The sequence below is a fragment of the Mesocryomonas lacus genome, from assembly GCF_055730135.2.
The window spans coordinates 56,579-97,447 of record NZ_JBUZWE020000018.1 but is presented as its reverse complement, the minus strand read 5'-3'; the positions used below and the strand labels follow the sequence as shown (position 1 = coordinate 97,447).

Genomic DNA, 40,869 nt, shown 5'->3' with positions numbered 1-40,869 from the left:
AAGGCAGCGTCACCCCTGCACCTCGCCGTGTTGGCCGAGAGGGTGGCAGGCCGACCGGCCGACGCCCGTTACTTCCCGGCGATCACCGCGATCGCCTGCTCCTGCGTGTATTCCTGGTTGGTCACGCCGCCGGCCGGGGTCTTCTCGAGGCCGGCCTCGAGGTTGTCCTGGTCGATGCGCAGCGTCGGGACGACGAGGTCCTTCGGCACGTCCTTGCCGGCGAGGATCTGCTCGGCGACCCAGAAGCCGAGGGTGGAAACGCCGGGCGCGATCGACTGCGAAAACGTTTCGTAGCCGTTCTTGTCCTTCTGCTGCTTCCACCAGCGCAGTTCGTCCTCGCGGTTGCCCATGATGATCGTCGGCAGCGGCTTGCCGGCGGCCTCGAAGGCCTGCGCCGCGCCGAAACCGTCGCCGCCCTGGGTGACGACGCCGATGATCTCCGGCAGGCTCGGCAAGACGCTCGCCACCGACTTCTGCGCGACGGTCTGCGTCCAGTCGCCCTGGACTTCGCGGACGATCTTGAAGTTCGGGTGGTTCTTCACGCCCTCGGCGAGGCCCGCATGGATCTGGTCGTCGACCGAGGTGCCGGCGAGGCCACGGATTTCGAGGAGGTTGCCGCCGTTCGGATAGCGCTTGGCGAGATAGTCGATCTGGTCGACGCCCATTTTCTTGAAGTCGACCGCGACGCGCCAGGCGCAAGGCTCGGAGACGACGCCGTCGAACGAGACGACGGTGATGCCGGCGTCGCAGGCTTCCTTCACCGCGCCGTTGAGGGCGCTCGGCGAGGCGGCGTTGAGGACGATGGCGTTGTAGCCCTGCAGGATCAGGTTCTGCACCTGCGCGGCCTGCTCGGTCGGCGAGTTCTCGCCGGTGGTGAAGGCGTCGGCGGACTTGGCGGCGCCGGCGGCAACGGCGGCCTTGGTGCCGTCTTCCCAGCTCTTGATCATCGCCTGGCGCCAGGAATTGCCGGCATAGTTGTTGGACAGCGCGAAGGTCTTGTCCGAGCTCTGCGCCAGGGCGGCGGACGCGCCGGCGAGAACGGTGAACGCTGCCGCCGCCAGCAGCGACGACGTCAATTTGGTGGTCATGCAGAAATCCTCCCCAGGATGTCGGGCTCTTTGGCCCACCCGCTGCCACCGATGGATGGGCGGGGTATCGACGTCGCGTCGCGTGCCGGCCTCTCCTCCGCACGCGCCGTCTGCGCCGGCGTTTTAGGGCACCCTCCCGAGAGAGGGGCAACGCCAAACGGCCAGCACCGCAAAAGAATATTTTATATTTTTCGGAGGGTCAACCGGATGTACGCCGGCGGCGGACCGCTGTCAGCGGCGTGGCGGCGCAGGTGAATGGCGGTAGCTGGCGCTATTCCCGCGCCGCTTGCGGAGCGCCGAAAGCAGGCGGTTCTGCCGAGGCTAGTGCGGATCCACCGGCCGCACCGCCGGCTTGCCGAGCTGGCGCTCGCGAAACACGATGAACAGCCCAGAGGCGACGATGATGGCGGCGCCGACCAGCATGGTGGTCCGCGGGGTCTCGCCGAAGAAGACGAAGCCGAAGATCAGCGCCCAGAACAGCAGCGTGTACTGCAGCGGCGCCACCAGCGAGGCGTCGGCAAGCTTCAGCGAGCGGTTCATCGCGACATGGGCGAGCATGGCGACGACGCCGAGGAGGCTGAGCAAGCCGAAATCGAGCGGGGTCGGCGTCACCCAGGCGAAGGGGACGGTGGCAAGACCCGCGAGGAACGAGGCGCCGAAGTGCCAGGTGACCAACACCGTATCCGGCGTGCCGCGCAGCTGCCGGCCGAGGATGATGGTGAGGCCGAAGACGAAGCTGCCGACGACCGAGATCAGCGCCGGAAGCGTCAGGCTCGCGGCCGAGGGCTCGAGCGCGACGATGACGCCGGCAAAGCCGACCGCGATCGCCGTCCAGCGCCGCCAACCGACTTTTTCGCCGAGCATCAGCGGCGACAGCGCGGCGACGTAGATCGGCGCGGCCAGCCAGTAGGTCATCACGTCGGCAAGCGGCAGCGAGGCGACGGCGGCATAGAAGCAGAAGGCCTCGAAGGTCGAGAGCACGACGCGCAGCAGCTGCAGCCGCGGCAGGTCGACGGCGAGGATCCGGCGCGGCCCGATCCGCCAGATCATCGGCGCGAGCACGACGAGCGCGGCGACGCTGCGCAGGAGCATGACCTGCCCGACGGTGTAGGTGGCAACCAGCCACTTGCCCATGGTGTCGTTGAGCGAGAAGGCGAGCATGGCGAGGAGCATCAGGAGGATGCCAAGGCCCGTGCGGGTGGCCGGCGCGACAGCAGGCGCCGGCTGAACGGGCGCGACGGACACCGCGGGGTCGCCGGGAACGCCGAGGACGCCGGGCGCGCTCATAGTGTCGGGGGCGCTGGGAGCAGCAGGTGCACTGGGGGCGCCGAGGACTGGCGCGAAAGGGCTGGGAGTTTCGAGCGGAGAGCTGGACATTGCGGGCGTCGCCATCGGAGAGATGAAGCAGCGATGCGACATGCGCGGGCGCAATGCAACGTTAGTGTTTTGTCTAGATGCTTCATCTGCCGTGCCTCTGCGGCACGGGTCCGTCACGTGCAGATTTCGCTTGCCTCGCTTTGCCTCGTCTATGCCGGCTTCATGGCCAAGCATTTTCTCTGCGACTACCTGCTGCAGACGGCCTGGATGGTGCGGGGCAAGGGCGCTGCCGCCGGCTGGCACAAGCCGCTCGCCGCCCATGCCGCCGTGCACGCTCTGGGAACGCTCGCGATCGCGCTGGCCACCGTTCCGGCCCTCGCCTGGCTGGCGCTGGTGGACCTTGCCGTGCACGCCGCCATCGACCGGATCAAGGCGCTCTCGACACGCGGCCTCGCCTTCGACAGGCCGCAGTTCTGGTGGGCTTTCGGGCTCGACCAGAGCGCGCACCAGGCGACGCATTTCGCCTTCGTTATCGCGCTGGTAACCCGGCTTTAAGCCAGATGCCGCAGATGTCGTTTCGGTGTCCGCCTGGATTTTCTCTACACGACGCCGTGAGCGCATGTCCTGTGAAGACTATCCCGGGTGCTTCGCAGTCTCTTGCCCTTCGCAGAAGCATCGCAATGGGTTAGGGAACCCGCAGGATGCAAACCGACAGCTGCGGCCAGGCCGCGGCCGATCAAACCAGACCGAGGCGGGCCCGGCTCCGCGGCGTCAGAACGAGGAACAATTCATGAAGATCATCGGACAGGCCGCCCGCGCTCTGGCGCTCGCCGGCATTGCCCTCGTCGGCATCGCGTCCGCACCGGCGCTCGCCGCCACCTGCGGCAACAATGCGAACGGCTTTCCCGCCTGGCTCGAAGAGTTCAAGGGAGAGGCGCGCCAGGCCGGCATTTCCGAGGGCACCATCCAGTCGGCGCTCGGCAATGTCAGCTACGACAAGAAGGTCATCGGCCTCGACCGCAACCAGAAGAGCTTCAAGCTCTCGCTCGACGAGTTCATGGCCCGCCGCGCGCCAGCCTCCTTCGTCAACAAGGGCAAGAAGATCATCCGCGACAATGCCGGCATGCTCAACTCCATCGAGAAGCGCTACGGCGTGCAGAAGGAAGTGCTGGTCGCGATCTGGGGCATGGAAACCGGCTTCGGCGCCAATTCCGGCAACATGAACGTCTTCCGCTCGCTGGCGACGCTCTCCTACGACTGCCGCCGCTCGGACTTCTTCACCGAGGAGCTGCTGGCAGCGCTCGGCATCGTCGAGCGCGGCGACATGCAGGCGAGCCAGATGGTCGGCGCCTGGGCCGGCGAGATCGGCCAGACCCAGTTCCTGGCCAAGAACTACCTGCGCTACGCCGTCGACGGCGACGGCAACGGCCATTCCGACCTCATCCGCTCCAAGGCCGACGTCCTCGCCTCGACCGCCAACTTCCTGAAGGGTCACGGCTGGCAGGCCGGCGCCGGCTACAATCCCGGCGAGCCGAACAACGCCGTCTTCGCCGACTGGAACCGCGCCGGCGTCTACCAGAAGGCCCTCGCGCTGTTTGCCGACAAGCTGGCGAACTGAGACTGACGTTTCTGGCGCGGCGTTTGCGCCTGGCCAGATGAAGCGTGATGCCTGACGCCGTGCCGGAAACCCCGGCGCGGCGTTTTTGTTTACGCCTGCCCCTTCTGAAAATGCCGCTTCGATCTCTGCGGAATACCTCTGGCGGTCAGTGACATCAGCAGCACTCGCAGGCTGAAACCTCAGAGATCGTCATCCTCGCGCACCGCGCGGAGACCCATGCCTCTCCTTATCACCGGCTGCTCCGGGCACAGAATGGTTCGAGCCGCGCCGACCGAAGACGTTATCCTCCCGCCCCGGCATGGATCCCCGCGCGGTGCGCGAGCATGACGAACTTCTGAACGCTCCTGCCCTCCGATCCCGGCACGCCCGCGCTCCCTTCCCCCTACCCGTCGATCGCCCCCCGCGCCCGCAGCTCGGCGAGCAGCGGCAGCAGGGGCAGGCCGATGATGGTGAAGAGGTCGCCGTCGATCCGCTCCATCAGTTGGATCCCCTCCCCCTCGATCTGATAGGCGCCGACGCTGCCGAGGGCGCGGTCGCCGACATGGGCGAGATGGCGGCCGATGAAGCCGGGATCGACGGCGCGCATCGTCATCTCGGCGACGCCGACATGCCGCCAGAGCACGACGCCGTCCTTGGCCAGCACCACCGCGCTGTTCAGGCGGTGCGTCTCACCCGACAGCGCCAGCAGCGTTCGCCGCGCCGCTTCCATGTCCGCCGGCTTGTGGAAGACGCGGTCGCCGAGCGACAGCGTCTGGTCGGCGCCGATCACCAGCGCGCCGGGGTTCCGGCCGGACACGTCCACTGCCTTCGCCTCCGCCAGCACGACAGCGACATCCTCGGGCCCGGCGCCGCTTGCGGCCAGCGGCGCCTCCAGCGCCCGCTCGTCCAGCGTCGAAGCCTCGACGGCAAAGGCGATGCCGGCGTTTTCCAGCATGAGGCGGCGGTGCGGACTGCCGGAGGCGAGAATGATCGGCATGGCGGTTTCCTTAAAGTTTTATTCAGATTCTTCGGGTCAAATGCGGATGTCGGAAAGGGCCGGGTTTCATCCCGCGACTCGATTCGCCAGAGAAGCGCAAGAGGTGCGCCTCTTTGCCCCCGCGATTCTCGGCCCCCTGTTGATGACGGTGGGTTTATCCCGGGCGCTTTCGGCGCGCGCCGGCAGGGCGTGAACAAGTCCGGTTTCATCCACAATTCCATGCAGGGGTACGGCTGTGGAAGCGGGCTTGTGAACTCCGGGGATAAATCGTCTGCTTTTCGCTCGTCCACTCGCGGTCCACAGCCCGGCGCGAGCGGTTCGGCGCCGCAAGCCTCTCTTTCTGATCGACAAATCGGCACCAGTCCCGGAATTATCCCGGGCACGGCCTGACGGCTGACGGCAAGGCATGGACTTTGCCGACCTTGCGTCCATCTTCTCCGCTCTGTGGATTCCGGCTATCCACCGACTCATAGAACTAAAAGAGATTTCTCAATCGAAATTACTCTTAGAAAGAGGGACAAGATGGCTGATCGCCGACTGCTCCGCGTGCTGGACGGCGAGACCGGCCTGCCGCCCCCGATCTGGCTGATGCGTCAGGCCGGACGCTATCTGCCGGAGTACCGCGCCCTGCGTCAGCAGGCCGGTGGCTTCCTCGACCTTTGCTACAATCCGGACTTCGCCACCGAGGTCACGCTGCAGCCGATCCGCCGCTTCGGCTTCGATGCGGCGATCCTGTTCTCCGACATTCTGGTCATTCCGGATGCCCTGGACCGCGGTCTCCACTTCGTCGCCGGTGAAGGTCCGAAACTGACGCCGATCCTGCCGCAGGAAATCCGCAACCTCGATCCGAGCCGCGCCGAAACGCATCTCGCTCCGGTGATCGCGACGGTGGCGCGGCTGCGCAAGGAACTGCCGGACGAGACGACGCTGATCGGCTTCTGCGGGGCGCCCTGGACGGTGGCGACCTACATGATCGCCGGGCACGGCACGCCGGACCAGGCGCCGGCGCGGATGTTCTCCTACCAGCACCCCGAGGCGATGAAGGAACTGATCTGGATGCTCGCCGACATGTCGGCCGAGTATCTGATCCGCCAGCTGCAGGCCGGCGCCGACTGCGTGCAGATCTTCGACTCCTGGGCGGGCGTGCTCGACGAGGCGCAGTTCGAGGCCTATTCGGTGGCGCCCACCAAGGCGATCGTCGACAAGGTCCGCGCCGCCATTCCCGGTGCGAAGATCATCGGCTTTGCCAAGGGCGCGGGGCCGCTCTTGAAGAACTACCGTGAGAAGACCGGCGTCAACGGCGTCGGGCTCGACTGGTCGGTGCCGCTGTCGTTCGGCGCCGAGCTGCAGCAGGCTGGCGCCGTGCAGGGCAATCTCGATCCGCTGCGGCTCGTCGCGGGCGGGACGGCGCTCGAGGAAGGTGTCGACCGGATCATGGCAACGCTCGGGCACGGGCCCCTCATCTTCAACCTCGGCCATGGCATCACGCCGGAGACGCCGATCGCCCACGTCGAGGCGTTGATCGCCCGCGTTCGAAACCGCTAGGATTGAGCATGGACTTCGATATCTGGATCAAGGCGCTGCACGTCATCGCCGTCATCGCCTGGATGGCGGGCATGCTCTATCTGCCACGGCTCTTCGTCTACCACGCGGAAGCGGGACCGGGCACGCCGCAGTCGGAGACGTTCAAGGTGATGGAGCGCCGGCTCCTCAAGGCGATCATGACCCCGGCCATGCTGATCACCTGGGCCGCTGGCCTCTGGCTCGCCTACTCGACCTTCGCCTTCCAGGGCGGCTGGCTGCACGCCAAGATCGCGCTGGTGCTCGCAATGTCCGGCCTGCACGGCTACCTCTCGGCCGCGACCAAGAAGTTCGCCCGCGACGCCAATCTCAAGAGCGCCAGGCACTGGCGGGTGGTCAACGAGGTGCCGACGGTGCTCTTGGTGCTGATCGTCATCCTGGTGATCGTCAAGCCGTTCTGATCTCACCTCTTACCGGACACGAAAAAGCCGAGACAGCGGATGCTGCCTCGGCTTTTTTCATTCTGAGATCGCTGATTTCCAGTGATCCATCGTCAACGGATCGCCGACGACTGGCCGACAATCAGTCGTAGACTTCGATCACGCTGCGGGTCTTCGGGTCGATCAGCACCTTCTGGTCGTTGACGACCGTATAGGCATAGCCATCGGCGTCGGGGATAACCTGGTACTCCACGGTGTCCGGCAGGGCCTGGCCGACGACCACGGGGCCTTCCAGCACGACGGAGGGGCGGCTCTGCTGCGTGACGTAGGTGCGCACCTGCGCGGGCACCTCGATGACGCGGCGCGCGGGCTGCTCTGTGACGATCGTCGTCGTCGCCGGCTGCTCGGTCACGATGGCGGCCGGCGGCTGCTGCACGACGATCGTCTGCTGCGCGAACGCGGCGGGGATGAGCGTGAAGCTGGCGAGCGTGGCGGCGATGAGGGTCTTGCGCATGAGGCACTCCGTTGCTGTTTCGTCTGTAGCAACGGAGAAGTGCGCAAAATGTTGCCGAAGCGTCAGGTGATGACCTGCCGGCCTCGGCTGGCGAACGGGTAGATCACGCTCAGACGACCAAGTCTCGAAGTGGCAAAACTAAAGCGGGACGAGGTACGGCACGCCAAAGAAGCGCCGCCGCTGAAAGCGGGGCGTCATCGTCCGATGAAATATCTCTGATGGTTGTCTAGCGGGACCATTCCGACGTCTTCGAGGTGTCTGCCCGCGTTGCGGGAACCTCGATCACGATCGGGAATGGATTGGTGCCCAGGAAAGGACTCGAACCTTCACACCTTGCGGCACACGGACCTGAACCGTGCGCGTCTACCAATTCCGCCACCTGGGCACTTGCCGGGAGCTTTAGAGTCTCGTTTGCGGGCTGTCAACGCGGATTTCGCTGTCGTCCCCGCTGTCGCAGTGTTGATGGCGTCGGCAAGGGTGCGACAGCCTTGGTGCTTCACCTTGCAACCGTTCCGCGGTATGACGCGCCAACCCCATTCGGCGCCGGACATCGGTGCCGGGACGCCGGCGAGGACGGAGAGCGGCATGACGATCGATACGGAAAAGACGGTCACGGTTTTCGGTGGCTCGGGCTTTCTCGGCCGCTATGTCGTGCGGGCCTTGGCCAAGCGCGGCCACCGCATCCGCGTCGCGTCGCGCCGGCCGGACCTCGCCTACCACCTGCAGACCGCGGGCAATATGGGCCAGGTCATGCCGATCCAGGCGAACCTGCGCTACCGCTGGTCGATCGATCGCGCGGTCGAGGGTGCCGACCACGTCGTCAACCTCGTCGGCGTGCTCGCCGAATCCGGCCGCCAGACCTTCGACGCGCTGCAGTCGTTCGGCGCCCGTGCGGTGGCGGAAGCCGCGCGCGGCGCCGGCGCCGGGCTGACGCAGATGTCGGCGATCGGCGCCGACCCGGCCGCGACCTCGGGCTATGCCCGCACCAAGGGCGAAGGCGAGCGCTCGGTGCTGGAGATCGTGCCGGGGGCGACGATCCTGCGCCCCTCCATCGTCTTCGGCGCCGAGGACCAGTTCTTCAACCGCTTCGCCGACATGGCGCGGCTCTCGCCCTTCCTGCCGCTGATCGGCGGCGGGCTGACGCGCTTCCAGCCGGTTTACGTCAACGATGTCGCCGAAGCTGTCGCGGCAACGGTCGACGGCACGATCGAGGGCGGCAAGGTCTACGAACTTGGCGGTCCCGACATCCTCACCTTCAAGGCGATGATGGAGGCGATGCTGACCGTCGTGCAGCGCAAGCGCCGGCTGGTGAACATCCCCTTCGGCGCCGCCGGCCAGATGGCGCGGGTGATGCAGTACCTGCCCGGCGCGCCGCTGACGCCCGACCAGGTCGACCAGCTGAAGCATGACAACGTTGTCTCGGACGCCGCGATCGCCGAACACCGCACGCTCGCCGCCTTCGGCATCAAGCCGCAGCCGATCCAGTCGATCCTGCCCACCTACCTCATCCGCTTCCGCCCCCAGGGCCAGTTCACCACGCCCGAGCCGCAGGCGGGCGGGCTGAAGCGCGAGGAAGAAGCGGCGTAAGGGTTGGGTTTTTTTGTGCGGGGAAGGCCAAGGTCTACCGGACCCCACTTGTTTTGGCGGCTTGGAATGGATCCCGGATCAAGTCCGGGATGACGAACGCCGAGTAGACATTCCAGTTCTGAAACGCTTTTTCGATTGATCAGCAGGCGAAAGCTTTGCAGCTTCGTCATCCCGGACTTGATCCGGGATCCATTCCAAACCGTCACACACATACAGTCCGGTGGACATTCCCAGCAGCACCAGCGCCATTCGCACCCAACAAAAAAAGGCCGCTCCCGAGCCATCGGGGCGGCCTTTTGCATGACGGGCGGAGCGCCCTACCCCCAGACCATCAGCGCCACGATCCCGACACTGCCGAGCGCGATACGCCACCAGGCAAAGGGCGCAAAACCGTGCTTGGAGACGAAGTCGAGGAGGTACTTCACCACGAACAGCGCGGTGATGAAGGAGACGACGAAGCCGATGGCGATCAGCGAGATGTCGTCGGCCGACAGCACGTTGCGGTTCTTCCAGAGGTCGAGCGCGAAGGCGCCGGCCATGGTCGGCATGGCGAGGAAGAAGGAGAACTCCGCCGCCGAGCGCTTGTCGGTGCCCAGCAGCAGCGCGCCGGCGATCGTGGCGCCCGAGCGCGAGGTGCCGGGGATCATGGCGAGGCACTGGAAGAAGCCGATCTTCAGGCAGAGCCCCGGTGTGAACTGCATGATGTCGGTATAGCGCGGCTTCGGCGCGAGGCGGTCGATGAAGAGGAGCGCGATGCCGCCGACGAGAAGCGCGACGCAGATCGTCATCGGCGATTCGAACAGCACCGACTTGATGAAGTCGTGCGCGATCATGCCGATGACCGCCGCCGGCAGGAAGGCGAGGAGTACGCCGCCGATGAACCGACGGCTTTCGGCGCTCGTCGGCAAGGTTGTGACGAGTTGCCAGAGCTTGGCGAAGTAGACCGAGAGCACCGCCAGCACCGCGCCGAGCTGGATCAGCACCTCGAACGTGCCGGCCTTGGAATGGAAGCCGAGGAAATGACCGGCAAGGAGGATGTGCCCGGTCGACGAGACCGGGATGAACTCTGTCAGTCCCTCGAGAAACCCGAGAAAGGTGGCGGTGGCGGCGGAGCCGATGTCCATGAAAGTTCCCCTGCAGTCCGGCTGCGCGTTCGGCGCTCCGCGCGGTCGTATATCCCCGACGCGGGCGGCCGTCTTCCTGCTATCGGAAAAGCCTTAACCATCTCTGCCTTCGGGCTGTGTCGGAAAAATGAAGCGGTATCGGACGGACGCGTGGCACCGATCGACATTGGGCCGGATGGTTCGCAGGCCTTGCTGATTGGGATCGACCTGCTATGTCCGGCGTTGAGGGCGCGGTCCACGCTGAGGATGTCGTCACGCCAGGCTTCGGTCAGAGGCACCGTAGCCGGCTGGGACGATCGGTGCCGACAGGGTCGCGCAAGGTCGATGGGTTTCGGAAAGGTAGTTTTCCTTTCCTTGACCTTTTAATGAGAGTTTCAGTTTTGGCCGTCCCGCAGCGCCCGGCGGACCGGCCTCGAACCGGCGATCCTTCGCAGGCCCCGTTTCCCACGAAAGGACCCATCGCGCACCCATGCTGAGGCTCCATCATCATCCCATGTCGGCGGCGTCGCGCTTTGTCAGGCTCGTGCTCGGCGAATACGGCGAGCGGGCCGAATTCGTCGACGAACGCCCCTGGGAGCGCCGCCGCGAGTTTCTCGCGCTAAACCCGGCCGGCACGCTGCCGATCCTGTCCGAGGATTCCGGCGCGCCGATCGTCGGCGGCATGGTGATCGCCGAATATCTCGACGAGACCCGTGGCGCCTTCCAGCGCGAGAAGCGGCTGCTCGCCGAAAAGGCGCTGGAGCGCGCCGAAATCCGCCGGCTGACCGAGTGGTTCCTGATCAAGCTCGACGGCGAGGTGACGCGCTATCTCGTGCGCGAGCGCGTGTTCAAGCTGGAGATGCGGCCCGAGGAGGGCGGCGGCTCGCCCGATGCTTCCGCGATCCGCGCCGCCCGCGCCAACCTCAAGCACCACATGCGCTATGTCGGCTGGCTGGCGGAGAGCCGCAACTGGCTGTCCGGCCCGAAACTCTCCTATGCCGACCTCGCCGCCGCCGCCTCCTTCTCGATCCTCGACTATCTCGGCGAGATCGCCTGGGAGAAGGAGCCGCTGGCCAAGGAATGGTACATGCGCGTCAAGTCGCGCCCCTCCTTCCGCCCCCTCCTCACCGAGCGCATCCGCGGCATCCCGCCGGTGGCGCACTATGCCGAGCTGGACTTCTAGGGCGCGGTCTTTCCTGCTAGCCTCCGGCCTCTGAAGAGGAGCGCTGGATGCCACCGCTGACGATCGATCTCGGGGACGAGCAGAAACGCGTCGATGAACTTCTGGCGACCGGGGAATATGCCTCTGCCAGCGACGTCCTGCGCGCAGCCTTGCTTGCGCTGGAACGGGAGAAGGCAGATCTCGATGGTCTCCTGCGGCGATCCGTCGGGGCGGCCTTGAACGATCCCCGCCCGTTGATCCCGGCCTCGGAGGTGTTCGCCCGGCTCGACCGCAAGCATGCCGACCGGACCAGAGCCGGTGGCGTTTGACGTCTTCTTCCACCCTCTGGCGGCAGAAGACCTCGAGGCGATCGACGCGTATATCGCGCGCGACAGCCCCGATCGGGCCCGGGCCTTTGTCCTGCGCATCCGGCGGCAATGCGAGAATCTCACTATGTTTCCCTATCGAGGGAGATCGAGACCCGATATCGCCGAGGGTCTTCGGCTTCTCTCTTTCGAGCGGACCGTGGTCATCGCCTATCAGGTCGACTTCGACCGGGTGACGATATGGCGGATCATCGGTGCAGGCCGCGACCTCAATCAGCTTCTGTCGGACCCGGACATCGCGAAACCATAGGGGTGGGGTTACGTCTGCCGCTCGACCATCGCGCGCTCGATCTTGGTCTGCTTGACCGTCGCGTGGGCGTCGATACCGTCATCATACGCGCCGCGTTGTTCATTGCGGCGGCGGACCAGGTGGCGGCCCGCTCGCTCCTGCCGCCTCTCTCGGCAGACGACGGATCTCGCCAACCTTCAACCCGATAGACCGCTTGCATGACCACCCCCGCCGCCCTCCGCGCCTTCCTCGACGCCGATGCCCGCCGCCTCGGCTTCGATGCGGTCGGCGTCGCACCGGGCGAAGGGGATGTCGCGGCGGGCGGGCGGCTGGAAGAGTTCGTCGCGGATGGGCGGCACGGCACCATGGGCTGGATGCCGGAGACGCTGGAGCGTCGGCGCTCGGCCCGGGCGCTGTGGCCGGCGGTGCGCTCCATCGTCGTCCTCGGCATGAACTACGGCCCGGACGAGGACCCGCTGGCGGTCCTCGGCCGGCCGGACCGCGGGGCGATCTCGGTCTATGCCCGCAACCGCGACTATCACGACGTGATCAAGGGAAGGCTGAAGGAACTCGGCTCCCGGCTGATCGCCAAGGCCGGCGGCGGTGAGATGAAGGTTTTCGTCGACACCGCGCCCGTCATGGAGAAGCCGCTGGGGCAGATGGCGGGGCTCGGCTGGCAAGGCAAGCACACCAATCTCGTCTCGCGCGAGCTTGGCTCCTGGCTCTTCCTCGGCTCGATCTTCACGACGCTGGACCTTGCCCCCGACGCGCCCGGCCGTGACCTCTGCGGCTCCTGCACCGCCTGCCAGACCGCTTGCCCGACCGATGCCTTCCCCATGCCCTACCGGCTGGATGCGCGCCGCTGCATCTCCTACCTCACCATCGAGACCAAGGCCCTTGTGCCGGCCGAGTTCCGGCGGGCGATGGGCAACCGCATCTATGGCTGCGACGACTGCCTTGCCGTCTGCCCCTGGAACAAGTTCGCGGAAGACGCGCGCGAGGCCAAGCTCGTCGCCCGCGAGGATCTGAAGGCGCCGCGTCTCGCCGATCTCCTGGCGCTCGACGACGCGGCCTTCCGCGCGCTGTTCTCCGGCTCGCCGGTGAAGCGCGTGGGGCGCGACAAATTCGTGTCGAACTGCCTGATCGCCGCCGGCAATTCGGGCGATGCTGGGTTTTTGCCGCAAGTTCAGGCTCTGCTGTTCGACGCCGCGCCCCTGGTGCGGGCGATGGCGGTCTGGGCACTCGGGCAGCTCGATCCGCCGGGGGCCTTGGCAGGCCGGGCCGGCGCCCTGCATAGGGAGGAGGATGAGACGGTGAGGAGCGAGTGGCATGCGTTGGACGGGATGGACTGAGCGGGGCGCGCTGACCAGAGGCAAAGCAGGGAGCGCGTCATGAACCCCAGCGACCGGTTGTTCGTCTTCGGCTGCGGCTATTCTGCCAGCGCCTTCGTCGCCCCGCTCGATCCCGCCCTTCTGGCGGGCGTGACGACGCGCTCGGCTGACAAGGCCGCCGTCATGGCGGAAAAGGGCTGGAAGCCGCTCCTCTTCGGCGGCACGGCGGCGGGGACGGACGAGATCGAGGCGGCGCTCGGCCAGACGACGCATCTCCTCGTCTCGATCGCCCCCGGCGAGGCCGGCGACCCCGTGCTGTCGGCCTACCGTGACACCGTGCTCTCGCGGATGCCGAAGCTTGCCTGGATCGGTTATCTCTCGACCGTCGGCGTCTATGGCGACCATGGCGGCGCTTGGGTCGACGAGACGACGCCGGTGAAGCCGGTCTCGCAGCGCTCGCGCGAGCGCGTCGAGGCCGAAAATGGCTGGGCCGACCTTGCCGCCCAGCGCAGCGTGCCGCTGGCCGTTTTGCGTCTGTCAGGCATTTACGGTCCCGGCCGCAACGCCTTCGTCAACCTTGCCGAGGGCAAAGCGCGTCGGCTGGTGAAGCCGGGCCAGGTGTTCAACCGCATCCATGTCGACGATATCGCGGGCGCGCTGGCACTCCTGGCAGGTCAGCGGATCGGCGGCATCTTCAATGTCACCGACGACGAGCCGGCCCCCCCGCAGGACGTCGTGGAGCATGCCGCTCGGCTCGTCGGTCTCCCCGTTCCGCCGGCCGTCGACTTCGACACCGCGACGCTGTCGCCGATGGCGCGGAGCTTCTACGGCGAGAACAAGCGCGTCTCCAACGCCTTGATGAAGCGCACGGGGTACACGTTTCGCTATCCGACCTACCGGGAGGCGCTGTCAGCGCTCACAGGCGATTACGCCGCGCATGCCTCACAAAAACCGCGCTAGGATAACGCACTGAAATGCTTCGTGATGGAACGGTCCTTTTTCTGGCCCGATCAGCCCCGCACTGAGCCCCCGTCAAACACGGGGGCCACGAGGCAAGGCTCGGTCACCCGTGGGAAATCAACGGGATAAGGACCGGAGTTCTTGAAGACGACGACTGTTTTGGCCGCCACCGCCCTCGTGGCCACCCTGTTCACCGCCAGTTTCGCCGTCACGGCCGATGCCCGGCCGATCAAGCCCCTGGTCCGCACTTCCTGCGGTGGTGCCTCTTGGTATGCCCTGCGCTCGCGTACCGCCTCCGGCGAGATGATGAACCCCTCGGCCATGACCGCCGCGCACAAGACGCTGCCGCTCGGCTCGAGGGTCAAGGTGACCAACCTCAACAATGGCAAGGCCGTCGTCGTCCGCATCAACGACCGCGGGCCCTTCATCAAGGGCCGTCTCATCGACCTCTCAAAGGGCGCCGCCCAGCGCCTCGGCTTCATCGGCGCCGGCCATACCCGCGTCCAGATCGAGCCCGAGGGCGGCGGTTCGAAGAGCTGCGCCTGAGCGGGTTGCCGCTAAGCTTAGGATGTAGCGTTGGCTCTTTGGGGCGCTCGTGATCAACTACCGCGTGCCTTCTGTGGGATAGGCCGCCGCGATGCTCAGCTCTCCCTAACTCGGGACGCTATAAGTTTGGCGCAGACTCTCCAAGCTCGTCATCCCGGACTTGATCCGGGATCCATTCCTCAGCGCGTCAGTCGTCGTCCGGTTCAGAATAAGGGGAATGTCCTCCGAACTGTCTTCGATCGACGGCTTGGAATGGATCCCGGATCAAGTCCGGGATGACGATGTCGGGCGTTCAGATCGCACTTTTGTTGAACCTACAATGCCGGCAGCACTAAACGGCACAACTTCGCAGACCCTACAGGTCGTCATCACCAACCCTCACTCGTCCTCGACGAACACCTCCTGCCGCTTGCGCCGGATCTGCGGCAGCACCGCGATGATCACCGCCGCCAGCGCCAGCGCCAAGAGCGCCGCCGAGATAGGGCGTTCAAGGAAGATTATCGGGTCGCCGCGGTAGCGGATCATCGCGCGGCGGAAATGATCCTCCAGGAGCGGGCCGAGCACGAAGCCGAGCAGCAGCGGTGCCGGTTCGCAGCCGAGCTTCATCAGGCCGTAGCCGAGCACGCCGAAGAACACGATGGCGTAGATGTCGAAGGCGTTCTGGTCGATCGAGTAGCTGCCGATGCAGGCAAACGCGATGATCGCCGGGAAGAGCACCTTGTAGGGGATGGTGAGGAGTTTCACCCAGAGCCCGATCAGCGGCAGGTTCAGCATCACCAGCATCAGATTGCCGACCCACATCGAGACGATGATGCCCCAGAACAGCGCCGGCTCGTCGGTGATGACGTTCGGCCCCGGGGTAATGCCTTGCGTGATGAAGGCGCCGATCATCAGCGCCATCACCGGATGGGCGGGAATGCCGAGCGTCAAGAGCGGGATGAACGAGGTCTGCGCCGCCGCATTGTTGGCCGATTCCGGCCCGGCGACGCCCTCGATCGCGCCGTTGCCGAACTCTTCCGGGTGCTTCGACACCCGCTTTTCCAAGGCATAGGACGCAAACGACGCGAGCACGTGGCCGCCGCCCGGCAGGATGCCAAGGATCGAGCCGAGCGCCGTGCCGCGCAGCACCGGGGCGATGATCCGCTTGAAGTCGTCCTTGGTCAGCCAGAGGTTCTTCACCGTCTTGACCATCACGTCGCGCGTCGTCTCGTTCTCGAGATTGCGCAGGATTTCCGCGACGCCGAAGATGCCGATCGCCACCGACACGAAGCTGATGCCGGAATAGAGCTCGCGGAAGCCGAAGGAATAGCGCGGCGTGCCGTCGAAGCCGTCCTGCCCGACGGTGCCGAGGAGGATGCCGAGCACGATCATCCCCATCGCCTTCAGCACGGAGCCTTGCGCCAGCGCGATCGAGGCGAGGAGGCCGAGGATGATCAGCGAGAAATATTCCGGCGCTGAGAAGGAGAGGGCGACGGCGGCGAGCGGCGGCGCGGCGAGCACCAGGATGAAGGTCGCGACCGTGCCGGCGAAGAAGGAGCCGAGCGCGGCGGTGGCGAGCGCCGGCCCGGCGCGGCCCTTCTTGGCCATCTGGTAGCCGTCGATCGCCGTCACCGCCGAGGAGGACTCGCCCGGCAGGTTGATCAGGATCGCCGTCGTCGAGCCGCCATACTGCGCGCCGTAATAGATGCCGGCCAGCATGATCAGCGCCGTCACCGGGGCGAAGGCGAAGGTGATCGGCAGAAGCATGGCGATCGTCGCGGTCGGGCCGATGCCCGGCAGCACGCCAACGAGCGTGCCCAGCAGCACGCCGACGAAGCAGTAGAGGATGTTGGTCGGCTCGAGCGCGGTCTGGAAGCCGAGGGCGAGGTTGGCGACGAGATCCATCAGATACCGATCCAGGGTCCGAGCATCGGGACGGTGACGCCGAGGCCGCGCACGAAGATGACGTAGCAGATCACCGTCATCGCCGCGGCAAGGATGAGGGCGGTGACGGGCGAGAGCGTGCGGCTGGCAAGGCCGCTGACGAGCACGGTGATGAACAGCGAGGGCCCGAGGCCGAGGCCGCGCACGCAGGCGCCGAAGAAGATCAGCCCGCCGAGGATCAGAACCACGCCGCGCCACGGGATGGTCCCGAGATCCTCCGCCTCGCCCCGGTGCAGGAAGCCCTTGACCATGACGGCGATGCCGAAGCCGCAGAGGATGAGGCCGAGCACGAAAGGAAAGAAGCCAGCGCCCATGCGCAGGCCCGTGCCCATGGGATAGCCGAGCGCGGTGACGGCGAAGGCTGCTCCGAAACAGAGGAAGATCAGGCCGGAAAGAACGTCCTTGCGCGATTTCTGCAGTTCCACGGCGGGCCTTTCAGAGGGGGGCTTGCGGGTGCGGCCGGGTGGCGGGTGGTTGGGCGGCTCGGCATCAGACGGTCCGGCGGTTCGCCCCCCTCTGCCCTGCCGGGCATCTCCCCCTCGGGTGGGGAGATCGGCCAGTCGCCAACCTCATCGCGCCTGATCTCCCCCCTTGAGGGGGAGATGCCGGCAGGCAAAGGGGGGTGGGTGCGCCGCCATTGTCGACACCCCCACCCCAGCATCAATCAGCGAACACGCCCGCCTTCTCGATAATTGGCTTCCACAGCGCGATCTGGTCGGCGAGGTAGGTCTTGTGCGCGGCGGGCGTCGCCTGGTCGAGCGCGACCGGGGCGGTGCCGAGCTCGGCGAAGCGCTCGATCACCGTCTTGTCGGCGAGCGCTGTCTGCAGCGCCTTGGACAGCTTCTCGACCACGGCGTCGGGCGTGCCGGCCGGGGCGTAGAGCCCGTGCCAGACGCCGACTTGGAAGTCCGGCAGGCCAGCCTCGATCGAGGTCGGCACGTCCGGCAAATTGCCGAGCCGCGCTGGCGTCGTCACCGCGAAAGCCTTCACCTCGCCGCCCTTGATCTGGCCGGTGGTGTTGGTCGACTGGTCGCACATGAAGTCGACCTCGCCGGCGAGGATGTCGGTCATCGCCGGGCCCGTGCCCTTGTAGGGAACGGTGGTGACCGCCGTGCCGATGGCGTTCATGAACAGCATGCCGCAGAGGTGGGACGCCGCGCCGATGCCGGCATTGGCGTAGACGACGCTGTCCTTGTTGGCCTTCACGTACTCGACGAGCTCGGCGAGCGTGTTCGGCTCGAGATCCTTGCGGCCGATCATCGTCATCGGCACGTTGGTGACGAGGCCGATGGTGGCGAAATCCTCCACCGGATTGAAGTCGAGGTTGCGATAGAGCGTCGGCGCGGTCGACATGCCGATGTGGTGCATCAGGATGGTGTAGCCGTCGGGGGTCGCCTTCGCGACCTGGCCGGCCGCCAGCGTCCCACCGGCGCCGGCGACGTTCTGCACCACGATCTGCTGGCCGAGCTCGCGGCCCATCGGCTCGGCGATGAGGCGGGTCACCGTGTCGGTCGGCCCGCCCGCGGCGAAGGGCACGACGATGGTGATCGGCTGCGCCGGATAGTCCTGCGCGGCGGCTGTGCCGACGGCGAGCGCCAGGGCGGCGGCGCCGATAAGGGATGCAAGCTTCATTGGACGTCCTCCCAGACCCATTCCTGCGCGAAGTGCCCCGGTGCAGCGCTGCGTCTGCTTGGCCGGGGTTTTGCTTTGGTCGACGCTAGTTTCGCCGTTTCCGTGGGTCAACATGCCGCAACCGGTTTTGGCGCTCTATGCGGCCAAAGACTCATGCCGTGGCTGTCGCACGTGCTGGGCGAACGCAGCCTGCCGGCTTCAGGCCGGCGTCAGGCCAAAGGCGGCGCGGCGGTGGAAGCGCCAGCACATCAGGATGGCGGCCAGCGCAAGGCCGACGGCGAGGCCCCACCAGATGCCGGGGCCGCCGAGCCCGAGCGGGAAGGCGAGGACATAGGCGACGGGGACGCCGACGACCCAATAGCTGAAGGCGGCGATCAGCATCGGGATCCGCGTGTCCTTGAGGCCCCGCAAGAGGGCCGAGCCGGTGACCTGCAGGCCGTCGGCCAGCTGGAACACCGCGCCGATCATCAGCATCGCAATCCCCTGGGCCAGCACCGGGGCACTCTGCGGGTTGGCCCGGTCGAGGTAAAGACCGATCAGCGTGCCCGGCACCAGCCAGAACAGCATCGCGCCGACGCCGGAGGTCATCACCGTCAGCCCCAGCGCCACATAGCCGGCGCGGCCGAGGCCCGGCCAGTCCTTGCGGCCGTAGGCGAGCCCGACCCGGACCGTCCCGGCGTTCGACAGGCCGAGCGGCACCATGAAGGCGATCGAGGCGAGCTGCAGCGCGATGCCGTGCGCGGCCAGCACTTCCGCGCCGAGCCAGCCCATCATGATGGTCGAAGCGCCGAACATGCCGGTCTCGGCGATCACCGTCAGCGAGATCGGCAGGCCGAGGCGGAACACCTCGAAGAAGGCCGGCCAGTCCGGCCGCCAGAACCGCACGAACAGCTCGTAGGGCTTCAGATGCGGGTTCAGCACAGCATAGGCGACGGTGATCGCGGCCATCGCGGTATTGGTGCCGAGCGAGGCGTAGGCGGCACCTTGCATGCCGAGCGCCGGCGCGCCGAAATGCCCGAAGATGAAGGTATAGGCGAGGAGGCCGTTGATCAGCGCCCCCGCGACGGTGACGAAGAGGATGAGGTTGGCGCGGCCGAGGACGCTGAGATAGGAGCGCAGGCCGATGATCCCGAGCGCCGGGAACATGCCCCATTGCAGGACGCGCATGAAGGCGCCGGCGCGCGCGGCGACGGCCGGGTCCTGGCCGAGCGAGACGAGGATCGCCTCGAAGTGCCAGAGCGGTGGCATCACCGCGATGGCGTAGAGGGTGATCACCCAGAGCCCCATCCGCACCGACCGCCGGACGCCCCTGATGTCGCCGCGCCCCGCGGCGTTGGCGGCGAGCGGCATCACTGCCTGGGCAAAGCCCGCGCCGAAGATCCAGACGAGGAAGAAGGCTTGCGTCGACAGCACGGCGGCGGCCAGCTGCTCGGGGCCGAGCTGGCCGATCATCACGGTGTCGGTGACGTGGATCGACATCTGCGCCAGCTGCGCGCCGATCAGCGGCAGGCCGAGCACCAGCGTCGCCTTGAGGTGCCGGCCCCAGCTGTTGTCGGGCGCCACGGCCGGCCGTTCGAACGAACGCGCGGCGTCCATGGTGTTTCCTCGGGGTCGTCAATACGGGAGGGGCGCGGCGGACGAACCGGCGGGGCCCCGGCGTCTGGTTAGGCAAGTGCGGCCGGCCTGTCCACCCGTCCACAGCGGCTTGTCGCCGGTGGCGCCATGACGCAGCGCAAACGGGTGCCGGCCGGCAACAGTGCGACATAACGCTCACAAGCCGGTGTTGCCGGGGAACGGCGACGCTTCCCGGCCATTCGAGGGAGACCGTTCTTCCAAGACTGGATGTCCCATGAGCCATGTTCCGTTCCAGAACCCGCCGGTCCCGTTCGACCCGCGCTTCGAGCATCTCGAGTTCGACGAGGCCGAGACGGCACGTGAACTCGTGGAGACCTTGCGCGGCATCATGGAGATCACCGCCAAGGATTATGGACATGCCGTGCGCAGCGTCCACGCCAAGAGCCACGGCATCCTGCGGGGCACGCTGACCATCGCCGACGGGCTTCCTCCGGAACTCGCGCAAGGCATTTTTGCCAAGGCGGCGACATATCCGGTGGTGATGCGCTTCTCCACCAATCCCGGCGACATCCTCGACGATTCCATCTCCCTGCCGCGCGGCATGGCGATGAAAATTGTCGGCGTTCCCGGCGAGCGCCTGCCGGAATCGCCTGGCGCCGACCAGGATTTCGTCATGGTCAACGGCCCCGCCTTTTCCGCCTCCACCGCCAAGGCCTTCCTCGGTAGTCTGAAGCTTCTCGCCAAGACCACCGACACGCCACAGTTCCTGAAGAAGGCGGTGTCGGCGGCCTTGCGCGGCGCCGAGACGCTGGTCGAGGCGGCCGGCGGCAAGAGCTCGACCCTCATCGCCATGGGTGGCCATCCCAACACCCATGTGCTCGGCGATACCTTCTACACCCAGGCGCCCCTCCTCTACGGCCGCTACGTCGCGAAACTCTCGCTCGCCCCGGTCAGCGCCAACCTGAAGGCCCTCACCGGCGCCAAGGTCGACGTTTCCGGCAAGCCCAATGCGCTGCGCGAGGCTGTGTCGGAGGTGTTCGCCACGCAGTCCGGCGAATGGGAGCTGCGGGTGCAGCTAATGACCGATCCGAATACCATGCCGATCGAGGACGCCTCAGTGCCGTGGTCGGAGGAGGAGAGCCCCTTCATCACCGTCGGCCGCGTGACCGTCGGCCCGCAGGATGCCTGGAGCGACGCGGCCGAGCGCCATGTCGACAACGGCATGGCCTTCTCGCCCTGGCACGGCATCACCGAGCACCGGCCGCTCGGCTCGATCATGCGGGTGCGCAAGCCCGCCTACGAGATGTCCTCCGGCTTCCGCGCCGCGCACAATGGCTGCCCGATCATGCAGCCGAAGACTGCCGAGGATATCGGCATCTAGTTCTGCTAGCTTCTGGAATGGCTCAGGCACCCGTCCCGCGGACAGAAGTGGGGCGGGGAAGCGAGGTCGCCGAGGAGTTCTACAATGACCTATGATCTCTACTACTGGCCGGGCATCCAAGGGCGCGGTGAATTCGTCCGCCTGGTGCTCGAAGCCGCCGGCGCCGACTATCGCGACATGGCCCGGCTGGACATTCCCGGCGGCGGCATCGCCGGCATGATGGCGATGATGAAGGCCGGTTGGGGCGGCGCCCGCCCCTTCGCCCCGCCCTTCCTCGTCCACGGCGACCTCATGGTCTCGCAGACCGCCGTCATCGCCGCCCATCTCGGCGAGACGCTGGGGCTGGCGCCGGAAAATCCGGCCACCCGCTTGTTCGCCCGCTCGATCGCGGCGACCACGGCCGACATCGTTTCCGAGGCGCACGAGGTCCATCATCCCGTCGGTACCGGGCTCTACTACGAGGACCAGAAGCCCGAGGCCCTGCGCCGGGCCAAGGGGTTCCGGGCGGAGCGGATGCCGAAATACCTCGGCTGGTACGAGCACCTGATTGACGCCTCCGGTTTCCTCGCCGGCGGAAAGCTCAGCTATGCCGACATCGGTCTGTTCCAGCTGGTCGAAGGTCTGCGCTACGCCTTTCCCCGGCGCATGGCCGCCGTCGAGGCGGACTATCCACGCGTGGTGGTGCTGGCGGCGACCGTCGCCGCGCAGCCGAACATCGCCGCCTATCTCGCCAGCGATCGTCGCCTGCCGTTCAGCGAGGACGGCATCTTCCGCCACTACCCCGAACTCGACGCGGACTGACGCCGCACGCCTTTCTACTCCCTGGGGCGCGAGCCGGTCTGCCGAATGTTTCACGTGAGACACAGCGCACGCCGGTCATTGCATCTCGGCGAAGCCATGGTTCGCTGGGGTTTGCGGTCAGGCGCTCGATTTGGTAACGCTGCGGGAATATCGAAAGCCCACAGCCGGAACCGCCATGCATGTCTTCCACGACGACGAGACGCCGCGCGAGCCCCAAGAAGGCCCGCGCGCCTTCGTAACGGGCTGGCCGGTCTGGCACTCGCGCTCGCCGCTCATCCACGGCGACTGGCTGCAGCGCTACGGCCTCCCCGGCTCCTATGAGCGGCTCGGCATCCCGCCCGAGGAGTTCGGCGACTTCCTCGAGGGCTTTGCCGGCAGCGGCTTCGTTGGCGGCAATGTCACGCTGCCGCACAAGGAGGCGGCGTTCGCCGCCGTCGGCCGGCGGGATGCGGCGGCCGAGGCGATCGGGGCGGTGAACACGCTCTGGTGGGAGGACGGCGTCCTCACCGGCGGCAACACCGACGCTTACGGCTTCTCCGCCAATCTCGACGAGCGCCTACCCGGCTGGCGCGATGCGGAGACTGCCGTGGTGCTTGGCGCCGGCGGCGCGGCGCTCGCGGTGGTTTTCGCGCTGCTCTCGGCCGGCGTCGCCCGCGTCCACGTCGTCAACCGCACCGAGGCGCGGGCGTCGGCTCTCGCCGAGCGCTTCGGCGCCCGCGTCAGCGGCCATGGCGCGGAGGCGCAGCCGGCGCTGCTCGCCGGTGCCGACCTCCTCGTCAACACCATACCGGCACAGGCGACAGAGGACGATGCCCTGCCCGACCTCACCGCCCTCCCGGACACGGCGCTCGTCACCGACATCGTCTACGTCCCGCTGGCGACGCCGGTCCTGCTGGCGGCCGAAGCGCGGGGCCTGCGCCATGCCGACGGGCTCGGCATGCTGCTGCACCAGGCGGTGCCGGGCTTCGAGCGCTGGTTCGGCCGGCGCCCGACCGTCGACGCAGCGCTGAGGGCGCGGCTCGTCGCCGACATCGCGCCATGACGGGCGCTGCCGGCAGGACCGCGCGATGATCATCCTCGGCCTCACCGGCACGATCGGAATGGGCAAGTCGACGACCGCCAGCCTCTTCGCCGAGCGCGGCATCCCCGTCCATTCCGCCGACGAGACCGTCCACCGCCTCTATGCCGGCAAGGCCGCGCCCATGGTAGAAGCGCTGTTTCCGGGCGTGGTACGCGACGGCGTCGTCGACCGCGCGGCGCTGTCGGCCCGGGTGCTCGGCGATGCCGCGGCCTTGCAAGCGCTGGAGGCGCTGGTGCATCCGCTGGTGCGGGCCGAGGAGCAGGCCTTTCTGGCAGAGGCCCGCAAGGCCGGCAGGAAGCTGGTGGTGCTCGACATCCCCCTTCTGTTCGAGACCGGAGGCGAGAAGCGGGTGGACAAGGTGCTGGTGGTGACGGCACCCGCCGAGGTGCAGCGCGAGCGCGTTCTCGCCCGGCCCGGGATGACGGCCGAAAAGCTCGCCTCCATCCTCGCCCGCCAGGTGCCCGACGCCGAGCAGCGGGCCCGCGCCGACTTCGTGCTCGACACCGCCGCCGGCATCGAACCTGCCCGTGCGGCGATCGCCGAACTCATCGATAAACTCTCGGCGTCCGAGTAAACGTTAAGAACAAAGAAAGAACATCTTGCGAGCCTCGGGGACAACGTCGTCCCCCGGAAGCTCTTGCTTGAACTTCGGGGGGAGATGCGCGACACCGGGACACCAACGGGATCAAGTCATGCGCGAGATCGTCTTCGATACGGAAACCACCGGCCTCGACTTCGAGGCCGACCGCGTCATCGAAATCGGCGCGATCGAACTCTGGAACCACATTCCGACCGGCCGGTCCTGGCACGCCTTCGCGCGGCCGGCGGGTCGCCGGGTCGATCCCGGCGCCTTCGACGTGCACGGCATTTCCGACGATTTCCTGAAGGACAAGCCGTTGTTCGAGGAGGTCGTCGGGGAGATGACCGAGTTCTTCGGCGACAGCGTGCTCATCGCCCACAACGCCACCTTCGACATCCGCTTCCTCAATGCCGAGTTGAAGCGCATCGGCTTGCCGCCGATCGACATGGAGCGCGTTATCGACACGCTGCAGATGGCCCGGCGGAAATTCCCGATGGCGCCGGCAACGCTCGACGCCCTCTGCTCGCGCTTCTCGATCGATACGTCGAAGCGCGACAAGCACGGCGCGCTGGTCGACTCCGAGCTTCTCGCCGGCGTCTACATCGAGCTCATCGGCGGCCGCCAGGCCGCGCTCGGCCTTGTCTCCTCGCACCAGGAAGAGCAGCGCGACGCCGATGGCGCCGTCCTCCGCCTCGCCCCGCGCCGCGTGCCGCTGGCGCCGCGGGTGACGCCCGAGGAGGCGCTGCGCCACCGTGCCTTCATCGAGACGCTCGGACCCGATGCCCTCTGGCTGAGCTTCCTCGAGCTCGCGAACCCGCCGGAAATCGCCGCGGCCGTCTGACGCGGCAAGGCTGTCGCGGGAACATCTGCTGACCGTGCCGACTTTTGGTGTGTGCCGACGTCTGGAGGTCGGCCGATCCGGGAGGCCAACATGTCCGACAAGAAAATCCATCCTGCCGACACCGTCCCTGCCGTGGGCAGCGAATCGGACAAGCCCGACCTTGTCTCACACTTCGTCCGGCAGACCGACGCGACCTTCGCCGGCAAGCCCGACAGGAGCCTCATCGGCCGCGATATTCCGATCGAGGAATATGCCGAGGACGAGCTGGACGAGGACGGCGAACCGCTGTGAGGTGCGGTTTCGGGCGGAGTAGCTGGATGCTTGCGACGACTAGACAGCCCGGTGTAGACTGCGTGGTGGGCCGGTATAGCCATTCATCACTATACAATTTCTGAATCTGTGATGGACACCGAACGTTCGGAACGAGATGAAGAACGTTGGAAGACCTAACATAAACGCCGCATCCTCGTCATCCCGGGCTTGACCCGGGATCCATTCCAAATCGTCCATCACACATGGTACGGGCGACCTTCCCGCCTTGTCGCCGCAGGCTGGTTCTACACTGGACAAACTCTATTCAGCGCAGAGGAATGGATCCCGGATCAAGTCCGGGATGACGAAATTGAGGGGCCGGCGTCACGGCAGCTCCGTCTGTCCGATGGAGGCGCTTGGAAGCGTAGGCCGCCCCAAGGACGTGCATCATTGCCGAAACGGACCGAAGTCGTCCTCACCCCAAGGGCCTCACCTCGTCAATGCACGAGGGATAACACCTCCGCGCCTCTACAACGCGCCCGCTACCCCGACTCTCACTACCCTTCGCTCTCGCTACTACGCGCCCGCTACCCCAATCTCCGCCGCCGCGACCCCGCCCCCGCACCTACCGCCGCCGCTTCGCCGCCCGGACCGCCTCGGCCCTCGCGGCAGCCACATCCAGCGCCGCACGAAGCTGCACCAGATCCTCCGGAGCCAGAATCGCGATGGTCTCGGAGAGGCGGTTGGCCAGTGCCGTCGCATCTGCGCTGAGGCCGGCGGTCTCGACCGTGACTTTCGGGTGGGAAAGTTCCGCGAGCCGCTCGAGTTCCTCCGCATCGTCCCAGATCACGTTGAGATAGCCGATGATCCGCTGCAGCAGCTGCCAGGTCGGGCGGCCGCGGCGGCCGTGTTCGAGCGCCGAGAGATAGGCGCTGGAGACGCGCAGGGCCTTCGCCATCTCGCCTTGGGTCACGCCCTTCTCTCGCCGCAAGGCGCGGATGCGCTCGCCGAACGGCGTCACCGGCCTTGCCTCCCGGGCGCCCTGCAGGAGACGCCATTCATCGCCGGCGGATGCGGATGTAGAAGGCGCCGTCGCCGCCATGGCTGCGGTCCGCGGGCTCGAAGCCGGCGACGAGGCTGCGGAACTCCGGCGTGTCGAACCAGTGCGGCAGCGAGCGCTTGATCACCCCGCGCGAGCCGAACGAGGCGCCGCGCCCGGTGATCACCAGAACGTGCCGCATGTGGTGGGCCTGTGCCTGGCGCAGGAAGCCCAGCAGCGCGTAATGCGCGACGATCTGCGTCTTGTCGTGCAGGTCGATGCGGTCGTCGATCTCGACCCGTCCTTTGGCGATCTTGCGCTTGACCGGCTTCTCGATCGGGAAGAGGCCCGGCAGCGCCCGCACCGGCTTCGCCTTGATCGCCGGCGCCTGGTAGGCCGGCATCAGGCTGGGCTTCGGGACGGCGATCGCGGCGGGTTTCGGTGCCGGCAGCCGGACGTGTCTGGCCGAAGCGGGGCGGGGCACGGCAGGCGGCGCTGGCGCCACGACCGGCTCGGCCGGCGGCAGGTCGGGCAGATCCTTGCCCGGCATTGGCTTTGCTTGCCGGGCGACGCCGACCCACAGCCGCAGCTCGTCGTCGCTGAGCCCCCGCCGGCGCCTCATCGCTCGATCCCGGCGTGAACGGAAGCCGGCAGCAGCAGATAGAAGTCGCCGGGATGGCGCACGCGTCCCGCCGCCTGTCCCGCCGCAAGGCCGGAGCCGACGAAGATGTCGGCCCGCGCCGGCCCGAGGATCGCCGAGCCGGTGTCCTGCGCGATCATCAACCGCTGGAACGGCGCGCCGGCGAGCACCAGATCGGGCGCGTCGATGAAGAACGGCGTGCCGAAAGTGTGGAGCAGGCGGTCGACGGCGATCGAGGCCATCGGCGTCAGCGGGACCTTGGCGGCCGCGACGGGTCCAAGGCTCTCGTCGACCACCTCCGCCTCGCGGAAGAAGATGAAGGAGCGGTTGCGGTCGAGGAGACCGCGGACACGATCGGGATGGGCGGCCAGCCAGGCGCGGATGCCGTCCATGTCGGCCTCGGCGAGCGTCAGCGCGCCCTCCTGCACCAGGATCCGACCGATCGCCGTGAACGGGTGCCCGGTCTTGGCGGCATAGGTGACGCGCAAGCGGCGCCCGTCGGCCAGCCGCAGCCGGGCCGAGCCCTGGATGTGGACGAAGAAGGCATCGACGGGGTTGTCGAGCCAGGCGATTTCCAGACCGCGGCCTTCCAGAAAGCCGGCCTCGATCGCCTCCCGGTCGGGGTATTCGTCGAGATGCTCGTCCGGCCGGCGCCAGGCATAGCGGAAGGACGGGTCGAGCCCCGCCGGCCGCGATACGTCGTCGACGGGAACAAGGTCGTGCGGCACGCCGTAGAGCGGCGTGGAGAAGCGCGCGTCGCGCGTCAGCGCGGCGTCGAGCTCCGGCTCGTAATAGCCGGTCAGGAAACCGCGTGCGGCGGGATCATCGGCCTTGGCCGACAGGAAGGCCGGCTGGAAATGCCGTTCGAAGAAGGCGCGCGCCTCCGCCGGGCCGATCTCGGCGGCGGCGGACAGCGCGGCTTCCGCGGCCGGGCGGAAATCGTCGGCCTCGACGCCGAGCGTGCCGGTCTTGACGACGCCGGCCATGAACCGTTCGGCCGAGCGCCTGAACGCCGAAAAGGCCGCGGCGTGGTCTGCCACGGCCCATCCGGGCAGGTCATCGAAACGGCGTTTCGCCAAAAGGTCGGTCAGCACGGGCACCTCGCCGTCACAGCCTGGCTCAGGCGGCTTCGGACTGCGTCTCGACCAGCTTCCAGTTCGGATCCTTCGAGCGCGTATCCCGGGCGAAGGTCCAGACGTCCTTAACTTCAACGACGGTCTCGGGATCCCCGTCGATCACCTCTCCGGTGTTCGACGTCACCGCGGTGATCAGCTGGGAGACGATGCGCACGGTGATCAGAACCTCGCGGTCCTTGGTCTCGGCGGCGACGATCTTCGCGTCGTCGATGCCGACGAAGGTCGACTGCATCTTCTGCGACCGCGCCTCGCGCTCGGTGATCGCCGCCTCGAAGCCGGCATAGGCTTCCTGGCTGAGCAGGCTCTTCAGCGTCTTGCGGTCACCGCTGGCAAACGCGCCAACGATCATCTCGTAGGCGATCTTCACGCCATCGATGAAACCCTTGGCGTCGAAGGTCTGGTCGGCGTCCTGGACGCGGCGGAGCTCGGCATTGGCAGGCTCGGCGGGCGGCACGATCTTGTCGATCGCCGCATAGCGGTCGACAACCACGGCCTCGGTCACGCCGGTCTCGCGCCGGTTCGGCAGCGTCACGACATTGCCTTGTGCCTCGATGGTCTTCTCTGGCCGGGCATAAGGATCGAAGGGAGGCCGCTCATTGCCGGTGCGCCGGCCCAGCACGTTGCGCAGTTGGAACAGGACGATCGCCGCCACGATGATGAAGAAGATCGTCCCGAAGGTCATCCTGTGCGCAATCCCTGTGTGTTCGCTTGGTGCGGTGGAAGAAGGTGGCAACGGATCCGCCGCCGCCGCAGACCCTGCATATAAGTGAGCCGGTCGCTCATTCAAATTGCCGTTGGCTGATCCTATCTTCTTTGTGACGTGCATTCGCGTAAATTATGCGGCGGCAATGAACGGAGCGTGCCGATATCGGCGAAAATGAGTAGGATGCCGGCCTCTTCTTGTTTTTTGGCCGAGCTCCCAACCTGGAGAATTCCCCTGCGACTGCTGTTGCTCCCGCTCTCGATGCTGCTGCTGCCGATCGTCGAGATCGCCGTGTTCATCCTCGTCGGCGACCGGATCGGGCTGTTGCCGACGCTCGGCCTCGTCGTCGGCAACGCGGTGATCGGCGTGCTCCTGTTGCGGCGGCAGGGCCTGTCGACGCTCCTGCGCATCCGCCAGGAGGTTCAGGCCGGGCAGAATCCGGGGCGTGAGCTGGTGCACGGGGTGATGATCGTGCTGGCGGCGTTCCTGCTGATCGTGCCCGGCCTCGTCACCGACCTCATCGGCTATCTCCTCTTCATCCCGCCGGTGCGCGATCTCGCCTGGCGGTTCCTGAAGGGGCGCGTCACCGTGATGGCGATGCCCGGCGGCACCGGCTTTCGCCGGCGCCCGATGCCGTCCGATGACCTGCTGCGCCGCCCGGCGTCCGGGCCGGTCGCACCCGCCGGCGTGATCGAGCTCGACGACGACGAGTATGCCCGGCGGCCGAACCCCGACAGTCCCTGGCGCGGCGACAAGCCCACGCCATAACCAACTTCCACGCCTCTGGCCGGCGTATGGCCGGCAACGCGGGCGGCCGGGCGCGAACTTGTCTCCCCTTCTGCGAAGTGTTAGCGCTCGCGCCACCGCAGCGGGCGACCGTGCCGCGTGCCGGCGTGCCGGGGCGGGCGAGCGGGACAGATATGGGGACCATGCCGGCCGCGCAGCGGGGCATGCCCGGGATCCAAGCGGAGGCTTTCATGTCCGACATCGACCAGGCCAATCAAGGCCTGCCCAACGGCCAGGCGCCGTCGATCAACATCCTCGCCCAGTACATCAAGGACTTCTCGTTCGAGAGCCCGAATGCGCCGGCGGCCCTGCGCAATCAGGCCAAGGCGCCCGGCATCAACATCGGCGTCAACGTCACCGCCAACCCAGTCAATGCCGAGGACGGCGACTACGACGTCAAGCTCTCGCTGAACGCCAAGGCCGGCGACGACAAGGATCTCCTGTTCCACGTCGAGCTCGAATACGGCGGCGTGTTCCGGCTGCAGCATTTTCCGCAGGAGCACCTTCTGCCGGTGCTGTTCATCGAGTGCCCGCGCCTGCTCTTCCCGTTCGCGCGCCAGATCGTCGCCGACGTCACCCGCAATGCCGGCTTCCCGCCGCTGATGATCGACCCGATCGACTTCGCCGCGCTGTTCGCCCAGCGGATGTCCGAGGAACGCGCCAAGGCGCAGGTCCAGACGATCTGATTTCCAGCCTTTCAAAGACATGAAAAAGGGCGCCGAGAGGCGCCCTTTTTCATGTCGGGTCCGAAGCCGCCGTTACGGCTTCGGCAGCTTGTAGGCGATCACCGAGTCGCCGGTGCGGGTGCCAAGCGAGCCATGCCCGCCGGCGACCGCCAGCACGTACTGGCTGCCGTCGCGTCCGGCATAGGTCATCGGCGTGGCTTGTCCGCCGGCCGGCAGGCGGCCCTTCCAGAGTTCCTTGCCGGTCAAGACGTCGTAGGCGCGAAGGTACTGGTCGAGCGTGCCCGACAGGAAGGCGACGCCGCCCGCCGTCATCATCGGGCCGCCGAGGTTCGGCACGCCCATCTTGAACGGCAGCGGGATCGGCGAGGAGTCGCGCACCGTGCCGTTCTTGTGCTGCCAGATCACCTTGCCGGTGGTGAGGTCGGCCGCCGCGACATAGCCCCAGGGAGGCGACTGGCAAGGCAGGCCGAGCAGCGAGGTGAAGGGCGCGAGCTTGATCGCATAGGGCGCGCCGAAGTTCTCGTTGAGCGAGGGCAGCGCGCCCGCCGGCTTCTCGCCGCCGTCCTGGACGTAGAGCTCGGTCTCGTTCTGGCGCCGCACCAGCTGCGAGGTGAAGGCGAGGTAGGTCGGCGTGGTGAAGGCGATCTGGCGCTGCGGGTCGACGGCGACGCCGCCCCAGTTAAAGACGCCGAAATTGCCGGGATAGATCAGCGATCCCTTGAGCGAAGGCGGGGTGAAGCGGCCGTCATATTTCAACCGCGTCAACGCCACCCGGCAGGCCAGCTGGTCGAACATCGTGGCGCCCCACATGTCCTTGCCGGTGAGCGCGGGCGGGTCGAAGGACAGCGCCGATTTCGGCTGGGTGGGCGCGGTATGGTCGCCCTTGGCCGCGCCCGTGGGCGCCGCGATTTCGGTCACCGGCAGCACCGGGGTGCCGGTGCGGCGGTCGAGCACGAACAGCTCGCCTTGCTTGGTCGGCTGCACCAGCGCGGGCACGGTCTGGCCGTTGAGGGTGAGGTCGATGAGGCTCGGCTGGGCCGGAACGTCATAGTCCCAGAGGTCGTGGTGGACGGTCTGGAACACCCATTTTACCGTGCCGGTGGCGATGTCGAGCGCCACGACCGAGGACGAGAAGCGCTCGACTTCCGGCGAGCGGTTGCCGCCGAACTGGTCGGGCGGCTGGTTGCCCATCGGGATGTAGACCATGCCGAGGCCCTCATCGACCGAGGAGATCGACCAGGAGTTCGGCGAGTTCGCGGTGTAGGTCTGGCCCTCCGGCAGCGGCGCCGTCTGGTCCGGCTTGGCGCTGTCCCAGGCCCAGACGAGATCGCCCGTGTTGACGTCATAGCCGCGGATGACGCCCGAGGCTTCCGCCGTCGAGACGTTGTCGAGGACGGTGCCGGCGACGATGATGATGTTGGCGGTCACGACCACCGGCGAGGTCGAGTAGTAGGCGCCCGGATTGACGTTGGGCATCTTCTGCCAGAGGTCGATCTGCCCATCGCCGCCGCCGAAATTGCTGCAGACGGCGCCGGTCTCCGGGTCGAGAGCAATGAGCCGGCCATCGGCCGTCGGCATGAACAGCTTGGCAGCGCAAGTGCCGGTGACGGCGGCACCGGCGGTAGCGACCGGAAGCGCCGGGTCCGCGGCATCGCCGGCGGGCGCGGCGGCAGTGGCGCCGGGGGGCGTCGCCGCGGTCGGCGCGGGTGCCGGGGCCGCCGAGGTCGCTGCGGCAGCGGGGGCTGCGGCATCCGATGAAGCGGTGGCGGCGTGGTAGGACAGGCCGCGGCAGGTCAGGTGCTGCAGCGCGAGCGCGCCCTGCACCTTCGGGTCATAGCGCCAGATCTCTCTCCCGGTGTCGGCATCGAGCGCGATGACGCTCTGGTGCGGCGTGCAGAGGAAGAGCCGGTCGCCGATCTTCAGCGGGGTGACCTCGAAGGTCGTCTCCAGCGGATCGCCTTCCTGCTTGGCGTCGCCGGTCTCGAAGGTCCAGGCGGTCTCGAGCGTGCTGACGTTCTTCGGGGTGATCTGGTCGAGCGGGGAGAAGCGCTGGCCGTAGCCGGTGCGGCCATAGGCGCGCCATTCGTCGGCGGGGATGCTGGCGGCGTCGCCGGCGACGCGGCCCGTCGGGGCCGGCACGGTGCCTTCGATGCGGTGGAGGTCGGTGAACCACGACGTCACCGCCACGCCAAGCACCAGGACCAGCGAGGCGGACAACGCGAGGCCGCCGCCGCTGAAGGCCGTCGGGCCACCCTTGATGCCGTCCATCGCCGCACGCACGTCGGGCACATAGAGGCGGCGGGTGATCCAGGGCGTTAGCAGGAACAGGCCCATCAGGAAGATCACGTCGCCGCGTGCTGCGAGTGGCCACCAGTCGAGGCCGACCTCCCAGAGCGCCCAGCCGAGCGTGCCGACGACCAGCGCGGCGTAGACCCAGAGCGCCGCCTCGCGGCGCGCCAGCAGCAGGCCGGCGGTGGCGAAGAAGAGCACGGCCGCGGCGAGATAGTACCAGGAGTCGCCGGCGCTGATCAGCCAGACGCCGCCGATAGCCGACGCGACACCGAAGAGGACGAGGAGGATCGTGGCGATCCAGAGGGCGGGAGAGCGGCCGGTGGGCATGTTGACCTCGTCACTTCACAGTCTTGGATGGACGGACCCTCGCATGGCTCGTCCCTGAACGGAACTGCGGCATTGCCACAGCGCTGGCGAAAGCAGGGCGGCGCGGCGTTTTTCGCTCTCGTGATCCCCGCGCGGGCAAGTGAGCCTGTAGCTGGCTTCGTCAAGGCGTGCGGTGCCAGAAACCAACGGCGTTGCGGGACCTCTCGGCACGGTACCCGGTAACCAGCGATACGCCGCCGCGCGGAATACCTCGCTGGCTGACAACCTGCTTGCACCCCGGCAGCCTTGCCGGTATAGGCAATCGGGATACCCTGCCTCAGGGGCGCTGGCCGAATCAGTTCCGCCACCACCCTTTCCGTTGCCGCACGTGTTCAGTCGCTGGCATCGGCTCTCCCCATCCCGCCTTCCCGATACCGTCTTCCCCCGTCTTACCATTGACGCAAGTGCAGTCCCCCCACCGATCGCCCGATCACATCAGCGGGACGGAGCCGTAAAACCATATGTTGGAAATGAAGCTTCAGGACCTGAAGAACAAGAAAGCCCCCGAGCTCATCGCCTTTGCCGAGGAGAACGCGGTCGAGAACGCGCCTGTCCTGCGCAAGCAGGAGCTGCTGTTCGCGATCCTGAAAAACCTGGCGGCCCAGGGCGTCGAGATCATCGGCGAGGGCGTCGTCGAGGTGCTGCAGGACGGTTTCGGCTTCCTGCGCTCGCCCGATGCCAACTACCTGCCGGGTCCGGACGACATCTACATCTCGCCCTCACAGCTCCGCCGCTTCTCGCTGAAGACCGGCGACACCGTCGAGGGACCGATCCGCTCGCCGAAGGACGGCGAGCGCTATTTCGCCCTGCTCAAGGTCAACACGATCAACTTCGATGACCCGGAGCGGATCAAGCACAAGAGCCATTTTGACAATCTGACGCCGCTCTACCCGAACGAGCGCTTCAAGATGGAGCTCGACAATCCGACCTCGAAGGATCTGTCGGCCCGCGTCATCGATCTCGTCGCCCCGCTCGGCAAGGGCCAGCGCGCGCTGATCGTCGCGCCGCCGCGCACCGGCAAGACGGTGCTCCTGCAGAACATCGCCCACTCCATCACCGCCAACCATCCGGAGTGCTACCTCATCGTGCTGCTCATCGACGAGCGGCCGGAGGAAGTCACCGACATGCAGCGCTCGGTGCGCGGCGAAGTGGTCTCTTCGACCTTCGACGAGCCAGCGGTCCGCCACGTCCAGGTCGCCGAAATGGTCATCGAGAAGGCCAAGCGCCTCGTCGAGCACGGCCGTGACGTCGTCATCCTGCTGGACTCCATCACCCGCCTCGGCCGCGCCTACAACACTGTCGTGCCGTCCTCCGGCAAGGTGCTGACTGGCGGTGTCGACGCCAACGCCCTGCAGCGCCCGAAGCGCTTCTTCGGTGCCGCCCGTAACATCGAGGAAGGCGGCTCGCTGACGATCATCGCCACCGCGCTGATCGATACCGGCAGCCGCATGGACGAAGTCATCTTCGAAGAGTTCAAGGGCACGGGTAACTCCGAAATCGTCCTCGACCGCAAGGTGGCGGACAAGCGGATCTACCCGGCGATGGACATTCTCAAGTCCGGCACGCGCAAGGAGGACCTCCTCGTCCCGCGCGCCGACCTGCAGAAGATCTTCGTGCTGCGCCGGATTCTGGCGCCCATGGGCACGACCGATGCGGTCGAGTTCCTGAACGACAAGCTGAAGCAGACCAAGATGAACTCGGACTTCTTCGACTCCATGAACACCTGATCGGTTTCACCGATCGATTCGGCAGCGGTCCGATCCGAAAGGGTTGGGCCGTTTGCGTTTTGGGTGAAGGTACTGACGGGAAGCGGACGCCATGATGACCGATGCCATGATCGCCGACGACACCATCATCGCCCTCTCATCCGGCGCCCTCCCCGCGGGCATCGCCGTCATCCGCATCAGCGGCACCGCCAGCCGCACCGTGCTGGAACGCCTCGCCGGCGGCGTCCCGCCGATCCGCCAGGCCAGCCTGCGCCGCATCCGGGATGCACGGGGCGACACGATCGACCATGCGCTGGTCCTTTTCTTCGAGGGTCCCGCGACCGTCACCGGCGAGGATCTCGCCGAACTCCATCTGCACGGCGGCCGCGCCGTCGTCGCCGCTTGCCTCGACGCCGCGCTCGCCCTCCCCGACGTCCGGCTGGCGCAGGCTGGGGAGTTCACCCGCCGCGCCTTCGAGAACGGTCGCATCGATCTGACCGAGGCCGAGGGACTTGCCGACCTCCTCTCCGCGGAAACCGAGGCGCAGCGCATCCAGGCGGTGGCACAGTCCGGCGGGGCGCTGAGGGCGCTCTACGAGGGATGGATGAAGCGCCTCGTCCACGCGCGCGCCATGCTCGAGGCCTCGTTCGACTTTGCCGACGAGGGCGACGTGGCGGAGGACGTCGCCGACAGCGTCCGACCCGCTCTGCAAACGCTCGCCTCTGAAATGCGGACCCACTTGGCCGGCGCCGGACGCGGTGAGATCCTGCGGCATGGCTTCAAGGTGGCGATCATCGGCCCGCCGAATGCCGGAAAATCGAGCCTCCTGAACGCCCTTGCCGACCGCGAGGCGGCCATCGTCTCGCCCATCGCCGGGACGACGCGCGATGTCATCGAGGTCGCCCTCGACCTCGGCGGGGTGAAAGTGCGCCTGTTCGACACGGCCGGTCTCCGGGATACCGCCGACGCCGTCGAGGCGATCGGCATCGATCGCGCTCTGGCAACGGCTGAGGACGCCGACCTCCTCCTCGACCTCCGGTCATGCGAAGCCGAGATTCACGTGAAACATCCGGAAATGGCGCCGCTGGCCGTTCCGTCGGGACGGTCGATTCGGACCCGGACCGAGCACGCCTCGTCGCCGATTTGGTCCGTCAGAACTAAAATCGATCTGGATCTTGAACGATTCGGATCCGGTACAATGGCGGGCAACGGCCCCGATGACGGCACGCCAGCGTTTGCGCTGTCCGCGCATACCCGTACCGGACTGGGAGCGCTCGTCGAGGCCATTGCCGTCGCTGCGATATCCGCTGCCGGAGACCCTTCGGCGCTGGTCCCGGCTCGGACCCGCCACCGCGAGATCGTGTCGGACGCCTTGCGTCTCCTCGACAGGACCATCGCGGCCAGCCAGCCTCCCGAGTTTGCCGCTGACGACCTGCGCGAAATCACCGACCGTCTGGGCGCCCTCACCGGCCGGGTCGGGGTGGAAGACCTCCTCGACGTCATCTTCTCGGCCTTCTGCATCGGCAAGTGATTCACGTGAAACACGCGCTGCAACGCAAGTTCCGCGGACCGTGCGAACGGGACGCCTGTGCCGGCCCCCGACGCCTCGCGCATTGACAGGCCCGCGGGCTTTCGGCTTAACCAGACGATGCACAGCACATCCCCCACAGCATTCGACGTCGTCGTCATCGGCGGCGGCCATGCCGGTTGCGAGGCGGCCAGCGCCGCCGCGCGGCTCGGCGCGCGCACCGCCCTTCTCACCCACAGCTTCGACACCATCGGCGCGATGAGCTGCAATCCGGCGATCGGCGGCATCGGCAAGGGGCATCTCGTGCGCGAGATCGATGCGCTGGGCGGCTTGATGGGCGAGGCGGCGGACGCGGCCGGCATCCAGTTCCGGCTGCTCAACCGCAGCAAGGGCCCCGCGGTGCGCGGCCCCCGCACCCAGGCCGACCGCAAGCTCTACCGCGCCGCCATGCAGGCGATGATCCGGGCAACCGCCAATCTTGAGGTCGTCGAGGGTGACGCATTTGATCTGAGCTTTGCCGAGGACGGCAGCGTTGCCGGCGTGATCCTCAGTGATGGGCGGACGCTGTCCTGTGGCGCCGCGGTTTTGACCACCGGAACCTTCCTCTCCGGCCTCATCCATATCGGTCTCCAGAAGATCCCAGCCGGTCGCATGGGCGAGGATCCCTCCCTTGGCCTCTCCGGCACGCTGCGCCGGCTCGGGCTGCGGCTCGGCCGCCTGAAGACTGGAACCCCCGCGCGGCTCGACGGGCGCACGATCGAATGGTCCGGGCTCGACAGCCAGGCGGCGGATGATGTGCCGACACCCTTCTCCTATCTCACCACCCACATCGCCAACCGCCAGATCGCTTGCGGCATCACCCGCACCACGCCCGAGACCCACCGCATTATCCGCGAGAACCTCGGCCGCTCCGCGCTCTATTCCGGTGAGATCGAGGGCGTCGGCCCACGCTATTGTCCCTCGATCGAGGACAAGATCGTCAAGTTCGGCGAACGCGACGGCCACCAGATCTTCCTGGAGCCAGAAGGCCTTGACGACGACACCGTCTATCCCAACGGCCTATCGACCTCCTTGCCCGAAGATGTCCAGCAAGCGTTCCTCCGGTCGATCCCCGGCCTCGAACGGGTGGAGATCCTAAAGCCCGGCTATGCCATCGAGTACGACCACGTGGACCCGCGGGAGTTGCATCCGACCCTTGAGGTCAGGGCAGCCCGCGGCCTGTTCCTGGCGGGCCAGATCAACGGTACGACCGGCTACGAGGAGGCGGCCGCGCAAGGTCTCTGGGCGGGGCTGAACGCCGCACGTCGCGCCGGTGGATTCGGCTGCGTGACGATCAGCCGGTCCGATGCCTATATCGGCGTGATGCTAGATGATCTGACGAGAACTGGGATCACCGAACCCTATCGGATGTTCACCTCGCGCGCCGAGTTCCGGCTGTCGCTCCGCGCCGACAATGCCGACCGCCGGTTGACGCCACTGGGCCTCGATCTCGGCCTGATCGGCGCGCGCCGCGAGGCCGTGTTCCAGGCTAGCGAAGCTCAGCTTGATGCAGCAAAGGCCTTGCTCGAGACGTCGACGATCACCCCGAGTGAAGCTGCAAAGCGCGGGCTGCATCTCAACCAGGACGGGAGGTCGCGCTCCGCCTTCCAGCTGTTGTCGCAACCCGAGATCGGGTTCGAAAGGCTTGCCATGATCTGGCCAGAACTCGCTGCCGTTGAGCCGTCGATTCGGGAGCGTATCGAAATTGAGGCGGCCTACGATGTCTATCTCGATCGCCAGCGCCGTGACCAGGCCCGGCTGCGCCGCGACGAAGGCGTGGCGATCCCCGATGACTTCGACGTCTCGGCGCTGCCGGGCCTATCATCGGAACTGAAGCACAAGTTTGCAGCCCGCAAGCCGGCGACGCTGGCCGATGCCGAGCGCATAGACGGGATGACGCCGGCGGCGCTGGCGCTGATCCTCGTTCACCTTCGCAAGCAGCAAAGGCTTTCCCATGCGGCGTAGCGATGAGGAAGAAGCCCCGCGCCGCATCGCCGTGCCCCGGACCAAGCGGGCGCAAGCCTTACCAGCCGCGGAAGAGATAGCGGCGGGCCGCGTGGCGCTGCTGGCGCGGCGTCATGTTTCACGTGAAACACTTGAGGGCATAGACCGTTACGTCGCGCTGCTGCTGGAATGGCAAGTCAAGACCAACCTCGTCGCGCCTTCCACGCTTGGCGAGATCTGGCACCGGCACGTCGCCGATTCCCTCCAACTGGTCGATGTTGCCCCCAAGCCAAGACGTTGGGTTGATCTCGGCTCAGGTGCTGGCTTTCCTGGCATCATCCTCGGCATCGCTCGGCGCGGCGAAGCGGGTGCGCATGTGGATCTCGTAGAGAGCAACGCCAAGAAGGCTGCGTTCCTGCGCGCGGTCATCCGCGAAACCGGCATCTCCGCTACCGTTCATGCCCAGCGGATCGAAGACTGTGGCGCAATACTGTCCCAGGCGGACGCTATTAGCGCTCGCGCCCTCGCCTCACTCGACGTGCTGCTCGGCTTTGTCAGTGGTCGCGTACGACCTGAAATCCCCTGCTATTTCGCCAAGGGCCGGCGTCATGATGAAGAAATCGTTGACGCATCGGCCGAATGGCGATTCACAGTGCTAAAGCACTCTTCGACGGTCGACGCAGAATCGGTGATCCTGGAAATCCGGGATATCGCGCCGCGTTGAACCGGCAGTGCCGGCCCAGAGCGAATGTTTCACGTGAAACATCGCGGGCCGAGGGAGCGAGCCGATGGATGCCAGGGCACCAAGACGCATGCGGGTCATCACCATCGCCAACCAGAAGGGTGGCGTGGGCAAGACGACGACCGCGATCAACCTTGCGACGGCACTCGCGGCCGTGGGCAAGCAGACGCTGCTGATCGATCTCGACCCGCAAGGCAATGCCTCGACGGGGCTCGGCGTCGACAAGGAGGACCGTGAGGTCTCCTCCTACGACGTGCTGGTGGAGTCCGCCTCCATCAGCGAGGCGGCGATGGCGACAGCCGTGCCGAACCTGTCGCTGGTCCCATCGACGCTTGATCTGCTCGGGCTTGAGATGGAGATCGCCAGCGCACCCGGCCGCGCCTACAGGTTGCGCGACGCGCTGCATTTCCATGTCATGGAGGTCCCGCAGTTCGACTTCGTGCTGATCGACTGCCCGCCCTCGCTGAACCTTCTGACCGTCAATGCGATGGCCGCAGCCGACTCGATCCTCGTCCCGCTGCAGTGCGAGTTCTTTGCGCTGGAAGGACTTAGCCAGTTGCTGCAGACGGTGGAGCAGGTGCGGGACACGTTGAATCCGGCGCTCGACCTCCACGGCATCGTCCTCACCATGTATGATGGCCGCAACAACCTGGCCGCGCAGGTGGTCAACGACGTCCGCTCCTATATGGGCAAGCACGTCTACGACACGGTGATTCCGCGCAATGTTCGGGTCTCCGAGGCGCCGTCCTTCGGCAAGCCTGCGATTCTTTACGACATGAAATGTCCAGGCAGCCAGGCCTATATCCGGCTGGCCTCGGAGGTGATCCAGCGCGAACGCCGGCTGGAGGTCGCATGACGTCTTGCCGCACTAAGACAGGCCGGTCGGCGCCCGGCGCCGGCACGACGGGGAGACGGAGATGAACGAGGACAAGTCGCGGCAGCGTCTCGGACGCGGACTGGCAGCGCTCATCGGCAGCGGCGGCGCCTCGCCTGCACGGGCCTCGAACGGTTTTGCGCCGCAAGAGACCGCCGGAGAGCGGCGAATTGCGGTTTCCCGCCTGTCGCCGAACCCGCGCAATCCGCGCCGGCATTTCGACGAGGCCGACCTCGCTGAGCTCACCGCCTCGATCCGCACCCATGGCGTCGTGCAGCCGATCCTCGTGCGCGAACGCGCCGATGGCACGGAGGCCTACGAGATCGTCGCCGGCGAGCGCCGCTGGCGCGCCGCACAGAAGGCGGGCCTCACCGAGGTTCCGGTCGTCGTTCGGGACATCTCGGACCGTGAGTCGCTCGAGATCGCGATCATCGAGAACGTGCAGCGTGCCGACCTCAGCGCCATCGAGGAGGCGCAGGCCTACCAGATGCTGATCGAGGAGCATGCTTATACGCAGGCCGATCTCGCCGATGTTCTCGGCAAGAGCCGCAGCCATGTCGCGAACACGCTGAGGCTCCTGAAACTCCCCGAGGGGGTGCAAGGCATGCTGTCGCGGGGCGAGTTGTCACCCGGCCATGCCCGCACGGCGGTTTCGGCGGAGGACCCGGAGGCTTTTGCGCGCGAGATCATCGAGCGTGGCCTGTCGGTCCGCGAGGCCGAGGATCTGGCGCGGACGCCCGTGCCGCCGTCGGTCACCGGGCTCCCTGCCCGCCAGCGCCCGGCGGCCCGGCCGAAGCAGCAGCCGCCGAAGCCGCTTGGTCAGGAGAAGGATGCCGACACGAGAGCGCTCGAGCGCCTCTTGTCGGAAACCCTCGGCATGCGCGTCGAGATCAGGCTGCCGGAAGATGGTGGTGACCTGCGGATCGACTACGGCAATCTGGAACAGCTGGATGAGATCTGCCGGCTCCTGCAGGCCAAGCAGAACCGTCCCCCGGAACCCCGCATCCGCACGCTTTAACTCTTTTCCGAAGAATTGATCAGCAATCGACTCGGCGGCGTAACGGTAGGCTCATTCTCGCAATGAGCCAGCGTTCGCGCGGACTTGAGTATTCCCGATTGTTGCAGAATGGGTCGAGGTTGATGAACCTGTTCGCATCGAGAGAGCGCTGGATCGAAACACCTTCACGGTGAACTCAGCGGACCTTTTTTCGAAGGCGCGCGGCTTCGACGGCGGTACCGAGCAAGGTCTGTCGCAGGATAACGTGCGAGAGCGCGGCCTCCTTGCGGCTGTGCAGGATATCGGCCTCGATCGCCGCGAGCGCTGGCGCGAGGGCGTCGAGGGTCCAAAGCCCGAGTGCGGTTTCGAGCGCCGCCTTGCGCCGGAAATGCGGGCGACGCCCCTCCACCGCCCGGGCGACGCTCTGGTCGCCGTGCTCGACGGCAAAGCGCATCAGCTGCAAGCCCTGGAAATGGCGAAGCAATCCTTGCTGCAGCAGGAACGGCTGGGTGCCGGCGGAGGTCAGCCGCTCGATCAGTTCCGGCAG

At 66.9% G+C, this 40,869-nt stretch carries 40 protein-coding genes and 1 tRNA gene (1 of these 41 running past the window's edge); 25 read left to right on the top strand and 16 right to left on the bottom strand.

Annotated features, from left to right (window positions below; translation table 11 throughout):
- Window positions 1–68: 68 nt before the first annotated feature.
- Window positions 69–1,088 (bottom strand): ABC transporter substrate-binding protein, encoded by a 1,020-nt coding sequence (locus tag ACZLZY_RS23090; protein WP_472936414.1) that lies wholly within the window; start codon window positions 1,086–1,088, stop codon window positions 69–71.
- Window positions 1,089–1,409: 321 nt separating this feature from the next.
- On the bottom strand, window positions 1,410–2,375 hold the full coding sequence (locus tag ACZLZY_RS23085; RefSeq protein WP_472936413.1) for a DMT family transporter: 966 nt from the start codon (window positions 2,373–2,375) through the stop codon (window positions 1,410–1,412).
- Window positions 2,376–2,582: 207 nt separating this feature from the next.
- On the opposite strand from ACZLZY_RS23085, the gene ACZLZY_RS23080 reads away from it, so the two are divergent.
- The gene (locus ACZLZY_RS23080) at window positions 2,583–2,960 is read left to right on the top strand and encodes a DUF3307 domain-containing protein (RefSeq protein ID WP_472936412.1); all 378 of its coding nucleotides are present in this window, start codon (window positions 2,583–2,585) and stop codon (window positions 2,958–2,960) included.
- A 235-nt stretch (window positions 2,961–3,195) separates the two neighbouring features.
- A complete protein-coding gene (locus tag ACZLZY_RS23075; RefSeq protein ID WP_472936411.1) occupies window positions 3,196–4,023 on the top strand; it encodes a lytic murein transglycosylase in 828 nt (275 codons plus the stop codon).
- Between the two features lie 382 nt (window positions 4,024–4,405).
- Here the strand turns inward: ACZLZY_RS23075 and ACZLZY_RS23070 are convergent, their stop codons facing one another.
- Window positions 4,406–4,999: a Maf-like protein gene (locus tag ACZLZY_RS23070; protein ID WP_472936410.1), complete on the bottom strand. Its 594-nt coding sequence runs from the start codon at window positions 4,997–4,999 to the stop codon at window positions 4,406–4,408.
- A gap of 522 nt (window positions 5,000–5,521) precedes the next feature.
- On the opposite strand from ACZLZY_RS23070, the gene hemE reads away from it, so the two are divergent.
- Together hemE and hemJ are read left to right on the top strand one after the other, a co-directional pair.
- Window positions 5,522–6,544, top strand: coding sequence for a uroporphyrinogen decarboxylase (gene hemE, locus ACZLZY_RS23065; protein WP_472936409.1), 1,023 nt, complete (start codon window positions 5,522–5,524; stop codon window positions 6,542–6,544).
- A gap of 8 nt (window positions 6,545–6,552) precedes the next feature.
- Window positions 6,553–6,981 carry a protoporphyrinogen oxidase HemJ gene (gene hemJ / locus ACZLZY_RS23060; RefSeq protein ID WP_472936408.1) on the top strand — a complete coding sequence of 143 codons (429 nt, stop codon included), beginning with the start codon at window positions 6,553–6,555 and terminating at the stop codon, window positions 6,979–6,981.
- A gap of 121 nt (window positions 6,982–7,102) precedes the next feature.
- Here the strand turns inward: hemJ and ACZLZY_RS23055 are convergent, their stop codons facing one another.
- Both ACZLZY_RS23055 and ACZLZY_RS23050 read right to left on the bottom strand, forming a co-directional pair.
- Window positions 7,103–7,474: a DUF1236 domain-containing protein gene (locus tag ACZLZY_RS23055; RefSeq protein ID WP_472936407.1), complete on the bottom strand. Its 372-nt coding sequence runs from the start codon at window positions 7,472–7,474 to the stop codon at window positions 7,103–7,105.
- Window positions 7,475–7,774: 300 nt separating this feature from the next.
- Window positions 7,775–7,859 (bottom strand) — tRNA-Leu (locus ACZLZY_RS23050).
- A gap of 200 nt (window positions 7,860–8,059) precedes the next feature.
- Between ACZLZY_RS23050 and ACZLZY_RS23045 the strand changes: the two genes are divergently transcribed.
- Window positions 8,060–9,061 carry a complex I NDUFA9 subunit family protein gene (locus ACZLZY_RS23045; RefSeq protein ID WP_472936406.1) on the top strand — a complete coding sequence of 334 codons (1,002 nt, stop codon included), beginning with the start codon at window positions 8,060–8,062 and terminating at the stop codon, window positions 9,059–9,061.
- Between the two features lie 317 nt (window positions 9,062–9,378).
- Here ACZLZY_RS23045 and ACZLZY_RS23040 read toward each other — a convergent pair whose 3' ends face one another.
- Complete coding sequence (locus tag ACZLZY_RS23040) at window positions 9,379–10,185, bottom strand: undecaprenyl-diphosphate phosphatase (protein WP_472936405.1); 807 nt, start codon at window positions 10,183–10,185, stop codon at window positions 9,379–9,381.
- 469 nt (window positions 10,186–10,654) lie between these two features.
- Between ACZLZY_RS23040 and ACZLZY_RS23035 the strand changes: the two genes are divergently transcribed.
- The 6 genes from ACZLZY_RS23035 (at window position 10,655) to ACZLZY_RS23010 (ending at window position 14,778) form a co-directional block, all read left to right on the top strand.
- Complete coding sequence (locus ACZLZY_RS23035) at window positions 10,655–11,347, top strand: glutathione S-transferase family protein (RefSeq protein WP_472936404.1); 693 nt, start codon at window positions 10,655–10,657, stop codon at window positions 11,345–11,347.
- A 47-nt stretch (window positions 11,348–11,394) separates the two neighbouring features.
- Window positions 11,395–11,655, top strand: coding sequence for a ribbon-helix-helix domain-containing protein (locus ACZLZY_RS23030; protein WP_472936403.1), 261 nt, complete (start codon window positions 11,395–11,397; stop codon window positions 11,653–11,655).
- Window positions 11,645–11,962: a type II toxin-antitoxin system RelE/ParE family toxin gene (locus ACZLZY_RS23025; protein ID WP_472936402.1), complete on the top strand. Its 318-nt coding sequence runs from the start codon at window positions 11,645–11,647 to the stop codon at window positions 11,960–11,962. The genes ACZLZY_RS23030 and ACZLZY_RS23025 overlap by 11 nt, the downstream gene beginning before the upstream one ends.
- A gap of 197 nt (window positions 11,963–12,159) precedes the next feature.
- Complete coding sequence (gene queG, locus ACZLZY_RS23020) at window positions 12,160–13,293, top strand: tRNA epoxyqueuosine(34) reductase QueG (RefSeq protein WP_472936401.1); 1,134 nt, start codon at window positions 12,160–12,162, stop codon at window positions 13,291–13,293.
- Window positions 13,294–13,332: 39 nt separating this feature from the next.
- On the top strand, window positions 13,333–14,232 hold the full coding sequence (locus ACZLZY_RS23015; protein ID WP_472936400.1) for an SDR family oxidoreductase: 900 nt from the start codon (window positions 13,333–13,335) through the stop codon (window positions 14,230–14,232).
- Window positions 14,233–14,373: 141 nt separating this feature from the next.
- The gene (locus ACZLZY_RS23010) at window positions 14,374–14,778 is read left to right on the top strand and encodes a septal ring lytic transglycosylase RlpA family protein (protein WP_472936399.1); all 405 of its coding nucleotides are present in this window, start codon (window positions 14,374–14,376) and stop codon (window positions 14,776–14,778) included.
- Between the two features lie 378 nt (window positions 14,779–15,156).
- Here the strand turns inward: ACZLZY_RS23010 and ACZLZY_RS23005 are convergent, their stop codons facing one another.
- From ACZLZY_RS23005 to ACZLZY_RS22990, 4 genes are all read right to left on the bottom strand, one after another.
- The gene (locus ACZLZY_RS23005; RefSeq protein WP_472936398.1) at window positions 15,157–16,662 is read right to left on the bottom strand and encodes a tripartite tricarboxylate transporter permease; all 1,506 of its coding nucleotides are present in this window, start codon (window positions 16,660–16,662) and stop codon (window positions 15,157–15,159) included.
- Window positions 16,662–17,126 (bottom strand): tripartite tricarboxylate transporter TctB family protein, encoded by a 465-nt coding sequence (locus ACZLZY_RS23000; RefSeq protein WP_472936397.1) that lies wholly within the window; start codon window positions 17,124–17,126, stop codon window positions 16,662–16,664. Before ACZLZY_RS23000 ends, ACZLZY_RS23005 begins: the two co-directional genes overlap by 1 nt.
- Window positions 17,127–17,361: 235 nt before the next feature.
- Window positions 17,362–18,333 (bottom strand): tripartite tricarboxylate transporter substrate-binding protein, encoded by a 972-nt coding sequence (locus ACZLZY_RS22995; RefSeq protein ID WP_472936396.1) that lies wholly within the window; start codon window positions 18,331–18,333, stop codon window positions 17,362–17,364.
- Between the two features lie 198 nt (window positions 18,334–18,531).
- Window positions 18,532–19,929 carry an MATE family efflux transporter gene (locus ACZLZY_RS22990; protein ID WP_472936395.1) on the bottom strand — a complete coding sequence of 466 codons (1,398 nt, stop codon included), beginning with the start codon at window positions 19,927–19,929 and terminating at the stop codon, window positions 18,532–18,534.
- 253 nt (window positions 19,930–20,182) lie between these two features.
- Here ACZLZY_RS22990 and ACZLZY_RS22985 point away from each other — a divergent pair, with 253 nt between their 5' ends.
- The 6 genes from ACZLZY_RS22985 to ACZLZY_RS22960 all read left to right on the top strand — a co-directional run bounded on the left by ACZLZY_RS22985 (window position 20,183) and on the right by ACZLZY_RS22960 (window position 24,883).
- Window positions 20,183–21,289 carry a catalase family protein gene (locus tag ACZLZY_RS22985; RefSeq protein ID WP_472936394.1) on the top strand — a complete coding sequence of 369 codons (1,107 nt, stop codon included), beginning with the start codon at window positions 20,183–20,185 and terminating at the stop codon, window positions 21,287–21,289.
- A gap of 84 nt (window positions 21,290–21,373) precedes the next feature.
- Window positions 21,374–22,090: a glutathione S-transferase gene (locus ACZLZY_RS22980; protein ID WP_472936393.1), complete on the top strand. Its 717-nt coding sequence runs from the start codon at window positions 21,374–21,376 to the stop codon at window positions 22,088–22,090.
- Between the two features lie 175 nt (window positions 22,091–22,265).
- Window positions 22,266–23,132 (top strand): shikimate dehydrogenase, encoded by an 867-nt coding sequence (locus tag ACZLZY_RS22975; protein WP_472936392.1) that lies wholly within the window; start codon window positions 22,266–22,268, stop codon window positions 23,130–23,132.
- A 25-nt stretch (window positions 23,133–23,157) separates the two neighbouring features.
- On the top strand, window positions 23,158–23,745 hold the full coding sequence (gene coaE, locus ACZLZY_RS22970; RefSeq protein ID WP_472936391.1) for a dephospho-CoA kinase: 588 nt from the start codon (window positions 23,158–23,160) through the stop codon (window positions 23,743–23,745).
- A gap of 118 nt (window positions 23,746–23,863) precedes the next feature.
- Window positions 23,864–24,592, top strand: a complete 729-nt coding sequence (dnaQ, locus tag ACZLZY_RS22965) for a DNA polymerase III subunit epsilon (RefSeq protein WP_472936390.1) — start codon at window positions 23,864–23,866, stop codon at window positions 24,590–24,592.
- Window positions 24,593–24,682: 90 nt separating this feature from the next.
- Window positions 24,683–24,883 (top strand): hypothetical protein, encoded by a 201-nt coding sequence (locus ACZLZY_RS22960; protein ID WP_472936389.1) that lies wholly within the window; start codon window positions 24,683–24,685, stop codon window positions 24,881–24,883.
- Window positions 24,884–25,469: 586 nt separating this feature from the next.
- On the opposite strand, the gene ACZLZY_RS22955 is transcribed toward ACZLZY_RS22960, so the two are convergent.
- From ACZLZY_RS22955 to ACZLZY_RS22940, 4 genes are all read right to left on the bottom strand, one after another.
- A complete protein-coding gene (locus ACZLZY_RS22955) occupies window positions 25,470–25,865 on the bottom strand; it encodes a helix-turn-helix domain-containing protein (protein ID WP_472936388.1) in 396 nt (131 codons plus the stop codon).
- A gap of 37 nt (window positions 25,866–25,902) precedes the next feature.
- A complete protein-coding gene (locus ACZLZY_RS22950) occupies window positions 25,903–26,505 on the bottom strand; it encodes a Smr/MutS family protein (protein ID WP_472936387.1) in 603 nt (200 codons plus the stop codon).
- Window positions 26,502–27,563 (bottom strand): murein transglycosylase A, encoded by a 1,062-nt coding sequence (gene mltA / locus ACZLZY_RS22945; protein WP_472936386.1) that lies wholly within the window; start codon window positions 27,561–27,563, stop codon window positions 26,502–26,504. The genes ACZLZY_RS22950 and mltA overlap by 4 nt, the downstream gene beginning before the upstream one ends.
- A gap of 79 nt (window positions 27,564–27,642) precedes the next feature.
- A complete protein-coding gene (locus tag ACZLZY_RS22940) occupies window positions 27,643–28,341 on the bottom strand; it encodes a Tim44/TimA family putative adaptor protein (protein WP_472936385.1) in 699 nt (232 codons plus the stop codon).
- 267 nt (window positions 28,342–28,608) lie between these two features.
- Between ACZLZY_RS22940 and ACZLZY_RS22935 the strand changes: the two genes are divergently transcribed.
- Window positions 28,609–29,130 (top strand): FxsA family protein, encoded by a 522-nt coding sequence (locus tag ACZLZY_RS22935; protein WP_472936384.1) that lies wholly within the window; start codon window positions 28,609–28,611, stop codon window positions 29,128–29,130.
- A 209-nt stretch (window positions 29,131–29,339) separates the two neighbouring features.
- Complete coding sequence (secB, locus tag ACZLZY_RS22930) at window positions 29,340–29,834, top strand: protein-export chaperone SecB (RefSeq protein WP_472936383.1); 495 nt, start codon at window positions 29,340–29,342, stop codon at window positions 29,832–29,834.
- Window positions 29,835–29,906: 72 nt separating this feature from the next.
- Here the strand turns inward: secB and ACZLZY_RS22925 are convergent, their stop codons facing one another.
- Window positions 29,907–32,453 (bottom strand): glucose/quinate/shikimate family membrane-bound PQQ-dependent dehydrogenase, encoded by a 2,547-nt coding sequence (locus ACZLZY_RS22925; RefSeq protein ID WP_472936382.1) that lies wholly within the window; start codon window positions 32,451–32,453, stop codon window positions 29,907–29,909.
- A 500-nt stretch (window positions 32,454–32,953) separates the two neighbouring features.
- On the opposite strand from ACZLZY_RS22925, the gene rho reads away from it, so the two are divergent.
- The 6 genes from rho to ACZLZY_RS22895 all read left to right on the top strand — a co-directional run bounded on the left by rho (window position 32,954) and on the right by ACZLZY_RS22895 (window position 40,343).
- The gene (gene rho, locus ACZLZY_RS22920; protein ID WP_472936381.1) at window positions 32,954–34,219 is read left to right on the top strand and encodes a transcription termination factor Rho; all 1,266 of its coding nucleotides are present in this window, start codon (window positions 32,954–32,956) and stop codon (window positions 34,217–34,219) included.
- A 91-nt stretch (window positions 34,220–34,310) separates the two neighbouring features.
- Window positions 34,311–35,729 (top strand): tRNA uridine-5-carboxymethylaminomethyl(34) synthesis GTPase MnmE, encoded by a 1,419-nt coding sequence (gene mnmE, locus ACZLZY_RS22915; RefSeq protein ID WP_472936380.1) that lies wholly within the window; start codon window positions 34,311–34,313, stop codon window positions 35,727–35,729.
- A 117-nt stretch (window positions 35,730–35,846) separates the two neighbouring features.
- Entirely contained in the window at window positions 35,847–37,730 is a 1,884-nt protein-coding gene (gene mnmG, locus ACZLZY_RS22910) for a tRNA uridine-5-carboxymethylaminomethyl(34) synthesis enzyme MnmG (RefSeq protein ID WP_472936379.1), read from the top strand.
- On the top strand, window positions 37,720–38,433 hold the full coding sequence (rsmG, locus tag ACZLZY_RS22905; protein ID WP_472936378.1) for a 16S rRNA (guanine(527)-N(7))-methyltransferase RsmG: 714 nt from the start codon (window positions 37,720–37,722) through the stop codon (window positions 38,431–38,433). The genes mnmG and rsmG overlap by 11 nt, the downstream gene beginning before the upstream one ends.
- A 64-nt stretch (window positions 38,434–38,497) precedes the next feature.
- A complete protein-coding gene (locus tag ACZLZY_RS22900) occupies window positions 38,498–39,307 on the top strand; it encodes a ParA family protein (protein WP_472936377.1) in 810 nt (269 codons plus the stop codon).
- Between the two features lie 61 nt (window positions 39,308–39,368).
- Window positions 39,369–40,343, top strand: coding sequence for a ParB/RepB/Spo0J family partition protein (locus ACZLZY_RS22895; protein ID WP_472936376.1), 975 nt, complete (start codon window positions 39,369–39,371; stop codon window positions 40,341–40,343).
- A 175-nt stretch (window positions 40,344–40,518) separates the two neighbouring features.
- On the opposite strand, the gene holA is transcribed toward ACZLZY_RS22895, so the two are convergent.
- Window positions 40,519–40,869, bottom strand: partial view of a DNA polymerase III subunit delta gene (gene holA, locus ACZLZY_RS22890; protein WP_472936375.1) — the 3' end only. It continues 699 nt past the right edge of the window; the window shows 351 of its 1,050 coding nt (coding positions 700–1,050); the start codon falls outside the window, past its right edge; its stop codon occupies window positions 40,519–40,521.

Coding starts and splice junctions, on each gene's coding strand:
- ACZLZY_RS22900 (WP_472936377.1), top strand. CDS start 38,498: ATGGATGCCAGGGCACCAAGACGCATGCGGGTCATCACCATCGCCAAC.
- ACZLZY_RS22980 (WP_472936393.1), top strand. CDS start 21,374: ATGACCTATGATCTCTACTACTGGCCGGGCATCCAAGGGCGCGGTGAA.
- ACZLZY_RS23090 (WP_472936414.1), bottom strand. CDS start 1,088: ATGACCACCAAATTGACGTCGTCGCTGCTGGCGGCGGCAGCGTTCACC.
- ACZLZY_RS22985 (WP_472936394.1), top strand. CDS start 20,183: ATGAGCCATGTTCCGTTCCAGAACCCGCCGGTCCCGTTCGACCCGCGC.
- ACZLZY_RS23015 (WP_472936400.1), top strand. CDS start 13,333: ATGAACCCCAGCGACCGGTTGTTCGTCTTCGGCTGCGGCTATTCTGCC.
- ACZLZY_RS22960 (WP_472936389.1), top strand. CDS start 24,683: ATGTCCGACAAGAAAATCCATCCTGCCGACACCGTCCCTGCCGTGGGC.
- secB (WP_472936383.1), top strand. CDS start 29,340: ATGTCCGACATCGACCAGGCCAATCAAGGCCTGCCCAACGGCCAGGCG.
- coaE (WP_472936391.1), top strand. CDS start 23,158: ATGATCATCCTCGGCCTCACCGGCACGATCGGAATGGGCAAGTCGACG.
- ACZLZY_RS22975 (WP_472936392.1), top strand. CDS start 22,266: ATGCATGTCTTCCACGACGACGAGACGCCGCGCGAGCCCCAAGAAGGC.
- mnmG (WP_472936379.1), top strand. CDS start 35,847: ATGCACAGCACATCCCCCACAGCATTCGACGTCGTCGTCATCGGCGGC.
- ACZLZY_RS22925 (WP_472936382.1), bottom strand. CDS start 32,453: ATGCCCACCGGCCGCTCTCCCGCCCTCTGGATCGCCACGATCCTCCTC.
- dnaQ (WP_472936390.1), top strand. CDS start 23,864: ATGCGCGAGATCGTCTTCGATACGGAAACCACCGGCCTCGACTTCGAG.
- ACZLZY_RS23040 (WP_472936405.1), bottom strand. CDS start 10,185: ATGGACATCGGCTCCGCCGCCACCGCCACCTTTCTCGGGTTTCTCGAG.
- ACZLZY_RS23035 (WP_472936404.1), top strand. CDS start 10,655: ATGCTGAGGCTCCATCATCATCCCATGTCGGCGGCGTCGCGCTTTGTC.
- ACZLZY_RS22940 (WP_472936385.1), bottom strand. CDS start 28,341: ATGACCTTCGGGACGATCTTCTTCATCATCGTGGCGGCGATCGTCCTG.
- ACZLZY_RS23075 (WP_472936411.1), top strand. CDS start 3,196: ATGAAGATCATCGGACAGGCCGCCCGCGCTCTGGCGCTCGCCGGCATT.
- rsmG (WP_472936378.1), top strand. CDS start 37,720: ATGCGGCGTAGCGATGAGGAAGAAGCCCCGCGCCGCATCGCCGTGCCC.
- ACZLZY_RS23030 (WP_472936403.1), top strand. CDS start 11,395: ATGCCACCGCTGACGATCGATCTCGGGGACGAGCAGAAACGCGTCGAT.
- rho (WP_472936381.1), top strand. CDS start 32,954: ATGTTGGAAATGAAGCTTCAGGACCTGAAGAACAAGAAAGCCCCCGAG.
- ACZLZY_RS23070 (WP_472936410.1), bottom strand. CDS start 4,999: ATGCCGATCATTCTCGCCTCCGGCAGTCCGCACCGCCGCCTCATGCTG.
- queG (WP_472936401.1), top strand. CDS start 12,160: ATGACCACCCCCGCCGCCCTCCGCGCCTTCCTCGACGCCGATGCCCGC.
- ACZLZY_RS22995 (WP_472936396.1), bottom strand. CDS start 18,333: ATGAAGCTTGCATCCCTTATCGGCGCCGCCGCCCTGGCGCTCGCCGTC.
- ACZLZY_RS22895 (WP_472936376.1), top strand. CDS start 39,369: ATGAACGAGGACAAGTCGCGGCAGCGTCTCGGACGCGGACTGGCAGCG.
- ACZLZY_RS23045 (WP_472936406.1), top strand. CDS start 8,060: ATGACGATCGATACGGAAAAGACGGTCACGGTTTTCGGTGGCTCGGGC.
- ACZLZY_RS23055 (WP_472936407.1), bottom strand. CDS start 7,474: ATGCGCAAGACCCTCATCGCCGCCACGCTCGCCAGCTTCACGCTCATC.
- hemJ (WP_472936408.1), top strand. CDS start 6,553: ATGGACTTCGATATCTGGATCAAGGCGCTGCACGTCATCGCCGTCATC.
- ACZLZY_RS23005 (WP_472936398.1), bottom strand. CDS start 16,662: ATGGATCTCGTCGCCAACCTCGCCCTCGGCTTCCAGACCGCGCTCGAG.
- ACZLZY_RS22990 (WP_472936395.1), bottom strand. CDS start 19,929: ATGGACGCCGCGCGTTCGTTCGAACGGCCGGCCGTGGCGCCCGACAAC.
- hemE (WP_472936409.1), top strand. CDS start 5,522: ATGGCTGATCGCCGACTGCTCCGCGTGCTGGACGGCGAGACCGGCCTG.
- ACZLZY_RS22950 (WP_472936387.1), bottom strand. CDS start 26,505: ATGAGGCGCCGGCGGGGGCTCAGCGACGACGAGCTGCGGCTGTGGGTC.
- mnmE (WP_472936380.1), top strand. CDS start 34,311: ATGATGACCGATGCCATGATCGCCGACGACACCATCATCGCCCTCTCA.
- ACZLZY_RS23085 (WP_472936413.1), bottom strand. CDS start 2,375: ATGAGCGCGCCCGGCGTCCTCGGCGTTCCCGGCGACCCCGCGGTGTCC.